At 67.1% G+C, this 57,671-nt stretch carries 38 protein-coding genes and 1 tRNA gene (2 of these 39 running past the window's edge); 28 read left to right on the plus strand and 11 right to left on the minus strand.

From position 1 onward, the window contains the following. Together IHV25_RS09200 and gor are read left to right on the plus strand one after the other, a co-directional pair. On the plus strand, window positions 1-560 hold the 3' end of the coding sequence (locus tag IHV25_RS09200; protein WP_192534833.1) for a leucyl aminopeptidase. 931 nt of this gene lie to the left of the window's left edge; 560 of the gene's 1,491 nt are visible here — the last part of the coding sequence; the start codon falls outside the window, past its left edge; it ends in the stop codon at window positions 558-560. Between the two features lie 74 nt (window positions 561-634). Next, on the plus strand, window positions 635-1,987 hold the full coding sequence (gene gor / locus IHV25_RS09205; protein WP_192534834.1) for a glutathione-disulfide reductase: 1,353 nt from the start codon (window positions 635-637) through the stop codon (window positions 1,985-1,987). Between the two features lie 242 nt (window positions 1,988-2,229). On the opposite strand, the gene mfd is transcribed toward gor, so the two are convergent. After that, window positions 2,230-5,772, minus strand: a complete 3,543-nt coding sequence (gene mfd / locus IHV25_RS09210) for a transcription-repair coupling factor (RefSeq protein ID WP_192534835.1) — start codon at window positions 5,770-5,772, stop codon at window positions 2,230-2,232. A 21-nt stretch (window positions 5,773-5,793) separates the two neighbouring features. Further along, a complete protein-coding gene (locus tag IHV25_RS09215) occupies window positions 5,794-6,063 on the minus strand; it encodes a succinate dehydrogenase assembly factor 2 (RefSeq protein WP_192534836.1) in 270 nt (89 codons plus the stop codon). A gap of 513 nt (window positions 6,064-6,576) precedes the next feature. Here IHV25_RS09215 and recG point away from each other — a divergent pair. Continuing rightward, the gene (gene recG / locus IHV25_RS09220) at window positions 6,577-8,667 is read left to right on the plus strand and encodes an ATP-dependent DNA helicase RecG (protein ID WP_192534837.1); all 2,091 of its coding nucleotides are present in this window, start codon (window positions 6,577-6,579) and stop codon (window positions 8,665-8,667) included. 319 nt (window positions 8,668-8,986) lie between these two features. Beyond that, on the plus strand, window positions 8,987-9,535 hold the full coding sequence (locus tag IHV25_RS09225) for a hypothetical protein (protein ID WP_192534838.1): 549 nt from the start codon (window positions 8,987-8,989) through the stop codon (window positions 9,533-9,535). A gap of 101 nt (window positions 9,536-9,636) precedes the next feature. Here the strand turns inward: IHV25_RS09225 and IHV25_RS09230 are convergent, their stop codons facing one another. Beyond that, window positions 9,637-10,500 carry an alpha/beta hydrolase gene (locus IHV25_RS09230; protein WP_192534839.1) on the minus strand — a complete coding sequence of 288 codons (864 nt, stop codon included), beginning with the start codon at window positions 10,498-10,500 and terminating at the stop codon, window positions 9,637-9,639. A gap of 509 nt (window positions 10,501-11,009) precedes the next feature. Between IHV25_RS09230 and uvrA the strand changes: the two genes are divergently transcribed. Both uvrA and IHV25_RS09240 read left to right on the plus strand, forming a co-directional pair. Next, window positions 11,010-13,898, plus strand: a complete 2,889-nt coding sequence (gene uvrA / locus IHV25_RS09235; protein ID WP_192534840.1) for an excinuclease ABC subunit UvrA — start codon at window positions 11,010-11,012, stop codon at window positions 13,896-13,898. Between the two features lie 441 nt (window positions 13,899-14,339). Continuing rightward, entirely contained in the window at window positions 14,340-14,873 is a 534-nt protein-coding gene (locus tag IHV25_RS09240; RefSeq protein ID WP_192534841.1) for a hypothetical protein, read from the plus strand. Window positions 14,874-15,027: 154 nt separating this feature from the next. Here the strand turns inward: IHV25_RS09240 and IHV25_RS09245 are convergent, their stop codons facing one another. After that, complete coding sequence (locus tag IHV25_RS09245) at window positions 15,028-15,765, minus strand: hypothetical protein (RefSeq protein ID WP_192534842.1); 738 nt, start codon at window positions 15,763-15,765, stop codon at window positions 15,028-15,030. A gap of 675 nt (window positions 15,766-16,440) precedes the next feature. Here IHV25_RS09245 and IHV25_RS09250 point away from each other — a divergent pair. The 5 genes from IHV25_RS09250 (at window position 16,441) to IHV25_RS09270 (ending at window position 25,229) form a co-directional block, all read left to right on the plus strand. Next, window positions 16,441-17,757 (plus strand): phenylacetate--CoA ligase family protein, encoded by a 1,317-nt coding sequence (locus IHV25_RS09250; RefSeq protein ID WP_192534843.1) that lies wholly within the window; start codon window positions 16,441-16,443, stop codon window positions 17,755-17,757. A gap of 62 nt (window positions 17,758-17,819) precedes the next feature. Continuing rightward, a complete protein-coding gene (locus IHV25_RS09255; RefSeq protein WP_192534844.1) occupies window positions 17,820-19,124 on the plus strand; it encodes a phenylacetate--CoA ligase family protein in 1,305 nt (434 codons plus the stop codon). Window positions 19,125-19,500: 376 nt separating this feature from the next. After that, on the plus strand, window positions 19,501-22,503 hold the full coding sequence (locus IHV25_RS09260; protein WP_192534845.1) for a GspE/PulE family protein: 3,003 nt from the start codon (window positions 19,501-19,503) through the stop codon (window positions 22,501-22,503). A 543-nt stretch (window positions 22,504-23,046) separates the two neighbouring features. Next, a complete protein-coding gene (locus IHV25_RS10680) occupies window positions 23,047-23,670 on the plus strand; it encodes a DUF4167 domain-containing protein (protein WP_338048622.1) in 624 nt (207 codons plus the stop codon). Between the two features lie 674 nt (window positions 23,671-24,344). Beyond that, the gene (locus tag IHV25_RS09270; RefSeq protein ID WP_192534846.1) at window positions 24,345-25,229 is read left to right on the plus strand and encodes a universal stress protein; all 885 of its coding nucleotides are present in this window, start codon (window positions 24,345-24,347) and stop codon (window positions 25,227-25,229) included. Between the two features lie 542 nt (window positions 25,230-25,771). Here IHV25_RS09270 and IHV25_RS09275 read toward each other — a convergent pair. After that, window positions 25,772-25,848, minus strand: a tRNA-Pro gene (locus IHV25_RS09275). A gap of 1,025 nt (window positions 25,849-26,873) precedes the next feature. Between IHV25_RS09275 and hflK the strand changes: the two genes are divergently transcribed. The 3 genes from hflK (at window position 26,874) to IHV25_RS09290 (ending at window position 30,667) form a co-directional block, all read left to right on the plus strand. Beyond that, on the plus strand, window positions 26,874-28,079 hold the full coding sequence (gene hflK, locus IHV25_RS09280; protein ID WP_192534847.1) for an FtsH protease activity modulator HflK: 1,206 nt from the start codon (window positions 26,874-26,876) through the stop codon (window positions 28,077-28,079). Then, on the plus strand, window positions 28,076-28,963 hold the full coding sequence (gene hflC / locus IHV25_RS09285; RefSeq protein WP_192534848.1) for a protease modulator HflC: 888 nt from the start codon (window positions 28,076-28,078) through the stop codon (window positions 28,961-28,963). Before hflK ends, hflC begins: the two co-directional genes overlap by 4 nt. Window positions 28,964-29,086: 123 nt before the next feature. Beyond that, window positions 29,087-30,667 (plus strand): Do family serine endopeptidase, encoded by a 1,581-nt coding sequence (locus IHV25_RS09290; RefSeq protein WP_242018896.1) that lies wholly within the window; start codon window positions 29,087-29,089, stop codon window positions 30,665-30,667. A gap of 1,172 nt (window positions 30,668-31,839) precedes the next feature. Here the strand turns inward: IHV25_RS09290 and IHV25_RS09295 are convergent. Genes IHV25_RS09295 through IHV25_RS09305 form a run of 3 tightly spaced genes read right to left on the minus strand, consistent with a single transcriptional unit; the run spans window position 31,840 to window position 34,763 of the window. Continuing rightward, window positions 31,840-32,718: a P-loop NTPase family protein gene (locus IHV25_RS09295; RefSeq protein WP_242018897.1), complete on the minus strand. Its 879-nt coding sequence runs from the start codon at window positions 32,716-32,718 to the stop codon at window positions 31,840-31,842. A gap of 3 nt (window positions 32,719-32,721) precedes the next feature. Next, on the minus strand, window positions 32,722-33,957 hold the full coding sequence (locus IHV25_RS09300) for an AI-2E family transporter (RefSeq protein WP_192534849.1): 1,236 nt from the start codon (window positions 33,955-33,957) through the stop codon (window positions 32,722-32,724). Beyond that, the gene (locus IHV25_RS09305; protein WP_192534850.1) at window positions 33,951-34,763 is read right to left on the minus strand and encodes an enoyl-CoA hydratase/isomerase family protein; all 813 of its coding nucleotides are present in this window, start codon (window positions 34,761-34,763) and stop codon (window positions 33,951-33,953) included. Before IHV25_RS09305 ends, IHV25_RS09300 begins: the two co-directional genes overlap by 7 nt. Window positions 34,764-35,097: 334 nt before the next feature. Here IHV25_RS09305 and IHV25_RS09310 point away from each other — a divergent pair, with 334 nt between their 5' ends. Next, window positions 35,098-35,808, plus strand: a complete 711-nt coding sequence (locus IHV25_RS09310; protein ID WP_192534851.1) for an orotate phosphoribosyltransferase — start codon at window positions 35,098-35,100, stop codon at window positions 35,806-35,808. Between the two features lie 433 nt (window positions 35,809-36,241). Here IHV25_RS09310 and IHV25_RS09315 read toward each other — a convergent pair whose 3' ends face one another. Both IHV25_RS09315 and IHV25_RS09320 read right to left on the minus strand, forming a co-directional pair. Then, window positions 36,242-36,586 carry a hypothetical protein gene (locus tag IHV25_RS09315; protein ID WP_192534852.1) on the minus strand — a complete coding sequence of 115 codons (345 nt, stop codon included), beginning with the start codon at window positions 36,584-36,586 and terminating at the stop codon, window positions 36,242-36,244. 69 nt (window positions 36,587-36,655) lie between these two features. Further along, entirely contained in the window at window positions 36,656-38,818 is a 2,163-nt protein-coding gene (locus IHV25_RS09320; protein ID WP_192534853.1) for a ComEC/Rec2 family competence protein, read from the minus strand. A 357-nt stretch (window positions 38,819-39,175) separates the two neighbouring features. On the opposite strand from IHV25_RS09320, the gene gltX reads away from it, so the two are divergent. The 9 genes from gltX (at window position 39,176) to IHV25_RS09365 (ending at window position 48,638) form a co-directional block, all read left to right on the plus strand. Further along, window positions 39,176-40,570, plus strand: a complete 1,395-nt coding sequence (gene gltX / locus IHV25_RS09325) for a glutamate--tRNA ligase (protein WP_192534854.1) — start codon at window positions 39,176-39,178, stop codon at window positions 40,568-40,570. 270 nt (window positions 40,571-40,840) lie between these two features. Beyond that, window positions 40,841-42,154, plus strand: coding sequence for a citrate synthase (gene gltA / locus IHV25_RS09330; protein ID WP_192534855.1), 1,314 nt, complete (start codon window positions 40,841-40,843; stop codon window positions 42,152-42,154). An 83-nt stretch (window positions 42,155-42,237) separates the two neighbouring features. Further along, entirely contained in the window at window positions 42,238-42,870 is a 633-nt protein-coding gene (locus IHV25_RS09335; RefSeq protein WP_192534856.1) for a precorrin-8X methylmutase, read from the plus strand. Continuing rightward, complete coding sequence (locus IHV25_RS09340) at window positions 42,867-43,601, plus strand: precorrin-2 C(20)-methyltransferase (RefSeq protein WP_192534857.1); 735 nt, start codon at window positions 42,867-42,869, stop codon at window positions 43,599-43,601. Before IHV25_RS09335 ends, IHV25_RS09340 begins: the two co-directional genes overlap by 4 nt. Beyond that, window positions 43,598-44,446, plus strand: coding sequence for a precorrin-3B C(17)-methyltransferase (cobJ, locus tag IHV25_RS09345; RefSeq protein ID WP_338048623.1), 849 nt, complete (start codon window positions 43,598-43,600; stop codon window positions 44,444-44,446). The genes IHV25_RS09340 and cobJ overlap by 4 nt, the downstream gene beginning before the upstream one ends. Before the next feature lie 62 nt (window positions 44,447-44,508). After that, a protein-coding gene (gene prfB / locus IHV25_RS09350; protein WP_192534858.1) for a peptide chain release factor 2 occupies window positions 44,509-45,628 on the plus strand; the annotation gives its coding sequence in 2 pieces (ribosomal slippage) (window positions 44,509-44,577 and window positions 44,579-45,628; 1,119 coding nt in all). Between the two features lie 363 nt (window positions 45,629-45,991). Next, the gene (locus IHV25_RS09355) at window positions 45,992-46,963 is read left to right on the plus strand and encodes a methionine ABC transporter ATP-binding protein (RefSeq protein WP_197975017.1); all 972 of its coding nucleotides are present in this window, start codon (window positions 45,992-45,994) and stop codon (window positions 46,961-46,963) included. Continuing rightward, window positions 46,956-47,663: a methionine ABC transporter permease gene (locus tag IHV25_RS09360; protein WP_242018898.1), complete on the plus strand. Its 708-nt coding sequence runs from the start codon at window positions 46,956-46,958 to the stop codon at window positions 47,661-47,663. Before IHV25_RS09355 ends, IHV25_RS09360 begins: the two co-directional genes overlap by 8 nt. Window positions 47,664-47,816: 153 nt before the next feature. After that, window positions 47,817-48,638 carry a MetQ/NlpA family ABC transporter substrate-binding protein gene (locus IHV25_RS09365; protein WP_192534859.1) on the plus strand — a complete coding sequence of 274 codons (822 nt, stop codon included), beginning with the start codon at window positions 47,817-47,819 and terminating at the stop codon, window positions 48,636-48,638. A 313-nt stretch (window positions 48,639-48,951) separates the two neighbouring features. Here IHV25_RS09365 and IHV25_RS09370 read toward each other — a convergent pair whose 3' ends face one another. Then, the gene (locus IHV25_RS09370) at window positions 48,952-50,061 is read right to left on the minus strand and encodes an AraC family transcriptional regulator ligand-binding domain-containing protein (protein WP_197975018.1); all 1,110 of its coding nucleotides are present in this window, start codon (window positions 50,059-50,061) and stop codon (window positions 48,952-48,954) included. Window positions 50,062-50,203: 142 nt separating this feature from the next. Between IHV25_RS09370 and icmF the strand changes: the two genes are divergently transcribed. The 4 genes from icmF to IHV25_RS09390 all read left to right on the plus strand — a co-directional run. After that, window positions 50,204-53,482: a fused isobutyryl-CoA mutase/GTPase IcmF gene (gene icmF, locus IHV25_RS09375; RefSeq protein WP_192534860.1), complete on the plus strand. Its 3,279-nt coding sequence runs from the start codon at window positions 50,204-50,206 to the stop codon at window positions 53,480-53,482. 409 nt (window positions 53,483-53,891) lie between these two features. Next, window positions 53,892-55,073, plus strand: a complete 1,182-nt coding sequence (locus tag IHV25_RS09380) for an acetyl-CoA C-acetyltransferase (protein ID WP_192534861.1) — start codon at window positions 53,892-53,894, stop codon at window positions 55,071-55,073. Window positions 55,074-55,141: 68 nt separating this feature from the next. Beyond that, entirely contained in the window at window positions 55,142-55,993 is an 852-nt protein-coding gene (locus IHV25_RS09385; RefSeq protein WP_192534862.1) for a 3-hydroxybutyryl-CoA dehydrogenase, read from the plus strand. Between the two features lie 371 nt (window positions 55,994-56,364). Further along, window positions 56,365-57,671: the 5' portion of a propionyl-CoA synthetase gene (locus tag IHV25_RS09390; protein ID WP_192534863.1), read on the plus strand. Its footprint extends 613 nt past the window's final position; 1,307 of the gene's 1,920 nt are visible here — the first part of the coding sequence; it begins with the start codon at window positions 56,365-56,367; its stop codon lies off the right edge, out of view.

Consider the following 57,671-nt stretch of genomic DNA (forward strand, 5'->3'; position numbering starts at 1 on the left):
GCCTGTGCGGCCTGGTGGAGAACATGCCCGGCGGCGCGGCCCAGCGCCCAGGTGACGTGGTCACCTCCATGAGCGGCCAGACCATCGAGGTCATCAACACCGACGCCGAGGGCCGCCTGGTTCTGGCGGACGTCCTCTACTACGCGAACACCCGCTACAAGCCGAAGCGCATTGTGGATCTGGCGACCCTGACCGGGGCCATCCTCATCTCGCTGGGTTCGGAGATGGCGGGCCTGTTCAGCAACAGCGACGAGCTGTGTGCGTCGCTCATGCGCGCGGGTGAGGCCTCGGACGAGCACCTGTGGCGCCTGCCCATGAACGAGGCCTATGACGCCATGATCAATTCGGATATTGCCGACATGAAAAACGCGGGCAACCGGGAGGCCGGATCCATTACCGCCGCCCAGTTCCTGAAGCGTTTTGTCGGCGACACTCCCTGGGCGCATATCGATATTGCCGGAACGGCATGGTCCAAGAAGGACCGGACCCTGGCTCCGAAGGGCGGCTCCGGCTACGGCGTCCGTCTTCTGGACACGTGGCTGAGGGAAGACCAGTCCTGACGGTGTGACCCCTCTCCGGGCTGTGGAGGTGGAGCCCCGGAACCGGGCTCCGGACAAAACGAAAGGAAGTCTGTATGTCTTCGCGCGACTATGATCTGCTTGTGATTGGAGCTGGATCGGGCGGTGTGCGTGCCGCCCGCATGTCTGCCGGATACGGGGCCCGGGTGGCCATTGTTGAGTCGTCCCGGGTGGGGGGCACCTGCGTCATACGCGGGTGCGTGCCCAAGAAGCTCCTGGTCTACGGATCGCGTTATGCGCTTCATCTCAGCGACATGGCCGGCTACGGCTGGACCGTTGAGGGAGCGTCGTTTGACTGGGCGAAGCTGATCGAGGCCAAGGACCGGGAAATCCAGCGTCTGGAAGGGGTCTACCGCTCGGTGCTGCGCTCCAACAACGTTGAGCTCATCGAGGGGGCGGGGCGCCTTGTGGATCCCCACACCGTGCAGGTCGGAGACCGGACCATCACGGCCGATCGCATCCTGATCGCCGTTGGCGGGCGTCCGTTCCTCCCGGACGTTCCGGGTGTGGAGCACGCCATTACCTCGACCGAGGCGCTGGACCTCCCCGAACTGCCGAAGCGGATCGTCATCGCGGGCGCGGGCTACATTGCGCTGGAGTTCGCCGGGATTTTCCGGGCTCTCGGGGTGGATGTGACCCTGGTTGTCCGCAAGGAGCGTCCGCTGCGGGGCTTCGACGAGGACATCCGTGACGCCATGAGCCGGTCTCTGGCCACCCGGGGCATCAAGGTTCTCTCCCGCACCGAGATCACCTCGATCACGCCCCAGGACGACGGCTCCTATGCCGTGTCGTTCAATACGGGCAGCCAGACTGTTGCCGATCAGGTCATGTTCGCCACCGGGCGGGTGCCCAACATCGCCGGGCTGGGGCTCGAGGAGCTGGGCATTGCCCTGACGCCCTCGGGGGCCATCCAGGTGGACGAGTGGAACCGCACCAACGTGGAGTCTGTGTTCGCCATCGGTGATGTGACCGGCCGGATCCAGCTGACGCCGGTGGCCATCAACGAGGGGGCGGCCTTCGCCGAGACCTTCTACAACAACAATCCGCGCACCGTGGACTACTCCCTTGTGGCCCACGCCGTGTTCTCCCAGCCGTGCATCGGGGCGATCGGCCTGACGGAGGCGGAGGCCCGCGCCCGCGGCCCGGTCCGGATTTTCCGCACCGCGTTCCGGCCCATGCTCAACACTCTGGCCGGACGGGACGAGCAGGTTGTGATGAAGCTGGTGGTCTGTGCCGAAACCGACAAGGTTCTGGGCTGTCACATGATGGGCTCGGACGCGCCCGAGATCCTTCAGCCGCTGGCCATTGCCCTGCGCTGTGGTGCGACCAAGGCCGACTTTGACTCCACCATCGCGGTGCACCCCACCTCGGCGGAGGAGCTGGTCCTGATGCGCAACCCGGTGGAGTGACCAGGACGGTCCCCGATCCGGCGTGGGTGCAAGGGCCCGCGCCGGGCCGGTGGCAGCCGGTGGCTGTGTCGTCCCAACGTTGGGACCACAGCGGGATCCGGCGGCCGGTCGGGTGATCGTGTTGTGAAATGAGGTGCGGGGGTCCGATCCGTTCGGGCCCCCGTTTTTTTTGGCCTCGCGCGGGGCCTCCGTTTGCTTCGGGGCCCGCGGCGGTGGTCCTGTCCCCCCGCCGCCGGTTTCCCCTACTTCTGGCGTGCGGGCGGCTCCGGCGCCGCTTCCCGGGCGATCTCCGAGAGTGTCAGCATGAGGGCGCGCAGGCCAGTCAGCCGGTCCTTCGGCGTCTCCCAGCGCCGCTGGATCACCAGGCGGTGGTCGGGGCGCAGTTTCGCTGTGGCCAGGTTCTGCCCGATAAAGCGGACCAGTCCGGCGGGGTTGGGGAAGAAGTTCTCCCGGAACCCGAGGACGGCGCCCTTGGGGCCCGCGTCCAGCTTCTCCACGTTGGCCCGGCGGCACAGGATCTTCAGCGTCACCACCTGGAGGAGGTTGTCCACCTCCGCCGGCAGGGGGCCGAAGCGGTCCAGCATCTCGCCGGCCAGGTCCTCGATCTCGGTCTCGTCCGCGACCCCGGCAATCCGGCGGTAGAAGGACAGGCGCAGGCCCAGGTCCGCGATGTAGGCTTCCGGGATCAGGATCGGGGTGCCCAGCTGGATCTGGGGGCTCCAGTCGCTCTCGGCTGCGGTGTCTGCCCCGTCGCGGGCGGCGGCGACGGCTTCCTCCAGCATCTGCTGGTAAAGCTCGATGCCGACCTCGCGTATGTGGCCGGACTGCTCGTCCCCCAGAAGGTTCCCCGCGCCCCGGATGTCCAGGTCGTGGCTGGCCAGGGTGAAGCCCGCCCCCAGGGTGTCCAGGGTGCCCATGATCTCGAGGCGCCGGTTCGCGGTTTTGGTCAGGGGGCGGTCCGGCGGAACCGTGAGATAGGCGTAGCCCCGGGTGCGGGAGCGGCCCACGCGGCCCCGAAGCTGGTAGAGCTGGGCCAGGCCGAACATGTCCGCCCGGTGGATGATGATGGTGTTCACCCGGGGAATGTCGAGGCCGCTCTCGATGATGTTGGTGGCCACCAGGATGTCATACTCACCCTCGGAGAAGGCGGTCATGACCTCCTCCAGCCGGGAGGCGGGCATCTGTCCGTGGGCGACCGCGACCCGCAGGTCGGGCACCAGGGTGGACAGCCGGTGCACCAGGGGATCGATGTCCCGCAGGCGGGGGCAGACGTAGAAGGACTGGCCGCCCCGGTAGCGCTCGCGCAGGAGGGCCTCGCGGATGACCACCGGATCCGTGGGCAGGATGAAGGTCCGCACGGCCAGACGGTCCACCGGAGGCGTGGCAATCAGGCTCATCTCCCGCACGCCGGTCAGCGCGAGCTGGAGCGTCCGGGGAATGGGGGTGGCGGTCAGGGTCAGGACGTGCACGTCCGCCCGCAGCTGCTTGAGCCGCTCCTTGTGGGAGACGCCGAAGTGCTGCTCCTCGTCGATGATCAGAAGGCCCAGGTTCCGGAACTCCACGCTCTTGGCCAAAAGCGCATGGGTGCCGATCACGATATCCACCGAGCCCTTGGCCATCTCCTCCTTGCAGGCCTTTGCCTCCCGCGGGGTTGTCAGCCGGGACAGCTGGGCGATGCGCACGGGCAGGCCCTCGAACCGGTGGCAGAAGTTCAGGTAGTGCTGGCGGGCAAGAAGGGTTGTGGGCACCACGACGGCCACCTGGACACCGCCCATGACCGCGGCAAAGGCGGCGCGCAGGGCGACCTCGGTCTTGCCGAAGCCCACGTCCCCGCACACCAGCCGGTCCATGGGGCGGCCCGAGGCCAGGTCATCCAGGGTGTCGTGGATGGCCCGGAGCTGGTCGTCGGTTTCCGCAAACGCAAAGCGGGCCGCGAACTCGTCGTAGAGGCCCTCGGGCGGAGCCACCACCACCCCTTTTCGCAAGGTGCGCAGGGCGGCGACCTGCATGAGCTTCTCGGCCATGTCGCGAATGCGCTGCTTGAGCTTGGCCTTTCGCGCCTGCCAGGCCCCGCCACCGAGCTTGTCCAGCTGGACACCGGTCTGCTCGGAGCCGTAGCGGGTCAGCACATCGATGTTCTCAACGGGAACATAGAGGCGGTTGTTGTCCGCATAGATCAGGCGCAGGCAGTCGTGGGGGGCTCCGGCCACGTCCAGGGTGTCGAGTCCGTCGTACTGGCCGATGCCGTGCTCGGCGTGGACCACAAGGTCACCCTCGGTCAGGGCCGAGATGTCCGGGATGAACTTGTCCCCCAGGCGCTTCTTGCGCACGGGCCGCGCCATGCGGTCCCCCAGGATGTCGGTCTCGCTGATCAGGGCAAGGCCGGGAAGCTCGAAGCCCCGCTCCACCGGCAGGGTGAAGATGGCGGCCTGGGCGGGACCGGCGTCCGTGGCCTCCTGCCAGGTGTCCACTCCGGTGAGGGTCTCGAGGCCGTGCTCGCGCAGCAGGCCCGCAAGGCGGTCCCGGGACACGAGGGAGGTCGCCGCCAGGCTGACCCGGGTTCCGGCCTTCAGGAGAGCCTGCACGTGGTCCCGAACGGCCTCATAGACGTTTTCCCCGGGGCGGGCCCGGACATCGGCGAAATCATGGCCGGTTTTTCCGCCCGCATCGGCGATGTTCCCGGCTCCGGCAAAGTCTGCGGCGGCGAAGGGCGAGAACTGTCCGCCCGCGCGGGCGTTCACGTGGCGGTCGAACTCCTCCCGGTCCAGGAACATCTGGAGCGGGGGCACCGGATTGTAGGGGGGCGTGGGGTCGTCGCTGCCTTTTGTCGTCCGGTCCGGGCTGGCCAGCAGGGTGCGCGCCTCGAAGTACTCGAAAATCAGGTCCATGCGGGCGCTGATGGCGGCGTCCGTGTCGTGGTCCAGAGTGACCGCGGCGTCCGGAAGATAGGCAAAGAGCGTGTCCATGCCCTCGTGGAACAGGGGCAGCCAGTGCTCCATGCCCAGTTCCGTGCGGCCCTCGGAGACGGACTCGTAGAGCCGGTCATCGGCCCGCGGTGCCCCGAACAGCTCCCGGTAGCGCGAGCGGAAGCGGCGGATGGCGCTGTCGTCCAGAAGCACCTCGCTCATGGGGCGCAAGACCAGATCCTTGCGGGTGCCGCTGGTGCGCTGGCTGAGGGGATCGAACGTGCGCAGGCTGTCGAGCTCGTCGCCGAACAGGTCCAGGCGGAAGGGCTCGTCATACCCGGGGGCGAACAGGTCGATCAGCCCGCCCCGGACGGCGAACTCTCCGGGCTCCATGACCTGCTCCGAGCGGACATAGCCGTTGCGGGTCAGGAACGCGATCAGTGCGTCCAGATCCAGGCGCGTGCCGGTGCGCATGGCAAAGGTCCGCCCGGCCAGGCTCTCCCGTGGGGGAAGGCGCTGGAGAATGGCGGAGACGGTGGTGATCACCAGCTGTGCGCCGCGGTGGGCCGGGTCTGTTTGCGTGTCGATCAGGCGGCACAGGGTGGCGAGCCGGGTGGCCACGATCTCGCTGTTGGGGGACACCCGGTCATAGGGGACCGTATCCCAGGCCGGGAACTCGAGAACCTCGAGGTCCGGACGGAAAAAGCGGGCCTGGGCGGCCAGGCGGGCAAGGCACACGTCGTCGCGGGCCACGTGCAAAACCGGCGTGTGCGGGTTTTCCGAGGCCAGGCGCGCGAGAAACAGGGCGTCGGGGCCGGCGGGAAGGCCGCACAGCCGCACGCGTCCGGGAGCAAGAGCCGCCGCAAGGGCGGTCGTCATGGGGTCGGTCCGGGGCAAGGTCTAGGTTTTCAGTCTGAAGGTCTGGAGAAGGGCCATGACATCGTTCTGGAACTGCGCGGGCGTGGGGGCGCGCGACAGGATCCAGTTCATGATGTCCATATCGTCCTCGTCGAGAAGGGTCTCGAAGCGGTCAAGCTGCTCGGGGGTCATGTCGGCGATTCGTCTCTCGGCAAAGGTGCCGATGAAAATATCCGCCTCCTTGGTGCCCCGGTGCTGGGCACGGTAGAGCATCTGCTTTTGTCGGTCAGTCAGGCTGGCGAGATCGGGCATGGGGGACTCCGCGCGAAAAAAACGTTCTGGCCCCGACTTTAATAGGCTTTTCCCTGTATTTAAACGAATATTCTGCCGTGGCGGTGCTTGTTGGCCGCCGGAAAAACCGCCATCATGGGGCCGCGGGGGATTTGGCGCTCCGGGTGTCGGCCGGTCGGGTGTCAGGCGGCCCGGTCGGGGCGCGGGGCCGGGTGTCCGGTCAATCGGGAGAGTGATTATGGGGATGTCCGAAGCTGTTGACAATGGGGGCCGCGATCGAGGCCGGCGCCCGGCTGCCGCGTGTGGCCTTTGGAAACAGGGGCGTCGTCCGGCTCCGGTGGCAGTGCGGTGCGGTCTTCGGGTCCGGAGCCTCTCGCCTCTGGCGGGGGGAGCTGCCGGCTCCGCCACCGCGGGGCCTGACGGGCGGACGGCGGTTGCCCCGGCGTGTGCGCGCCCGAGGCTTGTCGACCCGCTGCGTGCCTCTTTCGTCCCCGCGGGCCCGGTACCATGTGTCGGGGTCTGCGGAGACCGCTCATGAGGCCGTCATCCCTTGACCCGCTGTTTCGTCCGTTTGACTCCTTTCGGGGGGTGGGCAAGGCCCTGTCCGCCGCGCTGGAGCGGCTTCTGGGGGGCACGGTGGCGCTGGATGCGCTGTGGCACCTGCCCACGGGGCTGGTGGATCGGCGCTTCCGCCCGAGCGTTGCGGACGCCCCGCCCGGAGCGATCGTGACCCTGGATGTGCAGGTGGAGGCCCATTTCCCGCCCGCCAGCCGCTCCCGTCCCTATCGGGTTCTGGTTTCGGACAGCACGGGCGAGGTGCAGCTTGTCTGGTTCCGTGCCCGCGAGACCTGGATCCGGGACATGCTGCCCGTGGGCGCGCGCCGGATCGTGTCGGGAAAGATCGAGGTGTTCGACGGGCGCCGCCAGATGGTGCACCCGTCCCATGTCCTGCCTTTGGAGCAGGCGGCGACCCTGGACCGGGTGGAGCCCGTCTATCCGCTGGCCGCCGGGGTGAGCGGCCGGGCCCTGGAAAAGCTGGTGGACCAGATCCTGGAAAGCCTTCCCGACCTGCCCGAGTGGCTGGACCCGACCCTTGTGGCCCGGGAGGGCTGGCCAACCTGGACCGAGGCCCTGAGGCGGGTCCATCGGCCCGAAACCCCGGATGCTCTGCAGCCCGAGGATCCCGCCCGCCGTCGCCTGGCGTTCGACGAACTGCTTGCGGGACAGCTGGCTCTGCTTCTCGTGCGCCGGCGCTTCCGCCGTCGCCGGGGACGCTCCCTGGTTGCGGACAACACGCTTCGGGCGCCCGCGCTGGCTCATGTGGGCTTCACGCTGACCGGGGCCCAGGCCCGCACGCTTCAGGAGATCGATGCGGACATGGCCTCGGAGAGCGCCATGCTGCGCCTTCTCCAGGGGGATGTGGGCAGCGGCAAGACGGTCGTTGCGCTTCTCGCCCTGTTGACCGCGGTGGAGAACGGGGCCCAGGCCGCCCTGATGGCTCCGACGGACCTTCTGGCCCGCCAGCACCTGGAGACCCTTCGACCGGCCTGCGCCGCCGCCGGGGTCGAGATCGCCCTGCTGAGCGGCCGGGACAAGGGGCGCGAGCGGGAGCGCGTGCTGGCGGCTCTTGCCTCCGGGGCGCTGCCCCTTGTGGTGGGAACCCACGCCCTGTTCCAGGACGGCGTCCAGTTCCATGATCTGGGGCTGGTGGTCATCGACGAGCAGCACCGCTTCGGGGTGCACCAGCGTCTGGCCCTGTCCTCGAAGGCGGATCATGCCGTTGACGTGCTGGTCATGACGGCAACCCCCATCCCCCGGACCCTGACCCTGACCCATTACGGCGACATGGATGTCTCCCGGATCGACGAGAAGCCCCCGGGGCGCGAGGTTCCGGACACCCGGGTGCTTCCGGTGGATCGGCTGGAGGACATCTTCTCCGCCATCGGCCGGGCCATCCAGGGGGGCAACCGGGTCTACTGGGTCTGTCCGCTGATCGAGGAGTCCGAAACCCTGGACCTGGCGGCGGCGGACCAGCGCTTCGAGCAGCTTCGCAGCCGGTTCGGGGAGCGGGTGGGGCTTGTCCACGGGCGCATGAAAGGCCCGGAGCGCGACGCGGTCATGGCCGGGTTCTCGAGCGGCTCCCTCGACATTCTTGTGGCCACCACCGTGATCGAGGTGGGGGTCAATGTGCCGGAGGCCACCGTGATGGTGGTCGAGCATGCGGAGCGGTTCGGTCTGGCCCAGCTTCACCAGCTGCGCGGCCGGATCGGGCGCGGGACCGGGCGCTCGACCTGTCTTCTGGTGTACGCGCCGCCTCTGGGCTCGGTGGCGCGGGCCCGTCTCGAGGTCATGCGCACCACCGACGACGGGTTCCTGATCGCCGAGGAGGATTTGCGCCTGCGCGGCGGTGGCGAGGTTCTGGGGGTCCGCCAGACCGGTCTTCCCGTGTTCCGGCTGGCCGGCGGGATGCCGGACCTGGCGGAGCTGCTGTCGGTGGCCCGGGCGGATGCGAAACGGATTCTGGAAACGGATCCTGATCTGGAGGGGCCAAGGGCCGAGGCCCTGCGCACGTTGCTGTATCTGTTCGGTCAGGACACGGCAATCCGGACCCTCTGGTCCGGCTAGGGCGTTCGGGGCTGCGGTGCGCGGGCGTGCGTCCGGTTGGGGCAGGAGCGTCCCGGGATCGGGCCAGGCTGGGGAGCCTTCCCCGGGCCCGGGTCCGGCGGTTCGGGCATTCGGGGGGCGCCTGCCGGGGGTGCCGCTTTCAGGACCGGAGCCCGACGGACCGGGCCGGCCGGTGACGGAGGGGAGGGGCGGCCGGTGAGCGGCCTGGCGTGCAGGCGAGACGCTTTACAAACACGCGGCAAATTTTTATCGTCGGGGCATTGCGCATGCGCGCCTGTGTTTTTTTCGGCCTGGTCTGCCCTCGAATAGGAGTGCCATCGTGCTGTTCAAGTTCTGGCAGATCGCCAAGCCCGTTTATCTCGCATGCCTGATTCCGGTCACCATCTACTTCTTTCTGACTCTCTTTCAGGTTTTTTTTGGTACCGGCCACAGTTCTCTGGCCTTCTCCATTTTGCCGCTGGCGCTGTGCGTGGCGTTTTTTGTTCTGGGCCTCGTCATTTTTCTCTATATGCCGGTGCACTTTCGCCGTCGCATCATGCATCTCGCCTACCGCTACGAGGATGCGGAGGATCTTTTCATCCTCGAGGAGTGGGAGGCTCTTTCCTCAAACTACAGAAGTTACCTGGGGTTTGACTGCAAGAAGAAGACCGTCCTGTTCGTGGAGAGCATGCCGGTTGCGGGAATCGCCTTCGGCTTCGAGGATATCTCCGGGTTCGAGATCACGGCCCCGCCCAAGGGGGATGCGCTGTTCACCATTGTGACCAACAACATGCGCTGCCCGCTGATCCGCTTTCCGATTCCCGGCCGCAGGGCAGGGGAGTGGGAGAAGAAAATGGCCGAAATCTTCCGCATCCGCATTTCGGGCTGAGGTCGTTTCGCGCCGGCCTCCGGCCGTTTCGCGCCGGCCTTGTGGCCCCGTCGCAGGGGGCGGGCAGGCGGGCGTTCGGCAGGGCGCGGTGAGCGGCGCCGTTACGGCAGGCTCTCGAGATACGTCTGCACGGCGCTGCGGTAGGCTGCGATGTCCTGCAGGAACCCGGTGTTGTGGTCTCCCCTGAGGGGGCGGAGGGTTTTGTTCGCTCCCCCGTAGCCCTCAAAGAGCCGCTGTCCCAGGGCATAGGGGACGGTTTCATCCTCGGTGCTGTGAAACACCAGAAGGGGGACGCTCACGCTCTCCAGCGCCTTCGGGGTGTCGAAATCCTGAGGCAGGAAAAACCGTCCCGGCACCCCGGGATAGAGGGTTTCCAGCACGTCCTGGATCGTCGTGAAGGTGGAGTCCAGGATCAGGCCCCCGGGCTGGACCCGGGCCGCCAGGGACGCGGCCACGCCCCCGCCCAGGGAGCGTCCGTAGATGACGATGTCCCCGGGGCTCACGCCCTTCTCGCGCACCAGCCAGTCCCAGGCGGCGCGGGCGTCCATCTCGGTTCCCCGGACCGACGGGGTTCCCGAGCTTTCCCCGAAGCCGCGGTAGTCGAAAATCAGGACATCAAGCCCAAGCCCGTTGAAGAGGGCGATGCTCTGGATCCGGTGGGAGATGTTGCCCGCGTTGCCGTGGCAGAACAGAAGTGTCCGCCGCCCGACCGGGGTGTCGGCCCCGCTTCGGGCCGGGACGAACCAGGCGCCCAGGCGCTCGCCGTCGGCGGTGTGGAGGCGGACCTCCTCGAAGGGCATGCCCATCCGCATGGGGGTGGAGACAATGTCCCGGGTCGGGTGAAAGGGCAGGGAGGGCGCAAGGGTTGCCCGCACCGCAAAGGCGCCCCCGCACAGAACGGCGGAGGCGATCAGAACGGACGCGAGCCCCTTTCGGGACCACAGGCGGGACCGGGACCGTGCCATGATGTGAGTTCCTGGGCTCCGGAGTGTTGGGGACCAAGCAAAAGCGCGACAAAAGTATGGGTGCAGCGTAACACGTTTTTTTGTCGCCCCCAAATGGTGTGGCGCGCGACCGGAACAACCCTTTGGTTTTTTCGCAGGGCGTGGCGTTTCCCGTGCCGCTGCGGGTGCGCTTTTTCCCGATACCGCCGGAGTCAGGCCCCCCTGGCCGGGTTTGCCCGCCCGCGCGCACCGCGCAGCGCATGCGGGCCACGTTGGCCGGGGCGAGCCCGCCAACAGGCCGCCCGACTGTCCACACCCTCCCGGGCCTGCGCCCGGGCTCCCGCTCCCGCCCGCGTCCGGGGCGGGTCACGCGGTTGCGCTTGTTTTGCCTCGTGGGGCACCCCACATGCGCGTAGGTGTTTGTCGTTGGCGCCCGGGCGCGGTATGGTCCGTCTCCGCTCCCGTGCCGCGCGTCCTGCCTGCTGTTCTTTCGCGCTTCCCGTCCCTTTCTCAGAGTGTTTGCGTCCCCGATGAGCCAGAATGAAATTGTCGTGCGCGGTGCGCGCGAGCACAACCTCAGGAATGTCACTGTTTCGCTCCCGCGTGACCGGCTGGTGGTGATCACGGGCCTGTCCGGCTCGGGCAAGTCGTCCCTGGCCTTTGACACGCTCTATGCGGAGGGGCAGAGGCGCTACGTGGAGTCTCTCTCCGCCTACGCCCGCCAGTTCCTCGAGCTGATGCAAAAGCCCGACGTGGACGCCATCGAGGGCCTGTCCCCGGCCATCTCCATCGAGCAGAAGACCACCAGCCGCAATCCGCGCTCCACGGTGGGCACGGTGACCGAGATCCACGACTACATGCGCCTTCTGTGGGCGCGGGTCGGGGTGCCCCACTCGCCGGTGACCGGCCTGCCCATCGAGAGCCAGACGGTCTCCCAGATGGTGGACCGGATCATGGCCATGGAGGAGGGCACGCGGCTTTACGTGCTCGCGCCCATCGCCCGGGGGCGCAAGGGCGAGTTCCGAAAGGAGCTGGCCGAGCTGGCCCGCCGGGGCTTCTCGCGGGTGAAGATCGATGGCGAGATCCAGGAGATCAGCGAGGTTCCCGCCCTTCGCAAGACCTACAAGCACGACATCGATGTGGTGGTGGACCGGCTTGTTGTGCGCGACGGCCTCCAGACCCGTCTTGCGGACTCCCTCGAGACCGCCCTTGGCGTGACCGAGTCCGAGGGGCTTGTCTACGTCGAGGACGCGACCACGGGCGAGCGCACCACGTTTTCCACCCGGTTTGCCTGCCCGGTGAGCGGGTTCACCATTGCCGAGATCGAGCCCCGCCTGTTTTCCTTCAACAACCCGTTCGGCGCCTGTCCCTCGTGCGACGGGCTCGGGGTGCGGCTCTACTTTGATGCGGACCTTGTGGTCCCCGATCCCGAGAAGACCCTGGCCCAGGGCGCCGTCGCCCCCTGGGTGGGCAGCGGTCCCATGCCCGCCACCATGGGGGCGCAGGCGCTGGCGTCTGTTGCCGCGTTCTTCGGTGCGGACGTGGACACGCCCTGGAAGGAACTGCCCGAGGAGGTCCGCGAGACCATCCTGTACGGCTCCGGCACCCGGGCGATCCCCCTGTCCTGGGACGACGGCCGGCGCCAGTACCGCACGGAAAAGCCCTTCGAGGGGGTCATTCCCAACATCCAGAGGCGCTGGCGCGACACGGATTCCAGCTGGGTGCGTGAGGAGCTCTCCCGCTATCAGGCCAGCGCCCCGTGCGAGGCCTGCGGCGGCTACCGCCTGAAGCCCGAGGCCCTGGCCGTGCGGATCCTGGGCCAGCACATCGGTGAAATTTCCGAGCTTCCGGTGGCCCGCTCCCGGGCCTGGTTCCAGTCGCTCGAGGAAAAGCTCGGTGAGAAGGACCGGGAGATCGCCCGGCGCATCCTGCGCGAGATCAACGAGCGCCTGACGTTCCTGGGCGACGTGGGGCTTGACTATCTGACCCTGGCCCGGGGCTCGGGCACGCTCTCCGGCGGCGAGAGCCAGCGGATCCGGCTGGCCTCCCAGATCGGGTCGGGGCTTACGGGTGTCCTCTACGTTCTGGACGAGCCCTCCATCGGGCTTCACCAGCGGGACAACGACCGACTTCTGGGCACGCTGCGCCACCTGCGGGACCTGGGCAACACCGTCATTGTTGTGGAGCACGACGAGGACGCCATCCGCAGCGCGGACTATCTGGTGGACATGGGCCCGGGTGCCGGCATCCATGGCGGCGAGGTGGTGGCCGAGGGCACGCCCGCGGATGTCATGGCCAACCCCCGCTCCATCACCGGCCAGTACCTGACCGGGGCGCGGAGCATTCCCGTGCCCGCCGAGCGGCGCACGGGCAACGGAAAGATCCTCTCCGTCCGGGGCGCGCGGGAGAACAACCTCCAGAACGTGGACCTGGACATTCCGCTGGGCACCTTCACCTGCGTGACCGGCGTGTCCGGCGGGGGCAAGTCCTCTTTGGTGATCGAGACCCTGTACAAGGCTCTCGCCCGGTCCCTTCACGGCGCCCGCGAGATCCCCGGCGCCCACGACCGCATCGAGGGCGTCGAGCATATCGACAAGATTGTGGACATCGACCAGTCCCCCATCGGGCGGACGCCGCGCTCCAACCCGGCCACCTACACCGGGGCCTTCACCGCCATTCGCGACTGGTTTGCCGGCCTTCCCGAGGCCAAGGCGAGGGGCTACAAGCCCGGGCGCTTTTCCTTCAACGTGAAGGGGGGGCGCTGCGAGGCCTGCCAGGGGGACGGGGTGATCAAGATCGAGATGCACTTCCTCCCCGACGTCTACGTGGAGTGTGACGCCTGCAAGGGGCGCCGCTACAACCGCGAGACCCTGGAGGTCACCTTCCGCGGCAAGTCCATTGCGGACGTCCTGGACATGAGCGTGGAGGAGGCCCGCACGTTCTTCTCGGCGGTGCCCTCGATCCGCGACAAGATGGAGCTTCTGTGCCGGGTGGGCCTGTCCTACATCCGCCTTGGCCAGCGGGCGACCACCCTGTCCGGCGGCGAGGCCCAGCGCATCAAGCTGTCCAAGGAGCTGTCCCGCCGGGCCACCGGGCGGACCCTCTACATCCTGGACGAGCCCACGACCGGCCTGCATTTCGAGGACGTCCGGAAGCTGCTTGAGGTTCTGCATGCCCTTGTGGACCAGGGAAACACGGTGCTGGTGATCGAGCACAATCTCGAGGTCATCAAGACGGCGGATCACATCGTCGACCTGGGCCCCGAGGGGGGATCCGGGGGCGGACGGATCGTGGCGAGCGGCACGCCGGAGGAGGTCGCAGCCTGCCCGGACAGCTACACCGGCGCCTATCTGAAGGCGGTCCTCGAGGCCCGGCACCCGGGCCCCTCGGCTCCGGCCGCTTCCGCCCTGGACGCCTGATCGCGGACGGGCGGGCCCGGCCGGGCCGGAGGCGGCACAGGGCCCCGCTCCGCGCTCCCGGGCGCGCCGGGGGCTCGGGGGGGACTCACGGCGCCTGCCCTGGCGGATTTTGGCGCGGGGGCCGGTCTCGTTCCCAGCAGGGGCGGCACCGTTCCCTGCGGCTGCGGACCCGGATCCGGATCCAGCCCGATGTGTTCCGCGCGTTTCCGGTGAGGCTGCCCGCCGGGGCAGGCGGTCCCGGCCCGGCTCGGCCCGGGCGCGAGGGAGGGACAGAAAATGCGTCCGGAAACCACCGTTGCGAACATGTGTGTCACATCGGGTGAAAATCTGGTGTAAATCGTAGGGCGGCGCCGGACTGCCACCAGAGTCCGTCAAACTGACGATTGGGACTGGTGAAACCGCGGACGAAGCCATATGTTTCAGCCGGGAAAGGGGGCATGGGTGCCTCCTCCAGTCATGCGGGTGCTGGATGTGCGACGACATATTGTTGTAAATGAGGTGGTCAAGCCCGTAGCGCTTCCGAAGATCCGGCGCCTGACGCGGCGCGTACATCTCCTGTTCCTCGCGGTGGAGTGTGTGGGCCTGTTTTTCATGGTCGACACCATCATCATGATCATCCGGGTGGTCCGCGGGCTGGACGCGCTGGCTCCCATCCTAGTCATTCCCACTGACCAGGTGGTCTCCCTTGTTCTGGCGCCGATGGTTCTGTCCATCCATGCCTACCTGACGCTTCGGGGCATCTGGCTTCGCGCCACCCGGACCCGGCTTGCCCACGGGATCGTATTCACGGTCCTGTGCCTTTACATCAGTGCCATTCCTGCCTCGACCCTGATCACCTCGAGTCTCTCCCGCACGGCGGAGGAGTACCGGTATGTGCGCTGCCAGAAGTGGGATTCCTTCAAGTACGCGAACCTGTATTACGGTCTGACGGATTCCGCCTGTCGCGACTGGCGCGACAAGATGACCGAGCCCTGAGGCCCTTACACCCGGCGGATGGCCGCGCCCTGAGGTCGGGCAACCCGGGCCCAGCCCAGGCCAGACAGCGGGTCCGGCGCTACGGGATCCGGATCCGGCACAAAAAAGGGCGGGGTGCTCCCCCGCCCGGCGTTCCTCAATACCCCCGGTCCCGTCAGGGACCGGTCTGCTGTCCGGGAGTCTGGCTGCCCGTCTCCGGAGGCATGGCCACGGGGCCCGAGGGAACGGTGATCACGTGGTGGCGGTTGTCCTGTCCCACCTCCTCCGCAAGCGGGCGGGCCATCAGAAGGAGCTTTTCCTGGTCGCCCAGGTGGTTCTCCCCGATGGCGGCCGTTCCTGTCCAGACCTGGCGGTTCGAGGCCCGGTCGGTCAGGGTTGCGTGAATTTTGTGTCCGGGTGAGCCCCGGACCGGCTGCTCGGCCGTGGCCCGGCCGCCCAGGACGCTCGCCTCGTTGCTGGAGTAAAGACGCAGGCCCACGGAGACATCGTCCTCGCCGCGCATTCCCCCCATCTGCCCGTGAAGGAGCACGGGCAGGGTGCGGTTCGGCTCCGGCAGGGGCGAGGGCACGCTTCCCGAGGTGTCCAGGGTCAGCAGCAGGGGGGCCTCCGGTCCTCCGGTCTTCAGTCCACGGAGGGAGAGGGCCTGCTCGACCCATGCTTTCAGGCGCAGATTGGCGGCGCTGTCGTCCATGACGCGGACCTGGATGGCCTGCCCGGGGTCCGGCGCCGGGCCAAGGCGGATGCCCGACACGGTGATATCGACGGGCACGCTCAAGGAGAAGCTGTCCTGTCCTGCGGCTGGTTCCTGGGCTGCGGAGGCGGAAACCGCTCCGACCCCGGCCAGAACACCGCAGAAGGCGAGCGCAGCACACCCCGTCAGAAAACGGTTCATCCGGACCTCCTGTAGAATCGCCATTCGGTGGGTCTCATACCCATCCTTTGAACCAGTCTACCAACGTCTAGGCGCAACGTCCAGGTGTACTATGAACCCCCTCTGGCAGACCCCTGTTTTTCCGTAATTTTTTACCCGGAATGAGTGCCGTGCGGAGGGGGCGCGGGGTCGCCAATGGTCTGTTTGCGCCCCGGTTCAACCCCGGGGTGTTCGGCCCGGATACCCGGCCCCCTGTCCACGGGGGACTTTCGGGAGCCGAAACCGGCCGGCTTGCCGGATGTGCGCTGGACCAGGTGGTGGCGATGTGAATAAAAAATATTGTAAAACAACGGTTTGTCGCGAGGTTTTAACCCTGGTCGGTCAAGGCCCGCTGCGGTGAACAGGGCGGGCGTGGTGCCGCCGACTCGCTGCTCCGGGCTGTCCTGTGCGGTCCGGCCCGGCGCTGTCAGCGCAGTCCTGCGGGAGGCGGCCCCGAATCTCCGGCGCGGTCCTTGCGGGCGGTCGCTCCCGCCGGACAGCCGACTGCCCAGGTCGTGCCTTTTTTGGCCAAAATGTGCACGATAAATTGCTTTCTCGGTCGAGGTTCGCTATTCACAGACGCTCCGGTTCTCAAACCCGCATTAGCCCCGGCTATTTTCTTCAGGTTTTCCACGATTCTGCAAGGACTGCCCGACCATGCGTCACCAGAAATTCGAGCCCGCCTACTTTGACGAGGCGGTCGAGACCATGCCGCGCGGCGCGCTGCGCGATCTTCAGCTGCTGCGCCTGAAAGAGACGCTGAACCGGGCCTACCGGAACGTTCCCCACTATCGTGAGGCGTTTGACGCTCTCGGTGTGACGCCGGATGACCTGAACACCCTCGAGGATCTCACCCGCTTTCCGTTCACGACGAAAAACGACCTGAGAGTGGGCTACCCGTTCAACATGTTCGCCGTCCCGCAGGAGGACGTGGTGCGCCTGCACGCGTCCTCGGGGACCACCGGCCGTCCGACCGTCGTGGGCTACACCCGCGATGACGTGGACGTGTGGGCCCAGCTTGTGGCGCGCTGTTTCGTGGCCACCGGGGCGACGAAGCGCGATATCGCGCACATTGCCTACGGGTACGGCCTGTTCACCGGCGGCCTTGGCGCTCACTACGGTGCCGAGCGCCTGGGCTGCGCCGTGGTTCCCATGAGCGGCGGAAACACGGAGAAGCAGGTTCTCCTGATTTCGGATTTCGGCGCGACGATCATCTGCGGCACGCCGTCCTACGTTCTCAATATCGCCGAGGAGGCCGAGAAAAAGGGCGTGGACCTGCGAGGCGGCCCGCTGCGGATCGGCATTTTCGGGGCCGAGCCCTGGTCCCAGGCCCTGCGCCAGGAGCTGGAGTCCCGTCTCGGGATCCGCGCCTACGACATTTACGGCCTCTCGGAGATCATGGGCCCGGGCGTGGCCATGGAGTGCACCGAGCAGTGCGGCCTGCACGGCTGGGAGGACCACTTCCTGTTCGAGGTCATCGATTCCGAGACCATGGAGCCCCTGCCTCCGGGTGAGGAGGGTGAGCTGGTCATCACCACCCTGACCAAGCAGGCCCTGCCCATGATCCGCTACCGCACGCGCGACATCACCCGCCTGTCGGTGGAGCCCTGCGCCTGCGGCCGGACCCACGCCCGTATTCTCCGGGTGGCGGGTCGCAACGACGACATGATGATTATCCGGGGCGTGAACGTCTATCCGTCCCAGCTGGAATCGGTGATGATCGGCGTCGAGGGCTTCTCGCCCCACTACCAGCTGGTCTTGCAGCGCGAGGGCAACCTGGACAGCCTGACCATCGAGGTCGAGGCCAACCCGGGGATCGATCCGGCCCACTACGGCGCCATGGCCAAGCAGATGCGCCACTCGATCAAGTCCATCGTTGGGGTCTCCACGCGGGTGATCGTTCTGGGTCCGGGCGAGATTCCCCGCTCCCAGGGCAAGGCCGTGCGGGTCCGGGATCTGCGGCGCAAGGACTGAGTGGCTGCGCGCCGCTTCGGGGCGCTCCGTTTTTTCTTTTCTTCACTTCAAGGCGCGAAAACATGACCACCACACCGATGTTCGAGCGGGAAATGGAAACCCTGTCCCGGGACGCCCTGCGCGAGCTCCAGTTCACCCGGCTGCAGGACGTGCTCCGGCGTGTTTACGAGAACGTCCCCCATTACCGCGCGTCGTTCGATGCGGCGGGTGTGACGCCGGCCGACCTGCGCTCGCTGGACGACATCAGCGTGTTTCCGTTCACCACCAAGAACGACATGCGCCTTGCCTACCCCTTCGGGCTGTTTGCGGTGCCCCGCTCCCAGGTGGTGCGCCTGCACACCTCGTCGGGCACCACCGGCCACCCCACCGTGGTGGGCCACACCAAAACCGACCTGGACCTGTGGGCCCGCATGATGGCCCGCTGCTATGTGGCGTGCGGTGTCGAGCCGGGTCAGATTTTCCACATCACCTTCGGTTACGGCATGTTCACAGGCGGTCTGGGCTACCACTACGGCGCCGAGCACCTGGGCTGCACCGTGGTGCCCATGGGCGGCGGCAACACCGAAAAGCAGATCCTTCTTCTGCGGGATTTCGAGGCCGATGTGATTGCCGGCACGCCGTCCTACCTTCTCAACCTGGCCGAGGAGGCCGAGCGCCGGGGTGTGGACCTGCGCTCCGGCTCCCTTCGGACGGCCTTCTGTGGCGCGGAGTTCTGGTCCCAGGCGATCCGCGACGAGATCGAGACCCGCCTTGGCGTCACCGCCTATGACCTGTACGGCCTTTCGGAAATCATCGGGCCGGGTGTTGCGGGCGAGTGCCGCGAGCGCACGGGCATGCACGCCTGGGAGGATCACTTCCTGCTGGAGGTGATCGACCCGGAGACCATGGAGGTTCTGCCTCCCGGGGAGGAGGGCGAGCTGGTCATCACCAACCTGACCCGCGAGGCCATCCCCCTGATCCGCTACCGCACCCGTGACATCACCCGCCTCGAGGTCGAGCCCTGTGCCTGCGGTCGCACCCACGCCCGGATCCACCGGGTGACCGGCCGCAACGACGACATGATGATCATCCGCGGCGTGAACGTGTTCCCGTCCCAGATCGAGACGGTCATGCTCGGACGCCCGGGCCTGTCGCCGAACTACCAGCTGGTGCTTCAGCGCGAGGGGAACCTGGACGCTCTCACCGTCGAGGTCGAGGCCAGCCCGGGAGTCGAGACCACCGAGTACGGGGACATGGCCAAGCAGCTGCAGCACTCCATCAAGTCCATGATTGGTGTGACGACGCGGGTTGTTGTCCTGGCGCCGGGCCAGCTGCCCCGTTCGGTCGGGAAGGCCCAGCGGGTCCGCGACCTGCGCCGTCTGGACTGACCGCACTCGGCGCCTGCTTCGGGTGGACTGCCGGATACAGGCCGGACCCTTCGGGGTCCGGCTTTTTTTGCCTGAAATGGCCGTGGTCGTGGGCCTCCCGGTGTGTTCGGGCGGGTATCCCGGGGCGCGGGCGGGTGGCGGGTCCGGCGGCTGCGGTTCTCCGGCCGTCTGCCATTCTACGGATCGGCCCTGCAAAACCGGGTGCCAGCACGATATAAGCTCCTGACATTGTCCGCAGTTTTCCACAGTTTTCTGCTTTCCTGTGGAATTCGGGGAAAACCGGCTTTGCTACTGGATTGTTTTTGGAATATCGTAACTCCAGCGAGTCGTCGGGGAATGCTGCACATATTTCCCGTTTCCGGAGGGCTGCCGGGCCATGCCAAAAAAGATTGAGGTCGATCAACTGGCTTCCGACGAGGAAGCCCTGCTGCGGGAAGTGAGCCGCGCGGCCTCCGAGATTGTCAGAGCGTCGGAAGGGCGCGCGGAATGGTCCTCCGCCCCGGAGGGCGCGCCCGTGCGCCCGAAGCGTCCCACGCTGGGTGAGCGGCTGGTGGCCCCCGGAGCTCCGGACGGTGACACGGCAGTTCTGCCCGTTCGCGAGGGCCGCTCCCCTGTTTTGCTTCCCGAACGGACCCCGGAGCCCGGCGGTGCGGCCCCGCAAGGGGCCCGGTCCCCGGCATCGGACGGGCCTCCGCCCCTGCCGTCCGGCCGGGGTGTGCTGAAAATGACGCCCCGCAACGCGGCTTCCGCGTCCCGCAACTCGGCTTCCGCGCTCCGCAACGCGGCTCCCGGACGCCAGGGCGGACCGGTTCCGGGCGTGGCCGCCAATACGGTGTCGCAGGACGGATGGCGGCAGGACGCCCCGTCCGCCGTGCCCCCGCAGGCAGTGTCCTCCGATGCGGGCGCATCCCATGCGCCCGGCCCCGAGGGGCGTTCCGCCGGCGCCGTCGGTGACCAAAGCGTGCCCCCCGGCCCGAACGGCGCTGCCCGTCTGCCGGACACCGCAGCCCCGGAGGCTCCTGGTCGCCCCCGCAACGGCGCCGACGCCCTCCAGCGGATGGCAGAGGCCTCCAGCGGATCGCCCGCTCCTGGCAGGTCTCCCAGCCTTGATGCCCTGCGGTCCGTGCTGTCGGCGGCTCAGGCCCTTGAGAAAGAAAGAAATACCGGGGATGCCCGCGGCAATGGCCGTGCTCCCGGACCCCTGTCCACCGGTCCCTCCGCCGGGGCCCGTCCGACCCCGGAGGGGCAGGGGGATGTGGACCGGTCGGCCCAGTCCCGGGGGGTATCCGCCGCCTTTGCGCCGCCGGCGGGTCCGGCTCCGTCGGGAGCGCCCGGCTCACCCTCTCCGTTTCCGTCCCCCTCGTCCCGGCCGAGAACGACCCACACTCCGATGCCGTTCCCCGGTGTCCGGGTGTCGTCACCGGACGAGAGTCTCCGGGAGCCTGACGTGCCGAAAATCCGCCTGGCAACCAAGGGCGCGCCCGTCGCTCCTCCGCCGGAAGGATCGCGCCCGGTCTCCGCGCCGGCTCCCGCGTCCGGGCCCGCATCCGCCCCCCTGTCGGCGCCCGTATCGGCACCCCGGGCCGCCCCCGCGTCACCCGGGCGTGCGGTTGCCCGGACGACGCCCCCGGGCCCGCCTGCGGAGATCCGCAGCACCGAGGTTGTGGTGGAGGCCGAGCTTCTGGACAGCAACGCCCGGCTGGGGGAGATCCTCATTGCCGGGGGCCTGATCTCGCGCAACCAGTTGCGCATCGGCATGATCGAGCTGCGGCGGACCGGCAAGGAGCTGGGCGCTGTGCTCGTGGACCTGGGCTTCCTGACGGCCCAGGCTCTGGACGAGGTTCTGGCCCACAACAGCGGCGGCGAGGCCTTTGATCCCGAGCGGACCCTGCCCGATCCCCTGGCCATTGCCACCCTTCCCGAGGAGATGGCCCGCCGGCTTGGCGTCTTCCCGGTGGGCTACGAGGGCGGCGTCCTCAGCCTTGCCATGGTCAATCCCAGGGACGGCAAGGCCATGGACGAGGCCCGCCTTGCCTTCGGTCGCGAAACCCGGATCGAGCCCATCGCGGCCAACTCCGAGCGGGATATCCTGCTGGCGATCAAGAATTTCTACGGCCACACCCTGACGGTGGACGGTGTCCTGCGTGACCTTGAGGCCGCCGGGGAGGGCGGACGCGAGTTGCTCCACGATCCGGACGGCCATCACGGAGACCCCATTGTCCGCCTTGTGGATGCGCTCCTGTTCGATGCGGTCCGCCGCCGGGCCTCGGACATTCACTTCGAGCCCGACGGGGCCTTCCTGCGCGTGCGCCAGAGAATTGACGGCGTTCTGGTCCAGACCCTGACCTTCCACAAGCGCTACTGGCCCTCGATTGTCCGCCGGATCAAGAGCCTGGCGGGCGTTCTTCCCGGGATGTCCCCGGGGCTTCCGGCGTCCGGGCGCTTTTCCATGACTGCGGCCTACCGGCGGGTGGACTTCCGGGCCTCGGTGGTGCCGACGGTCCACGGCGAGAACGTGGTTCTGCGGATCCAGCACCGCTCGGCCACGCCCCTGTCCCTGGACCACCTGGGGTTTGCTCCGGACACTCTGGCCAGCCTGCGCCGCATCTCCCATCGCCCGGACGGGCTTTTCCTGGTGGTGGGGCCTGTGAGTTCGGGCAAGACCGCCACCCTTTATGCGCTTATGGATGATCTGAGCAGCCCGGAGCTGTCCATCGCCACGGTCGAGGATCCGGTCGAGTACGATCTGCCCCTGCTGCGCCAGGCCCAGGTCAGCGAGGCCGACGGCTTCGGGTTCCCCGAGGCGATCCGGACCATGCTGCACCAGGATCCGGACGTTCTCCTGGTGGGCGACATCCGGGACTCCCTGACGGCGGACATGGCCTTCCGGGCAGCACGCTCCGGGCACCGGGTCTATGCGGCCATGCACGCGAATGACGCGTTCGGAGGTCTCGCGCACCTGATCGATTTTGGCCTCACCCCCGGACTTCTGTCGGGGACATTGTCGGGCATCCTCTCCCAGAGGCTGGCCCGGCGCCTGTGCCCGTCCTGCCGCCAGGCGGACTATGCGGGCGAGGAGGAGTGCGCGCTTCTGGGGCTCGATCCGGAGCGCCCCCCCACCCTGTGGCGGGCGGTGGGCTGCGAGGCCTGCGCGCAACTGGGTTATCGGGGCCGGGCTCCCATCACCGAGCTTCTGTGCATCACCCCCGAAATCGATGCTCTTCTGACGGAGAACGCCCCGTTCTCCCGCATCCGGGCCATTGCCCGCAAGCAGACCATGCGGTCCATGCTGGCGGACGGGCTCCGGCTTCTGTACTCCGGGACCATTGATCTGCCCTCGCTGATGCGCGCGGTGGACGTGACCGGGAAGAAAGCCTAGGCGCGGCGTTTTCCCGGGGCTCCGCCCGGGGACCGTCGCGAGCGGACCGCCGTCGCCCGCGGAAGGGGGGCGGGATCGGCCGTATCGCCGGGAGCGCTCTGATTGCACGGCGCGCCCCGCGCTCTGATTGCACGGCGCGCCCCGCGCTCCCCCGGAGGCGAAAAAAGACAGTTACCCGATAAGAAAATGCTGGAAACCCGAGCCCGGGAGCTTTACTCTGGGTTCAGACGGGCACGAGGTCTGGCCTTGTGTTCCCGGCGTTATGTGTACGGACGCGGAACAGGGTTCCGCGCTATTTGCTCCCGGTTCTTGCGGGGCGCACGTACGTCCCGTCTGACCTCCTGAAGAAACAGGCAAACAGTGACTTCCGTGCCCCGGCCGGTTTCAGCCTGACGCAGGTTTCAGACACTGTTCCGGAACGGATCCGCCCTCGGGGTCGGAAGGTCCGGAATGCAGTCCTTTACAAGTTTGGACGATGTCCGGCGGTCCTGCGGGCCACGGGGTCTTCCGCAGATGTGACAATCCTGGAGAATTTACGGGATCATGAAAAATGCCAATTCGCGCGGGCGTCCGCGCAGCCGGAACGTGCCTGGAAAACGGGTTCCCAATCGCAATCAGGTTTTCGAGAGCAACGGGCCCGGCGTAAGGGTCCGGGGCAATGCCCAGCAGCTCGTCGAGAAGTACCTCGCGATGGCCCGGGATGCTGCCGCCCAGGGCGACCGGATCCTTGCGGAAAACTGCCACCAGCACGCAGACCACTATCAGAGGGTGCTGAACGCGCTGGCCGGACGCTACGTGAAGCCCGGCGAGCTTCCCGCGTCCCAGTCCCTGAGTGATGATGACGACGGCATGGGCGCCCCGGCTGACGACGGTCGCCTTGGTCCGGAACCCGGCAATGAGCTGGCTTCGGCCGTTGACGCCGCGGACGACCTGTTCGAGGGCACTCCGGGCGGGTACGTGATGCCTCTGGATGCGGGCGGATCCGCACCCGAGGCCATCGTGGAGCTCTCGGCCCTTTCGGACGAGGAGGCCGCTGCCGCCGCCAGTCCCGAGCCCGTGTCTCCGCCGCCGCGTCCGCGCACGCCCCGGCGCCGTCGCCCCCTGGGCCTGAGCAAGGGCGACCCCTCCACGCCGACCCCGGGCCAGAGCGAGGAAGCCTCGGCCTGATCGGTCCGTCCCCTGCCGTTGGCAACCGGCCCTCGGGCGAGGTTGCCTCGGCACGGCCGCCCGTCCGGGGTGGCGCCCGGGCCGGTTCTGTACGACCGGTCTCCCCGGGTTTTGCGCCGGTTCTGCCGACCGGGCTCGAGTGGCGTTTCTGCCCGTTCTGCCGACCGGGCCCGTGTTGGGCTCTGGTCTGGCTGCCCCCGAGGCGCACAGGCTTTTCCGGACCGGACAGGGGTAACAGGGGGGCTTCCCCCGTTCCAGTCCCCGTTCATGTGTCCTGACCGCCAGGTGCCCCGACCACCCGGAGTCCGGGCAGCCCGGTGTCCCGCAGTGCCCCATCTGACGCGGGCATTCTTTCCCTTTCCCCATTTCTGATGACGTCTCCGGCCCGCCGTGCGGGCGTGGCCAGTTGTGCCCCGGCGGCGTGGCTGTGCGTGCGGTCCACGCCCTCGCCCTGTCACGGGCATTTTTTTTGGGATCGCGGGATTTCTGTTTCGGCTCATCTTGCCTCTTTTCCGGTGTCCGCCAAAAGAGCATACTGGAACCGGAACGATTTTTAGTTCAGTGTTGTTGTGTCGCTACGACAGACACATACATCTTCGCTCCAACGCTTGCCCGGGCGTCCGCTCTCCTGGCGGCAGTCCCGCGCGAAACCCTCAAGAGGGGAGGCAGACAGCATGTCGAGTATCCGTACGGTTCTATCCGTTGTTGGGGACGCCGAGACCGGTCGCTCGCCGATCGTGACGGGGCTTCTTGTGGGCAAACTTCTGAACTGCCACATCGAGGGTTTCCACGTCCAGATCGATGCGGTCTCCACGGTCCCCTACGTGGGCGAGGCTATGGCCGGCGCCCTGATCGAGGAAATGGTCGAGACCGCGGAGCGGGATGTGAGCAACCGGGCAATTGCGGCCCGGCAGCTCTTCATGGACATCTGCTCCGAGCGCAAGATGCTGATGAACTGCACGCCTGCCGAGAACGCGGGCTTTTGCGCGACCTGGAACGAGGCCCGCGGTCCCGAGCCCGAGCAGGTGGCCCTGCGCGGGCGGGTTGCGGATCTCATTGTCCTGAGTGCCCGCGGCGCCGGGGGAGCGGCCGCGTCCCTTCTGACCCTGAACGCCGCCCTTCTGGAAAGCGGACGCGCGGTGCTTCTCGCGCCCACGGAGGCCCCGACCTCGATCGGTCGGCACGTGGCCATTGCCTGGAACGCGAGCGCCGAGGCCGCCCGGGCGGTCGGGGACGCCATGCCGTTCCTTACCCGGGCCGAGAAGGTCACGGTGATCATTGCCTCGGACGGGGACACGGGGGAGACGGGAATCGCCCGCGTGGACGAGCTCCAGCAGAACCTGGCCTGGCACGGCGTGTCCTTCGATACCGTTATCCTCGAACAGCCCGGAAGCCGGAGCAAGATGGCCCAGGTCCTGATCGATTCGTGTGTCGAGTGCGGGGCAGATCTGCTGGTCATGGGGGCCTACACCCATTCGCGCCTTCGCCAGCTTATCCTGGGCGGGGTCACGCGCACGGTGCTGGAAACCGCTCCCCTGCCGGTTCTGCTGTCGCACTGAGTGAACGTCCGGCCCGTCCCGGGTGTCCGGGCGGGCCGCTGCTATCCTGTGGCCTCTTTGGTTGGTGCCGGCTTTGGCGTATGCGCTCGTTGCCGGTCCCGGACGCGCCCGGGTTTTCCGCCACAGAGCCGCCGGTGCTCCGGCACTCCGGCACGCTCGCGTGTCCGGGCCGTTTTCTGTTGCGGCTCCGGCCGCTGGAGAGGCTTTTCCCGAGACACCGGGAGCAGGCCGGAAACAGACCCGAAGCTGGCCTGAAACAGACCCGAAAGCGCCCCGGTGGCGCTTTTTTTGCGCCCGGCGCCGGGCGTGTGTGTTGAGTCGGGCAGGGGTGTCGCCCGGGGTGCCCTGCGCTGTCCCGTCCGGGCTTGGTTGGAAGCCGGGTGATTCCCGCACCTCGGAGAACGCCGCGGATCCGGCTGAATCCCGGTTTGCCATGACGTCTCCCTGCGGAGCAGGATGGCGGGCGGGGGTGTGAAGTCCGGTGAAAAAGAAAAACCGGCCGACTGTCCGAGGACAATCGACCGGCTTCAGGTCTTCAGTTTTGGTCGGAGCGACTGGATTCGAACCAGCGACCCCTTGACCCCCAGTCAAGTGCGCTACCAGGCTGCGCCACGCTCCGTTTTGCCCCGCCGTTTTCCGGTGTTTCTCCGGTGCCCGTCAGGGAAGCGCAAAATAGCTTCCGGGCGCCCGCCGGGCAAGCGAAAAAAACGACCTCACGGAAAAAATCCTTTTTTTTCGGGGAATTCACCAAAAAATCAGTCCGGGAGCACTCCCTGCGCCACGAAAAGACCCGTTTTGATGGTACATGCAGGCTATGGTCCCTCTGGGGTGGTTTTGCGGGGCGCTTGCACACGATCTGGTGTCCCCGCGCGTTCCCGGTCCGCCCCGGGACAGCGCAGGGGCATGGGGGCGCTGTCGGGATCGGATTCTGCCGGGGCAGGGGCCGGGCCGGCCGCGGGGGAGGCGGCCACACCCGGGCTGTCCCGTCCCCCGTGCCTTCCGTTTTCACGGCCCGGGAGCCCCCCGGTTTTCACGCCGCTGGCGTCGACCCCGGTCCCTCGGTGTCGCTCCCGAGCCCGCCGGTGGCATCCGTCACGCTTGCGCCTTTGTCTCCTCCGCGCATCCCGGCGGTGGCGCTGTCCCGGTTCCGCCGGGCGCGTTCGTCAGGCCTCCGCTGCTGGCACCGTCCCGGTTCCGCCGGGCGCGTCCTCCCGCTTCCGCTGCTGGCATCGTCCCGGTTTCGCTGCTGGCACCGTCCCGGTTCCGCTTGACAAGCTTCTGCAGGCCTATAGCATTCGAGTCAGACCCCGGGACCGTCGGAAACGCGGCGGCTGCAGATGCCCTCTCAGGGCTCGCGACGCCCCCGGGCGCCTCGCCGGGCCGGACCCCGCGACTGTGTGTCCCGTTGCGCGGGGCGTCCCGGCCTGCAACACCGTTCGGACGGGCGCGCCCGGTTCCCGCAATGGCCTGCAACACGTCTGCCGCGCGCATCCGGTGTCGAGGCGGACCCCCGCGGGCCCGGCGTTCTCCGGCTCCCCGCGGTCCTGTGCCCGGTGGGCATAATGCCTTGGCCGGGAACAGAAGGTGTCCTATAAACGCACAAGTACTGGTCTTTGAAAGCACAACCAGGAGGTACCCAATTCGATGGCATGGAACCAGCAGGGGGGCGGTGGCCCCTGGGGAGGGGGCTCGGGCCCCGGCGGCGGGGACAACGGGGGCGGTGGCCCTTGGGGCAGCGGACGCGGCCCGCGCCGGCCGGGCGGGGGCGGCTCCCAGACACCACCCCCCGATTTCGACCAGATTCTGAAAGACGCGAGTGACCGCTTCCGGCGCATGCTTCCGGGCGGCGGCTTCTCCGGCGCGGTGATTGCGCTTCTTGTTCTGATCGGGCTGGGTGTCTGGATGCTCACGGGCTTCTACCGTGTGGCTCCCGACGAGCAGGGCGTGGTTCTGCGCTTCGGCAAGTTCGTCCACACGACCGAGCCGGGGCTGCACTACCATCTCCCCTATCCCATCGAGACGGTCCTCATGCCCAAGGTCACCCGGGAAAACCGCGTGGAGATCGGCTTCGAGACCGGACCGAACAACTCGGTGCGCCCCGTCCCCCGGGAAAGCCTGATGCTGACCGGTGACGAGAACATCATCGACATCTATTTCTCGGTGGTCTGGACCATCAAGGACGCGGGTGAGTATCTGTTCAACCTGCGCGACCCCGGCATTGCGGTTCGCTGGGCGGCGGAGAGCGCCATTCGCGAGGTGGTGGGCCGGACCCCCATCCAGGCAGCCCTGACCGAGGACCGCTCCCGGATCGAGGCGGATACCAAGCAGATCCTTCAGGAGCTTCTTGACCAGTATCAGGCCGGTATCCGGATCCAGCGTGTCCAGCTTCTGAAGGCCGACCCGCCGGAGCAGGTGATCGACGCCTTCAACGAGGTCCAGCGGGCCCGTCAGGAAGGCGACCGCCTTCGCAACGATGCCCAGGCGTACGCGAACAAGGTTCTTCCCGAGGCTCGGGGCCAGGCGGCCAAGATGCTCGAGGATGCCAAGGCCTACCAGGAGTCGGTTGTGATCCGCGCCCAGGGTGACGCTGCGCGTTTCTCCAGCGTTTACAAGGGCTATCAGGGCAATCCTGCGGTCACGCGCCAGCGCATCTATATCGAGACCATGGGGGATCTGTTCCGCAACACGGACAAGCTCATCCTGGATCGCAACAACTCGGGGATCCTTCCCTATCTCCCGCTCAATGAAATGATGAAATCCCGGGGCACCCGGTCGGGCACGCCGACCCTGTCGTCGCCGTCGCGCGATGTGCTGTCCATCGTTCCGGATGTCCAGGGGGCCAGGCCATGAAGAAGAACACACTCCTTGCTGCTCTGGCGACCCTGGGCGGCGCCGGTCTGATCTTGCTTTATTCCTCGGTCTTTGTGGTCCAGCAGACCCAGCAGGCCCTGGTGCTCCAGTTCGGTGAGTGGGTCCGCACGGTCCAGGAGCCGGGTCTGAACTTCAAGATCCCGTTCATCCAGGACGTGGTCTATTACGACAAGCGCGTCCTGGAGCTCAGCCCGGACCCGGAGGAGGTGATCCTCTCGGACCAGAAGCGCATCGTGGTGGACACCTACCTGCGCTACCGCATCGCCGATCCGCTGGTCTACTACCGCGCGGTGAACTCCGAGGCGCTGGCCCGCTCCCGAATCTCGGACATGGTGGTCTCCGCCATGCGACGGGTTATGGGTACGGTGGACCTGTCGCGGGTTCTGTCCCGTGACCGGGTCGGGCTGATGGAGAAGATGCGCGCCATGGTGGCCCAGGAGGCCAGCGCCATCGGCATCTCGGTGACCGACCTTCGGATCCGCCGCGCCGATCTTCCCCTGTCCACGTCCCAGGCTGTCTACGACCGTATCCGGTCCGAGCGTGCCCGGGAGGTCGCGGATTTCACCGCGAAGGGCAAGCAGGACGCGGTTCGCATCCGCGCCGAGGCGGAGCGCGAGGCCACGGTGACCGTTGCCCGTGCCCAGAAGACCTCGCAGGAGCTGCGCGGTGAGGGCGATGCCCTGGCCATCGCGATCTACAACGAGGCCTTCGGAGTCGATCCCGGTTTCTTCGACTTTTACTACACCATGCAGAGCTATTATCAGTCCATCGAGGCTGGCACGACCTCTCTGGTGCTGTCTCCGGACCACCCGTACCTGAAGTACTTCGGGCCTGCGGGAGCCACAGGGGCGGGGCGTCCGTAGGGCGTCTCCCACGGTTTCGGGCGACCGGGTCAGCCGGTCGCCTTTTTTGTGTCCGGTTTTTAAGTGTTTTTTCCCCGTTTTTGGTCCCACAGTGACCAGTACTTTGTTTTGGAAAGAAAGGGTATGGCGGATATGTTTATGAAGAAGGAGAACAGTGAGATCCGGGCCCCCGGTACTCCGGCACGCGCGAGTGGCAGCGAGCCCCGCAGCCGGCGTCTTGCGCGGGCGGCGGCGGCCCTTCTTTTGGGCGCGTCCCTGCTTGCACCGTCGGTCGCGGTTCCCGTCCACCAGGCGTGGGCGGTGCCCGACGATTTTGCCGATCTCGCGGAAAAGCTCCTGCCGTCGGTCGTCAACATCTCCACAACCCAGACCCTGGAAAGCGGGCGCATGCCCGACCTGCCCCAGTTCCCGGACGGCTCGCCCTTCGAGGACTTCTTCAAGGACTTTTTCGAGAACCGCACCGGCCCCCGGGGTCCGCAGCGGGCCATCTCCCTGGGTTCGGGATTCGTGGTGGACGCGAAGGAAGGCTACATCGTCACCAACAACCACGTGATCCGCGATGCGGACGAGATCACGGTGGTGCTCCAGGACGATACGGTTTTGAAGGCCACGATCCGCGGCGTGGACGAGAAGACGGACCTTGCCCTGCTGAAGGTCGAGACGGACAAGCCCCTCCACCAGATCGAGTGGGGTGATTCCGACGCCGCCCGGGTGGGTGAGTGGGTTGTGGCCATCGGCAATCCGTTCGGTCTGGGGGGCTCGGTGACCACCGGCATCATCAGCGCCAAGACCCGGGACATCAACGCAGGCCCCTACGACAGCTTTATCCAGACCGACGCCTCGATCAACAAGGGCAACTCCGGCGGGCCGCTCTTTGACGAGAGGGGCCGGGTCATCGGCATCAACACGGTCATCTTCAGCCCCTCGGGCGGATCGGTCGGGGTGGGCTTTGCGGTGCCCTCGAATATCGCCCGGCAGGTGGTCGGGGATCTTGTCCAGTACGGACAGACCCGGCGCGGCTGGATCGGCGTGCGCATCCAGACGGTCACCGACGACATCGCCGAGGGCATGGGCATGACCGAGAAGAAGGGCGCCCTGGTGTCCGCCGTGACCGAGAACGGCCCGGCTGCGAAGGCGGGCCTGAAGGAGGGCGACGTCATCCTCCGGTTCGACGGCCGTGATGTGGCGGAGATGCGGTCCCTGCCGCGCATTGTCTCCGAGACCCCCATCGGCAAGACCGTGGACGTGGACGTCCTGCGGGCGGGCAAGACGCTCACCGTGAAGCTGGACGTGGCCCAGCTTGAGGAGGCGGAGAAGGAAGGCCTCGTGGACGACACCGCCGGAGCTCCCGCGAAGAAAAACGAGGTGGCGACCCAGCTGAAGGCCCTCGGCTTCTCGGTTGCGACCCTGGACGCTGGGGCGCGCAAGCGTTTCGGTATCGATAACAATGACTTGAAGGGCGTTGTTGTCGATTCGGTTGATGCGTCCAGCGATGCGGCCATGAAGGGGATCCAGCCCGGGTCCGTTCTGGTCCAGGCGGACCAGAAGCCGATCACCGGCGTTGCGGATCTCCAGAAGACCGTTGCGGCCGCTCTCAAGGGGGGCAAGAAGCTGATCCTGTTCCTGGTCGACAACGGGGGCACCCGGTCCTTCGTCGCCGTGAAGGTGGTCGAGGAGACCAAGAAGGGCGACGCCGGGAAGTAGTCCCGGAGGTCCAGCGTGTCGGGGCGCCGGAGGGTCCGGTTGCCCCGACATTTTTTTTGTGGCCGTGGCTTCCGTCGGGCCTGTGCCCGGTGGAGCAGGTCGGGAGATCCGGGACCGGGGCGGCGTCGGTCCCGTGTGGGGACAGGTCGGGGGATCAGGGACCGGGGCGGTCCGGTCGGCACCGCCTTTCCGGCCCCCGTGCCCCGCCGTGAGCGCTCACAGGTTACGCCCCGGCCACCACATGGGCGTCCCTTTGCAGGCGTGGGAAAGCCGACCGGGTTTTGGGCAGACCATCCCCGTGGGGGGTAATTTAGCCACTGTCAGCGAATGGACGCCCCCTGTGTCCGGGCAAAGGATCCTTCCAGACGGGTGATCCGTCTGCCGGTCCGTCCGACGCCGCCGCCCTGGCACGGGCTGTGGCTGTCCGGGGTCGCAGGGACAAAGCCTTTGGGTCGGGCCGGTCCGGATGCGTTTGACACACCCTGTGTTCTCCATCCGTCGCAGTGCCGTTTCTGACCCCGAGTTTCCGACGCCCCCGTTGCACGGGGCCTCGGTTCGCTGTTCCTCCCCGTGGCCTCCCTGGCGCAGGACCGCACGGACCCGTTCCCGCAGAGCCTGAACCGTCCGGAGGTTCGTTTTTCCGGCGGTGCGGACCTGTGGGGACGCCCCGGACCCTGTTTTGCGTCAGGGGTGGCTGCCATGTCCGTCTGTTTTGGGCCAGGGCCGGGCCCCCCGCGTGGTCTGTTTGCGGTCCGGGTCCGGTGCGCTGTACGTGCTCGCCTGCCGGGCCCGGTGGCGGTGCCTGTTCACCTGTTTCGTCCGGGTGACCCGGCGGGCGAAAAAAAAGGCGATCCGCGAACGGACCGCCCAAGTTGAACAATCATACAAAGGATCCGCCCGGACCAAAGGAGACAAAGCCCGTACGGACCTCCCGTGCAAAGCTGCTCGCACGGGGAAGGCCGGCCTGCCGGAATGAACGGCAGCCGCCTGATTTCCGTTTCAGTGATGGGCGACATGAAAGAAAGGGAGGAGGAACTTGTCCAGTCACGAAGCGGAAATCATTTTAAGACTAGCATCTTTTTGTTGAAAAATCAAGGTGAGCCCATTAGGGCGTGCAAGAGCCCTTCCGGGTCGCTCCCGGGCCGGTATGCGGTGCGCGTCCCGCGCAGCTTTCACAGGGCGCTGTCCTCGGGCGGAGCGCTGTCCTCCAGCACTTTTTTCAGGATGCTGATGTTCACAGACGTGTTGGCCCCGAGCGCAGCCGCATCGGCCCGGCGGACCACCTCCCGGGCCACGCTCAGGCGTCGCTCCAGCCGCAGCAGGAGGTAGTTCAGCGCCTGGCGTGAGATCCGGATGCCCCGGTCATCGAAGTGTTTCAGAACCACCGCTGCGAAGAGGGCGTCGTCCGGTTCCTCGAGGGCACACGACAGGGCTCCCTTCAGCCGGGTGCGCAGGTCCGGCAGATGCAAGGTCCAGGCCGCCGGGGGCGTCCGCGCGGTCATGAGCACCGTGCCCGATTCTTGCGTGGCGGCGTTCACCAGGTGGAACAGAAGGTTTTCGGACACGGCGCCGCTGCCAAGCAGCCGGTCCACATCCTCAAGAACCGCAGCCCTGGAGGCCCCCTGGAACAGGGACACCGGATCCTCCACGGCCAGAATGTCCGCAGTCAGGATCCGGGCCTCCGAACAGGTGGCGAAGACACGCGCAAGGTGGGTCTTGCCCGCCCCCGCAGGTCCGTGCAGGAGAAGCACCCGGCTCGGCCAGTCGGGCCAGAGATCCACAAGCGCGACCGCCGCCCGGTTGCAGTCTCCGACCATATAGTGCTCCCGCCCCAGGGCCGGGGGAAGCGGCAGGTCCAGACACAGCTGCTCGGCCCCGGTCCCGATGTTCAGGCGCAGCGGCGTCGGGGGACCGGGGGGCCGCATTTGCTCCGGCCGCGAGGCATCGGGCCCGGAAATCAGGCTCCAGGTATCCTCCCCAAGGTCCAGACGCATCTGACCGGGCGTGGTCGGGTCCGCCGTCACAGGGGCGGGGGAAAGCGTATCCGCCATGGGCTAGCCGTTATCCTTCCGGGTGCTGTCCTGAGCGTCCGGGGTGGATCCCGGTCGCAGGGCGGGCGGGTTCATCATCTCGTCCAGGCTGGCCGGAACGCAGTCCGCGGCCAGAGGCTCGATGACCTGCCCCCGGGAATCGATGCCGGTGTAAAACGAGCTGCGCACGTACTGGGACAGGAAAAACCGCACAAGCACGCCGATGGCGGCCGCCACGGGAACCGCAAGCAGGATGCCCACAAATCCGAACAGGCCGCCTCCCGCAAGCAGGGCAAAGATGATCCACACCGGGTGGAGCCCGACCCGGTCGCCCACCAGCTTGGGGGTCAGGAAGTTTCCTTCCAGAAGCTGGCCGCACATGAAGATTCCGAACACCACGGAGATAGGGAGCCAGTCGCTGAACTGGGCGAACGCAAGCCCCATGGACAGCACAAAGCCCGTGATGGTTCCCACATAGGGGATAAACGACAGGAAGCCCGAGGTCAGGCCGACCACCATGGCCAGGTCCAGCCCCACAAGGGACAGGCTGATGCCATAGAACGAGCCCAGGGCAAGGCACACAAGCACCTGACCGCGGATGAACCCGGCGATGGTCTGGTCCATCAGGCGCAGCTGCTCGCGGATCACGGGGGCGTAGGGACGGGGCAGGAACGTGTCGATCACGCCCGTCATCCGGTCCCAGTCGCGCAGCATGTAGAAGGCAATGACGGGGACCACCACCAGGACCGCGACCACACCCACCAGGACCACGCCACCGGACACCAGGGCGGTCAGGGCCTCGGTCAGCCATTTCATGCCGTTGCGCACGATGTCCTGGACCACGGTGCTGATGCGTTCCATCTCGCCCGGTGTCAGCACCTCGTTGGCGAGCGTCATCAGGTGGTCGCCCTTTTCCATCAGGATGTTGACGTAGTTGGGCACATTGGCGGCAAACCGGCTGACCTGGTCATACAGGACGGGCAGGGCAAACAGGAGCCCCGCGATCAGAAGAAGCAGGAAGCCCAGCGTGATGACAACGGTCGCCCACAGCCGGGAGACCCCCCAGCTCTGGAGCCGGTCTGCAATCGGGTCCAGCAGATAGGCCATGATCATGCCCGCCACGAACGGGGCGAGCACGGAGCGCAGCACATAAAGGAGGGTGAAGATCCCCAAGACCACCGTTCCCCAGAACACCAGATGCCATGTTCGGGTGGTCCGGGGGACCGGCTGCAGGGCGCGGGGCTGTCCGTTTTCTAGCATCCCTTGAACTCCGGCTTGCGTTTGTCACGGAAGGCGCGGACACCCTCGAAATAGTCGCGGGTCTCCAGATAGCGGTAACAGGCATCATGCTCGGTGGCCGACAGCGGGGTCGGGTCCATCAGGCGGCGGATGAAGGCCTTGTGCCAGGCGTTCACCAGCGGCGCGCCTTTGACGATCCCGGCCAGCATGGCCTCCAGTTCGTCTTCAAAGGCGTCGTTGGGGACCACCCGGTTCACCAGGCCGATGGCCAGGGCCTCGCGGGCCTCGATGATCCGGCCCTCCAGCAGGAAGGTGGCGGCGTGGGCCGGGCCCACCAGGCGGATGATGCCCTCGATCTCCGGGTAGGCCATGGTCATGCCCAGGCGGTTGATGGGGACGCCAAACCGCGAGGCCATGTTGGCAATGCGAAGGTCACACTGGCTGGCCAGCTCCAGTCCGCCCCCGATGCACACCCCCTCGATCGCGGCGACCACCGGTGCCTGGCAGCGGGCGATTTCCTGAAACACCCGGCGCATGATGCGGTCGTACTCGCGGGTGCCTTCTCCGGTGCCCCGGACGGTCTCGAACTCGTGGATGTCCCCGCCGGCGGCGAAGGCGTTACCTCCCGCTCCGCGCAGGACCACAACCCGGGCGCCCCCCTCCACCGGAGAGCGGTCCGCCAGGGCCTCGAAGGCGTCCCCCAGGGCCTGCCACATGGGCAGGTCGATGGCGTTCAGGCGTTCCGGCCGGTTCAGGGTCACGGTGGCGACGGTGCCGCACTCCGAGGTGGTGGAGACGACCGCGTCGGTCCGGGGCATCGTGTTCATGGCAGTGCAGTCCTTCCTGTTCGTGTTCCGGTTTTTTGTCCCCGCTCCGGCGCGGGAGCGAAAAAAGGCTCTGGCAGCGGGCGGGTCCGGTATCCATGTGGTGTTTGGTGCGGGCGTGAGCCCGGCCCGGGAGCCCCGCGGTTTTCGCATTGGAAAACGTGACGGCCCCGGCGCGGATCATTGCCCGCAGACGGTTTTAGCGCTAAACAGGAGGCGCGGGAAGAAAACTCTGCCCGGCTCCCTTCGTGGTGCCGGCACGCGCAGTGTTCGGTCCCGTGTTTGCGGGGGCGGTCGTCCCGTGTTCCCGCGTTTCTCCCTTGAATGGAAGTCCTGCATGTCCTCCCAGAGCTTTTCCTCTCCCCGCGCCTCCCGGACCCCGGCCGACGCCGAGGCCGCCCGTGTCGTCGCCCGGCTTCTTCTGGAAATCGAGGCCGTCAATTTCCGGCCTGAAGAGCCCTATATTCTCACGGCGGGATGGGCAAGCCCGGTCTACATCGACTGCCGCAAGATCATCGGGTTCCCCCGCGCCCGGCGCAAGATCATGTCCCTTGCGCGCGACCACATCGAGCGGACTGTGGGCTCGGAAAGCCTTGACCTGGTGGCGGGCGGGGAGACCGCGGGCATTCCCTTCGCGGCCTGGATTGCGGAGGGCCTGGCCCTTCCCATGTCCTATGTGCGCAAGAAGCCAAAGGGCTTTGGCCGGATGGCCCGGATCGAGGGGATCCTCCGGGAGGGGGACCGCACGCTTCTGGTCGAGGATCTGACCAGCGACGGCGGCTCCAAGATCATCTTCGCCGATGCGCTGCGCTCCGCCGGGGCGATCGTCGACCATGCGTTCGTGGTCTTCTACTATGCGGCCTTCCCGGGTGCCCTGGAGACTCTGGCCGAGCACGGTATCCAGTTGCACTGGCTGGCCACCTGGAACGATGTCCTCGAGGTGGCGCAGGAGCGCCAGGCCTTCTCTCCCGAGGCGATCGAGGAGGTTCGCGCGTTTCTTGCCGATCCGACCGGCTGGTCGGCGGCCCATGGCGGCAAGGGCGCCTGAGGCCCACGGCGGCAGGGGCGCCTGAGCCCCGAACGTTCCGGTCCGGTGCGGGCGGGGGTGTTCCTGCCTGCCCGATGCACACGCCTCTCGGATGGCCGGGCAGCTTGCCCGACGCACGCCCCCTGCGTGACCGGACAGAAATACGAAACACGATGACCGGGCAGGACGGGGTGCACCCCCGTTCGTCCGTATGCCGGGGTGGCGGCGTGTTGCCGGGCGACCATCCGCAGTAACCGGCATCCTCTGTGACCGGGTGAGCGGTGTCCGCTGAGAGCAGGTGTTCGGTGCCCCGCGCACGGGCCGGATCCGGCCCGGACGCACACCCTCATGCCCCGTATATCCCCCGTTGACGGGGACGGCGCGGGCACGCGCAGTCCGGGCTGTGACAGCGCCGGGCGGGGACGGGCGTGGAGGGCACGAGGCCCGCAGCCCTCTAGTTCATGAAATCGTTGCAGGTCATGTTGAGCTGCTGGTCCGAGAGCTCCAGCTTCTCGAGGAAGGCCTCGTAGTCCTCGGGGTCGCCGTGGTGCTCGGGACTGTCGAGGGTGTAGAGATCCGTGCGGGCCTGGCGGATCACAAAGCCAAGCTCCTGGGGGGTGAAGACCTGGGGCATGACCCGGGCCATGCAGGCGCATCCCTGTGACACATCCCGGAAGATGGCGCGAAGGGAGTCCTCCTCGTTGCAGACCTGTTCAAAGGAGGGAGCCGCTCCGGCCGTTCCCCCGAGGCCCAGCCATACGGCCCCGCTGAGCCCAGCAATGGCGATGGTACGCTTCATAGAACAATTCTCCTGAACGGTGATGTGGATCATGGTACCTTCCGGACCGAATCCGTCAACACCAAAATGTCACTCCGGGTAGCGGGTCCAGAGCCGGTTCCCGCGCCGCCCCGCGCTGGTTTCCATGGAAAATCCGCCGTTGTCCAGGACCCGCACGGCAAGGGCGCCGCTCTCGTTGCGGTCGGTGCGGTCCAGAAGGTGCGGGCCCCGGAGCGACGCGGGGGCGTCCAGGAGGGGCGCCAGCGTCAGGTCGGCCCGGCTGCTGTCCTCCATCAGGGCCTCGACGTGGAAGGCAAGGGCAATGCGACGGCCCCGGATCTCCAGGATGCAGCCCAGCGGATCGCAGGTCAGGGCGTCGCAGGCTGTCTGTCCGGCCTCGGGAAAGCGCCCGCCCGTGCCGCCCCAGGTCTCGAGCCAGACCGAGCGCACGAACCGCTCCCGACGGAGGTCGCTGAACAGCCATCGCGGTCCGGAGCCCGGGGCGCTGCCCGTATCCGCTCCCACGCCGGAGCGCATGCCCGTGCCTGTCGCGGCGGGGGTGGTGGGGGCGGCGCCCTTCGGAGGGCTCTCGCAGCGCACGCCGATGAGCCGGCCCGAGGGGCTGACCAGGACATCGGGCGGGGTTCCGGTCCAGGGCAGGAGAAGGCCGACAGCGATCATGGGCACCCCCGCATGGCGCCAGCGGGTGTTCCACAGGCAGAGCCACAGACCGCCGAAGGTGGCCAGCCCCAGGGCCCACCCGGACCCCTGGGGCACCGGAAATGTGGCTCCGGGCCAGGAGACCAGTTCCAGGGATGTGGCGTTGATGATGTCGAGGCCCCAGGCCATGGCCGTGACCGGGAGCTTTTCCAGGCCCAGCGGCATGAGGGCCAGGGCTCCCACGCCCCAGGGCATGATCCAGAACCCCATGAGCGGTACGGCGACCGCGTTGCCCAGCAGTCCGTAGCTGTAGAATTTTCCGAAATGGTAGGAGGCGAAGGGCGTGGTGGCCGCGCTGGCGAAGATCGTGGTCAGGCTCAGCCCCAGGATATAGACAAGCACGGTGCGCACCGCCGAGCGCGAGCGCCCGCTGCCGGTGTGCCCCAGCCCCGAGATCTGGCGCCCCCAGGCCTCGTAGGCGGCGATCATGGCTATGACCGCGGCAAAGGACATCTGGAAACTGGCCTCAAGCAGGGTTTCCGGAGCCAGAAACAGGACCGCGAAGGCCGCCACCGCAATGGTGCGCCGGGACAGGGCGTTGCGGTTGATCAGGACCGCGAACAGGACAAGGGCGAACATGACAAACGCGCGCTGGGCGGGCACCGCGGCGCCGGACAGGGCCAGATAGAAGGCGGAGGCGAGAAACGCGCTGACCGCGGCGATCTTTTTCAGAGGCAGGCGTTCCGCAAGGGGCGCGGACAGGGCGAGCAGGGCCCGGACCACAAAGAAGACGAAGCCTCCGATCATGCTCATGTGCAGGCCCGAGATGGCCAGAAGATGGGCGATGCCGGCGGCCCGGTACGCCTCCTGGAGCTCCTCGGAGACGGCGGTGCGCTCCCCCGTCAGCAGGGCGGCAGCAAGGGCCCCCGCGTCCGGGTTGCCGATGGCGTCTCCGGCGGCCAGAAGCCGGTCCGTCACCACCGCGCGCAGCACCCGGACCCCGAGCAAAATGCGCTCGCCTGCGTGATCGACGGCCCCGCCGGAGTCTGCGGCGGCGTCGCCCGTCCGCTCGATCTTTCCCAGCACAAAGCCGGTCGCCCCGGTTCGGGTGAACCAGAACCGCCGCTGCATGTCATAGCCTCCGGGCAGCACGGGGCCGGAGGGCGGGCGAAGCTTGCCGTGGAAGCGGACCCGCTCGCCGGGCAGGAGGGGCCCGTCATCGGGAAGGCTGCTGTCGTAGGCCCGTACCCGGATGCGCTCCGGCGTGTCCGGTCCCGGGGTCCGGGCAAGGCGCAGGCTGTCCAGCTCCAGGTGCAGGCCCTTTTCCAGAGGGTGGATGCCCGCGATCCGGCCCTCGATGGCGATCAGGGGCGTCTCGTGCCTCAGCACCGGAGCCTGGACCGCATGGGCCCAGGACTGGGCCACGACAAACCCCACAGCGGCCAGGACCGCCGCCCGTGTCAGGAAAAGGCCGGTTGCGGAGGCCTCCCGAAGGCGCTCCGCCCCCACAATCAGCGCGGCCAGCACCAGGGGCGCGATCCAGACGGGCGGCTCGGAGCGAAGCGCGAAATAGGCTATGATGCCCAGACCCATGCCCACCGGTCCCCAGCTGAACCAGGAGGACCACTCTGCCTCGAGGGTGCGTTCCAGGGCCCGGGCCAGGGCTCGGGCGTGGGCTCGGGCGTGGGCGCGTCCGGGAGCGCTTTCCGCCCGTGGCCTGTCGCCGTCCTGCGCCTGCGGGAAAGGCTCACGGGCCCGCAGCCGGCGGAACCCTCCGGAAACAGGTTTTTCCCCGTCCGGAGTGCGGCCTGATGTGTGCGCTGCTGGCTCTTTTGAGGACATGTGTGTTAAACCACCCGCACAGGAGTGCCCGACCGTTGTTTCCTTTCAAGTATGAGCGGTGAGGGTGTTCCATCTCCAGACCTATCTTCAGGCAGCCGGATAATCACCATGACAGTTGTGACGCGCTTTGCGCCTTCGCCCACGGGATACCTTCATATCGGAGGGGCCCGCACCGCCCTGTTCAACTATCTCTTCGCCCGTCACCACGGCGGGAAGTTTCTCCTGCGGATCGAGGACACGGACCGGGCACGCTCGACGCAGCAGGCTGTGGATGCGATCCTGGACAGCCTGACCTGGCTGCAACTGGACTGGGACGGAGAGCCGGTCTACCAGTTCGCCCGGGCGCCGCGCCATGCCGAGGCCGCTCACAGCCTTCTCGAGAAGGGGCTGGCTTACCGCTGCTACTGCTCTCCGGAGGAACTGGCCGCCATGCGCGAGGAGGCAAGGGCGGCGGGGCGTCCGGCCGGGTACAACGGCTACTGGCGCGACCGGGATCCGTCCGAGGCGCCCGCCGGGGTGGATCCGGTCATCCGTCTGAAAATGCCCCGGGAGGGCGAGACCACCATCGATGATCTGGTGCAGGGCCCGGTGACCGTGGCCAACGCCCAGTTGGACGATATGGTCCTTCTGCGGGCGGACGGGACTCCCACCTACATGCTCTCGGTGGTGGTGGACGACCATGACATGGGCATCACCCATGTGATCCGTGGTGACGACCACCTTACCAACGCGTTCCGGCAGGCGGCCCTGTACCGGGCTTTGGGCTGGGACATTCCCCAGTTCGCCCACATTCCCCTGATCAATGGCCCGGACGGCAAGAAGCTGTCCAAGCGGCACGGGGCTGTGGGGGCCGAGACCTACCGGGAGGACGGGTTCCTGCCCGAGGCCATGTGCAACTACCTGACCCGTCTGGGCTGGGGCCACGGGGACGACGAGATCTTCTCGCGCCAGCAGGCCATCGAGTGGTTCGACCTGGCCGGTGTGGGCCGCTCGGCCGCCCGGTTTGATACGGCCAAGCTGACGGCCCTCAACGCCCACTACATCCGCGAGGCGGACCCGGCCCGGCTGGTGGACGAGGTCGTCTCCCGGCTGGAGGCGTCGGGCCTGCCGGTGGACGAGACGGGCCGCGCCCGTCTGGCGGCGGGCATGGAGGGGCTGCGGGAGCGGGCCCGCACGCTTGTGGACCTTGCGGATGCGGCGGCGTTCTATGTCCGCTCCCTGCCGCTGGAGCTGGACGAGAAGGCGCGCAAGATCCTGGACGGGGAGGGTGCGGAGGTTCTCCGGCAGCTGTGTCCCGACCTGGAGGCCGCCCCCGACTTTTCCCGGGACGCTCTCGAGGCGCTGGTGCGCACGTTTGCAGAGAAAAACAGCATGAAACTCGGTCAGGTTGCCCAGCCGATTCGGGCCGCTTTGAGTGGTTCCAGCGTCTCGCCTCCCGTTTTCGATGTCATGGAAGTTCTGGGTCGAAACGAAACCCTGGACCGTATCCGTGGGGTGCTGTGATTCCTGACAAAATCGATGCGGTATTAAAACTTTTCCGGTTTTAAGGGGGGGCAAACCGGAGTAGGCTAACGCCACATTTCATTCTGTACCGGGAATTGCCCCCCGGCAGGGGCCCGGGAGCCGGAGAGCCTCTCTCCCGGACACCGCTCCGGCGAAAGTCGGAACCGGTCGCGGAACAGGAAATGCAGATCAAAATAAGGCTTCGCGCGCAGGCCGGCCGCCTTTGGGGCGCACGGTTTCGGGCAGGGGCTCAAAACAAGGGATAACACGATGACAGAGGCAACCAACGACCGCAATTCGGTCACGATGATCGACAATCGGAGCGGGAAGTACTTCACGTTCCCCATCCTTCATGGAACGGTCGGCCCTGACGTGGTCGATTTCCGCCGCTTCTACGCGGAAACGGGCATGTTTTCCTATGATCCGGGGTATATGTCCACCGGTTCGTGCTCCTCGAAGATCACGTACATTGATGGCGACAAGGGAATCTTGCGCTATCGCGGCTATGACATCGTCGATCTGGCCGAGAACTGCACCTTCCTTGAGGTCTGCTACCTGCTGCTGACGGGTGAGCTGCCCAACGTCAAGGAAAAGCATGATTTCGAGGATACCATGCGGTATCACTCCATGCTCCACGAGCAGTTCCACCGCTTCCTGGACGGGTTCCGCCGCGACGCTCACCCCATGGCCATTCTCTGCGGTATGGCCGGCGCCCTCGCTGCCTTCTACCAGGACAGCATCGACATCCACGATCCCACCCAGCGCATGATCGCCCAGCACCGCCTGCTGGCCAAGATCCCCACCATGGTGGCCTGGGCCTACAAGTACTCCATCGGACAGCCCTTCCAGTACCCCCGCAACCGCCTGAACTACGCAGAGCGGTTCCTGGACATGATGTTCCGCACGCCCTGTGACTCCTACGAGCCCAACCCGATCTTCGCCAAGGCTCTGGACCGCATCCTCGTCCTGCACGCGGACCACGAGCAGAACGCGTCCACCTCCACGGTGCGCCTGACGGGCTCCTCGGGCGCGAACCCGTTTGCCTGTATCGCCGCCGGCATCGCCTCGCTCTGGGGACCGGCCCACGGCGGTGCGAACGAGGCGGTGCTGAACATGCTCCAGGAGATCGGCGATCCGTCCCGGGTCGGCGAGTACGTGAAGAAGGCCAAGGACAAGAACGATCCGTTCCGTCTGATGGGCTTCGGCCACCGGGTCTACAAGAACTACGACCCCCGCGCCCGGCTGATGGCCGAGACCTGCCGCGAGGTTCTCGACGCCACCGGAAACCGCGACGAGCCGCTTCTGAAGATCGCCATGGAGCTGGAGCGCATCGCCCTCGAGGACGATTACTTCATCGAGAAGAAGCTCTACCCGAACGTGGACTTCTACTCGGGCATCGTGTTCCGTGCGATCGGGCTCCCGGTTGCCATGTTCACCCCGATGTTCGTTCTCGCCCGGGCCGTGGGCTGGATTGCCCAGTGGAAGGAGATGATCGAGGACCCCGATCAGAAGATCGGCCGTCCCCGCCAGCTGTACCTTGGCAGCCCGGGCCGTCCGTTCGTGCCGCTGGACAAGCGGGGCTGATCGGGACTATATCCCGGAAACGCGCGGGCCTGACCTCCGTCGGGCCCGCTTTTTTGTCATTCTGAAGTCCGGGGCTTTTTTCCATGATGGAGTACAACAGGGACGCGGGGGACATCTATCGTCAGTCTTTCGCCATTATCCGGTCCGAGGCGAACCTCACGCGCATCCCGGCCGATCTCGAGCCCCTTGCGGTTCGGGTGGCCCACGCCTGCGGGATGCCCGACGTGATTGATGATCTGGTGTTCACTCCCGGTGCCGGAACCGCGGGCCGGGTGGCTCTCGAGGCCGGTGCCCCCATTCTGGCGGACTGTATGATGGTGGCCTGGGGGGTGACCAAGGCCCGCCTGCCCGCCAACAACGAGGTGATCTGCACCCTGAACGATCCGTCGGTTCCGGGGCTTGCGGCCCGGATGCAGACCACCCGCAGCGCCGCTGCCCTGGAGCTCTGGCGTCCCCACCTGGAGGGGGCAATTGTTGGAATTGGCAATGCTCCCACGGCTTTGTTCCGTCTTCTTGAGATTCTGGATGAGCCCGATGCTCCCCGCCCGGCCCTGATTTTGGGCTTCCCGGTGGGCTTTGTGGGCGCGGTCGAGTCCAAGGATGCGCTGGCGGACAACTCGCGCGGTGTGCCCTTTGTGGCCGTGCGCGGTCGCCGGGGCGGCTCGGCCATGACGGCGGCGGCCATCAACGCTCTTGGCGTGGAACAGTACACATGAGCGGACAGCTTTTCGGTCTGGGGGTGGGCCCGGGCGATCCGGAACTGATGACCCTCAAGTCCCTGCGGCTTCTGAAGGACTCCCCGGTGGTGGCCTATCTGGCAGCCCGGGGGCGCAAGGGCCGGGCCCTGTCCATCGTGGAGGGCTTCCTGTCCGACAGCCAGGAGCGACTGCCTCTGGTGTATCCGGTGACGACCGAATCCCTTCCCTCCACCGCCGCCTATGATGCTCTTATTCGCCAGTTCTACGACGAGAGCGCCGAGGTTCTGGCCACCCGCCTTCAGGCCGGGCAGAACGTGGCCCTGGTGTGCGAGGGGGATCCGTTCTTCTATGGCTCGTTCATGTACTTCCATGACCGGCTGGCCGACCGCTTTCCCACCACGGTGGTTCCCGGTGTGTGCTCGGTCCTGGCCTGTGCGGCTGGTCTCGGAACGCCGCTCGTCTACCGCAACCAGACCCTGAGCGTCCTTTCGGGTGTCCTGCCCGAGGAGGAGCTGAAAGCCCGCCTCCGGGGAGCCGAGGCGGCGGCCATCATGAAGCTGGGCACCAACTACCGGAAGGTCCGCGCGGTCATCCGGGACCTGGGCCTTCTGGATCACGCGCTCTACGCCGAGCGCGCCACCATGGCGGACCAGCGCCTGTGCGCCCTGAAAGACCTGCCCGAGGATGAGAACGTGCCCTATTTCGCCATGATTCTTTTGCCCGGAGACCGTTGGGAGGCCACGTCGTGACGGACTCCTCGGGGAACGCTCCGGCGGATACGGCTCTCGAGGCCGCCAGCGCCGTGTCGGCCGCGCCCAAAGACGGCGGGTGCGTCTACATTGTGGGGCTTGGGCCCGGCTCCCGGGATCTCATGGCCCCTGCGGCGCGCGACGCGCTGAGCCGTGCGGACCATATCGTCGGCTACGACACCTACGTGCAGATGGCCGGCCCCTTCCGGGAGGACCAGAAGGTTCATCCGTCGGACAACCGGGTCGAGCTCGACCGCTCGCGCCATGCTCTGGAGCTGGCGGCGGCCGGGGACACGGTGGCGGTGGTGTCATCGGGCGATCCCGGAATTTTTGCCATGGCAGCCGCGGTCCTTGAGGTTCTGGACACGGAGACGGATCCGCGCCTGCGGGCCGTGCGGGTCGTCGTCATTCCCGGCATTACCGCAGCCCAGGCCACGGCCTCGCGCATCGGGGCGCCCCTTGGCCATGATTTCTGCGTGATGTCCCTTTCGGACAACCTGAAGCCGTGGGATATTATCGAGAGGCGCCTGCGTCTGGCGGCCGAGGCCGATTTTGTGATTGCGCTTTACAATCCCATATCGAAAGCCCGCCCCCATCAGCTGGCGACGGCCTTTGACATTCTGCGCTCGGTTCGCACCCCCGACACGCCGGTGGTGCTCGGGCGCGACGTGGACCGCGAGGGGGAGAGCCTGACGGTGACAACCCTGGGGGCGGTCCGCCCCGAGCAGGTGGACATGCGCACCTGCGTTATTGTCGGCTCGTCCCGGACACGGCTTCTGCCCCGGGATGACGGGTCCATCATGGTGTACACCCCGCGGTTCTATCCCTGCGGGGAGGGCGCCTGAGGGGCGGGAGACCGTTCCGGGACTGTGTTCACAACCACCCAAAACACGAGGACTTTTCAACAATGCGTGCCGAACATCAGGCTTTGGTTGACAAGATCAAGCAGTCGACAGCACTGCTGAGGAGGCATCTTTGACTGGGATAACGCCCTTCGACGCCTCGACGAACTGAACGCCCTGTCCGAGGATCCCGAACTCTGGAACAACGCCTCCCGGGCCCAGACCCTCATGCGCGAGCGCAACTGGCTGGGTGATTCCATCAAGGGGGTGCGGGACCTGGAGCAGGGGCTGGAGGACGCCCTGACCCTGATCGAGCTCGGCGACGCCGAGGACGACGCGGAGACCGTCGCCGAGGGTGAGGCCCAGCTGGAGCAGCTGGCCCGCACGGCCGGACAGAAGGAGCTGGAAAGCCTTCTTTCGGGCGAGGCGGACTCGAACGACTGCTACCTCGAGGTCAACGCCGGTGCCGGCGGAACCGAGGCCCAGGACTGGGCCCAGATGCTTTTGCGCATGTACACCCGCTGGGCCGAGGCCCACGGCTACAAGGTCGAGTATCTGGAGGAAAGCGACGGCGAGGAGGCGGGCATCAAGTCCGCAACCGTCCGGATCGACGGCCGCAACGCCTATGGCTGGCTGAAGACCGAAAGCGGTGTCCACCGTCTTGTGCGCATCTCGCCCTATGACTCCTCGGCGCGCCGTCACACGAGCTTCTCCTCCGTCTGGGTCTACCCGGTGGTGGATGACAGCATCGATATCGTGATCGAGGAGAAGGACTGCCGCATCGACGTCTACCGGGCGTCGGGCGCGGGTGGCCAGCACGTGAACCGGACGGAATCCGCGGTGCGCATCACCCACAATCCCACGGGAATTGTGGTGCAGTGCCAGACCCAGCGCTCCCAGCATCAGAACAAGGACGCGTGCTGGAAGATGCTGCGCGCCCGCCTCTACGAGCTGGAGCTCCAGAAGCGCGAGGCCGAGGCTCGGGCCCTGGAGGACACCAAGACCGACATCGGCTGGGGCCACCAGATCCGGTCCTACGTTCTCCAGCCGTACCAGATGGTCAAGGATCTCCGCACCCACGTCGAGACCTCCGACACCTCGGGGGTTCTGGACGGGGATCTGGACCAGTTCATGGCGGCCTCCCTTGCCTCGCGGCTTGGAGGTGCCGAGGACGCGGCCGGCTAGGCCGGACACGGCGCGCCTTCAGGGGAGGAAGGGGCCCCGGGGCGTTTTCCCCGGGCCTTTTCCATCCCCGCCGTGCCCCGCTGTCCGGCGCCTTGCAGAGCGTTCTGCCCGGCGCTGCCCTTCAGGGGGTGCCCGTCCGGCGCCCCCAGGGCTTTTCGTCCGCGCCCCTCCGGGGTGTCCGTCTGGCGCCCCTCCGGGGGTGTCCGTCTGGCGCCCCTCCGGGGGTGTCCGTCTGGCGCCCCTCCGGGGCGACGCAGCCCCCACACCGGTCGGGACCGGAGACTCTCCGGTCCGCGTTTTCTTTCCGGGTTCCGGGCGGCCAGCCGTGGCTGCGCGCGGATCCGGGCCTGGCGGTTGTTGAACATGTCGATTGTTTCGGTCACGTCGCTTCAGAAGTGCTATCAGGAGTCCGTCGTTCTTCGGGACATCAGCTTCTCCGTGGAGGAGGGCGAGGTCTTCGGGATCGTCGGCCACTCGGGTGCGGGCAAGTCCACCCTTCTGCGCTGTCTCAACGGCCTCGAGGGCTATGACAGCGGCTCCGTGCATGTCATGGGCCGCGAGGTGGGGGATCTGGATCCGGCCGGGATCCGCCTTCTGCGCCGCGACATGGGCATGATCTTCCAGACCTTCAATCTGCTCTCGTCCCTGAGCGTTCTGGAGAACGTGCTGCTGCCCCTGAGGCTCTGGCACGTGCCGGCGGCCGAGCGGGAGGCGAGGGCGGGCGAGCTCCTGCGGCTTGTGGGCCTGTATGAGCGCCGGTTCGAGCGGGTCTCGGCCCTGTCCGGCGGGCAGAAGCAGCGGGTGGGCATTGCCCGCGCCCTGGCCCTGTCCCCCAAGGTTCTGCTGTGCGACGAGGCCACCTCGGCTCTGGATCCGGGCACCACCATTTCCATCCTGGACCTTCTGCTGGATATCCGCACCAGCCTGGGGCTCACCATCGTGTTCGTCACCCACCAGATGGAGGCGGTCAAGCGCGCCTGTGACCGGATCATGCTTCTGGACGGCGGGCAGATCCAGGGCACCGGTCCCACCGACCGCTTCTTCCTTGCGCCGTCGGAGGATCTGCGGCGCCTGGTGCAGGACGAGTACGCCCAGTTTCCCGGGGGCACCAACATCCGGCTGTGGTTCCCGAGGGAGATTGCGCGCGACGCGGTGATCACCTCCATGGCCCGGGCCCTGGACGTGGATTTCGCCATCGTCGGCGGCAAGCTGGAGCGCTATGCGGATGATGTCCGGGGCTTTCTGGTGATCAACGTCCCGGATCCGGACCGGGAGAGGGTTCTGGCCTACCTCGAGGCCAAAAAGCTGTATTGGGAGGTTCTGGGCAATGAGTAACCTGGTTTCGGCGCTTCTCTCGTTTCCGGCCGGTGTTGTGGACTCCCTGATGCGCAATCAGGACGCCCTGTTCCCGGCGTTCGGCGAAACCCTCTACATGGTCGGCGCCTCCACCGTCCTGTCGTTTGCCCTGGGCTTTTTCCTGGCCGTGGTGATGATCCTGTCCGGCCCCAAGGGACTGAACCCGGCGCCGCGTCTGTATTCGGTTCTCGATATCGTGGTGGATCTGGGCCGCTCGCTGCCGTTCATCATCCTGATCATCGCCATCATGCCCTTCACCCGCCTGGTTATGGGCACCGCCATTGGCACCACCGCCACCATCCTGCCCCTGACCGTGGCGGCCGCGCCCTTTGCGGCCCGGCTGATCGAGGCCAATTTCCTGGAGGTGGACCGGGGCGTGATCGAGGCTGCCCGCTCGTTCGGGGCGACGAATGCCCAGATCGTGTTCCGGGTTCTTGTGCCCGAGGCCCTGCCGGCCATCGCCCTGAACGTCTCGGTTCTGGGAATAGCGCTTGTGGGCTACTCCGCCATGGCCGGGACCGTGGGCGGAGGCGGCCTGGGGGATCTGGCCTACCGTCTTGGCTACGTGGGCTATGAGACCGACGTGACCCTGTGGTGCGTCATTCTTCTGGTGGCTCTGGTGACCGTGATCCAGAAGGCCGGGAACCTGATCTACAGCCGCCTGCGCCCGGACGCCTGACCCTCGTGACGGCAGGGGGCGTCGGGGCCCCCGGACAACGGGACAGCCCGCCGGACTGCGGGGCTGCCTCCTGCCAAAGCCGGCTCCCCCTTGCGAAGGAACGGTTTGCACTCCATCTTGTCTCTCTTACACTGACCGGCTGGAGGTACAGACATGAAAAGACGGCTTTTTGCACTCCCGGGCCTTGCCCTGGCCCTGCTCCTGGGATTTGGAGCATCCGCACAGGCGAAGGACACGATTGTAGTCGGGGTCACGCCCTTTCCCCACCGGGCCATTATGGAAAAAGCCGCTCCGCTTCTGAAGGCCAAGGGCTATGACCTTGTGATCCGGGACTTTTCCGACTATGTGCAGCCGAATATTGCCCTGGCCGAGGGCAGCCTGGACGCCAACTTTCACCAGCACATCCCCTACCTGGACACCACGAAGGTCCAGCGCGGTCTGGATCTGACCTGGGTTGCCAAGGTGCATATCGAGCCCCTGGGCCTGTACTCGAAGAAGATCCAGAACATTTCCGAGCTGAAAAAGGGCGACATCATCTCCCTGCCCAATGATCCCTCGAACGGCTCGCGCGCCCTGCGCCTTCTGGCCGCCCACGGGCTGATCACCCTGAAGGACAAGGATCTGGTCACGGTCCGTGATGTGGTCGACAACCCGCTGGGCCTGAAGCTGGTGGAACTGGACGCCGCCCAGCTTCCCCGCACCCTGGTGGACGTGACGGCCTCGGTGATCAACACCAATTTTGCGGTGCAGGGGGGCCTTATCCCCATCCGCGACGCCCTTTTGATCGAGGACGCGGATTCCCCCTACGTGAACGTCGTTGTGGTTCGCACGTCGGATCGGGACCAGCCCTGGGTTCGGGCGCTCGTGGAGGCGGTGAACTCGCCCGAGGTACGGGCCTTTATCGTGGACGATCTGGCATCCCGGGGCATCGTCCCGGCGTTTGATGTCCCCGCTGCTGAACCGGCGGCGAAGTAGGGGACAGCGGCGGGAGCGCCCGGCTTCGCAACGGCGCCTCCCGCACATCCCCGGTCACGGCCCGGGGGCCCCGGTGAATGCCTGTCAGGTCCGGAACGTCGGTTCCGGGCCTTTTTTGTGGCCGTAATGCGGGTGATGCGGGCGTGTCCCCAGGGGCGCCCCGGTGAGCCCGGAACTTACACCCTCCTGCCGACCTGGCATGGCTTCCGCCTGCGTGCGGGCCGCTGCGTCCGTCGTGCCTTTCCCGGACAGTCCCGGGGGCGGACGATGGCCGTGCGGTGGCCGGAGTGGGGCTGGGGTGGTGGTGGCGGGATTACCCTGTGTGACCCGCCCTGGCGGACTCCGGATCCCGTGGGCTCGGGCGGTCCAGGGGGGCTTTCCGGTAGCGTTCCGGGGACAGGCCCGTCCAGCCGACAAACGCCCGGTAGAAGGCCGAGGTGTCCGCGTAGCCCAGTTCCTGGGCAATGTGCTCGATTCCCAGATCCGTCTTCACAAGCCGTGAGCAGGCCAGATCCCGCCGGACCCCGCTCTTGAGAGCCCGAAACGAGGTTCCCTCGGCGGCCAGGCGTCTTTCCAGGGTGCGCGGTGACTGGTGCAGGTGCCGGGCAATGTCGCCCAGGGCGGGGTTTTCCCCGATCCGGGTTCGCAGGGCCTCCTGAACCCGCACGCCGGTCTCCCGGTCCCGGCGGTAGAGCATCGATATGCGCCCCGGCGCCCCCTTCAGGAAGGCGTTCAGGTCCGCCTCGTGACGGCGCACGGGCAGGTCCAGAAGGGGCACGGAAAAGCGGGCGACCAGGGCCGGGGCCCCGAAGCTGTAGCGCGCGCTGTAGACCAGCTCGTAGTCGGCGGCGTGGCCGGGAGCCGGGTAGGGGAAGGCCACCTGGTCCAGGGGCACCGGGCGCGCCACAAGCCAACACGCAATGCAGTGGAGCAGGCGCAACAGCCACTCGAAGGCAAAGACCCGCGCGGGGTCATCCGCCTGCTCGGACAGGGGGCGCACCTCCCGGATTGTCAGCTCCGCGTGGGTCTCCCGGCGGGTGAGTGTGACCTCCAGGTCGTCCAGCACCAGGGACAGGAACCGCCGGGCCCGGTCAAGGCCCTCCTCCAGGGTGGCGGCGCCCAGAACGCTCCGGCACAGGAACTCGAAGGTTCCGGGGCGCAGGGGCCGGGAAAAGAGGCAGACGGCCTCGTCCTGGCTGCGGGCAATGGCCCGATTGAACAGCTCCGCATAGCGGCTGACAGGAAGGCGGCCGCCCCGCTGCGCGGTCTCGCCGGCCTCCCGTTCCAGAAGGTCGTCCACCGGGATATTGCTGCGCACAAGCCCCGACAGCATGCCCGAGACAAACCCCATGGACACATCGCCCCGTCCGGCCGAGCCCTCTCCCCCGTCCCGGGGCCGGGTTTCCGATATTGTTATGGGCACAGCGTCCTCCCCCTGTGACCGGTCTCGCCACAGCTCCGACTACATTGGCGGATTTTACATGAAAGCTGTCATGAGCTGCAATGGCCCGGCGCACCGGCCCCGGCTACAGTCCGGGAAAACTCACGCCGCCGGGGAGGCTCTCATGACCCACGTAAGCTCTCAGGACCGCCAGCCGGCGGCCACAACACCCTACCGTCCGACGAACCGGGTCCGTTTCCTGACCGCGGCGTCCCTGTTCGACGGTCACGATGTCTCCGTCAACATCATGCGGCGCATTCTGCAGACCACCGGGGTGGAGGTTATTCATCTCGGGCATAACCGGTCGGTCGAGGAGATCGTGACGGCCGCGGTCCAGGAGGACGTCCAGGGGGTGGCCATCAGTTCCTATCAGGGCGGCCACATGGAGTTCTTCAAGTACACGCTGGACCTTCTTCGGGAGCGGGACGCGGGCAACGTGATGATCTTCGGCGGGGGCGGGGGTGTGATCACGCCCCCCGAGCTGGACGAGCTTCACGCCTACGGGATTTCCCGGCTGTACTCTCCCGAGGACGGGGCGCGGCTGGGACTCCAGGGCATGATGAACGATGTGGTGTCGAAGGCGGACTACGACCTGACCCACGTGGCGCCGAAAGAGACCCAGGCCCTTCTGGCGGGCCTTGCCACGGGCGGGCACCGCTTTCTTGCGCGGGTGATCACGGCTCTCGAGAACGGGGGTCTGGACGAGGAGGCCTGTACCGCGCTTCGCACAGCGGCGGCGGGCGTGTCGGTCCCGGTTCTGGGCATCACGGGGACCGGGGGAGCGGGCAAGAGCTCGCTTACGGATGAGCTGGTGCGCCGCTTCCGGCTGGACCGCAATGAGCAGCTGAAAATCGCCATCATCTCCATTGATCCGTCCCGCAAGAGGACGGGCGGAGCGCTTCTGGGCGACCGCATCCGCATGAACGCCATCAACCATCCCAACATTTTCATGCGCTCGCTGGCCACCCGGGAGACCGGTGCCGAGATCTCGCCGGCCCTGGCCGAGGTGATCGCGGCCACCCGCCTTGCGGGCTTCGATCTGGTGATCGTGGAGACGTCGGGTATCGGGCAGGGCAACGCGGCCATCGTGCCCTACGTGGACCTGTCCCTTTATGTGATGACCCCCGAGTTCGGTGCGGCCAGCCAGCTCGAGAAGATCGACATGCTGGATTTCGCCGATCTGGTGGCCATCAACAAGTTCGACCGCAAGGGCGCCGAGGATGCCCTTCGGGATGTCTCGCGGCAGGTCCAGCGCAACCGGGAGGCCTGGGGCGAGTCCCACGAGTCCATGCCCGTGTTCGGTACCATGGCGTCGCGTTTCAATGATGACGGGGTCACGGCGCTTTACCAGGCGCTGGTCCCGGCGCTGGAGGCCCGGGGTCTTCCCGGCGGGCCGGGGCGCCTGCCCCGTGTCGACGTGCGCTGTCCGTCCGCCAGCCGGGCCATCATTCCCCCGTCCCGGACGCCGTATCTCTCGGAAATTGCAGAGTGCGTGCGCACCTACCGCGCGGATGTTGAGACCCGGGTTCGCACCGCGCGGGACCGGGAGGCCCTGCAGATTGCCCGCTCGTGCCTGGAGACCGGGGATGCGGACCTGACCGCCCTTGATGCGGCTCTGGAGCGGCGGACCGCGGACCTGGGGTTCGAGGCCCGCTCCCTTCTGGAGACCTGGCCCACCGTCCGCAAGCAGTACGAGGGGGAGCAGCACGTGGTCCGGATCCGGGATCGGGACATCTGCACCGAGCTGACCCGCGAGTCCCTGTCCGGCACCCGGATTCCCAAGGTGTCTCTGCCGCGCTACGGCAGCGAGGCCGACCTTCTGCGGTTCCTGATGCTGGAGAACCTGCCGGGGTACTTCCCCTTTACGGCCGGGGTGTTCCCGTTCAAGCGCGAGGGGGAGGATCCCACCCGCATGTTTGCGGGCGAGGGCGATGCCTTCCGCACCAACCGGCGGTTCCGGAAGCTGTCCGAGGGGATGCCCGCCCACCGGCTGTCCACGGCCTTTGACTCGGTCACCCTGTACGGCTGCGACCCGGCGGAGCGGCCCGACATCTATGGCAAGGTGGGGAATGCGGGGGTGTCCATCGCCACCCTGGACGACATGAAAGTCCTCTACGAGGGCTTTGACCTGTGCGCGCCCTCCACCTCCGTGTCCATGACCATCAACGGACCGGCGCCGGTGGCCATGGCCTTCTTCTTCAACACCGCGATCGACCAGCAGATGGCGCGGTTCCAGGAGGAGACCGGGCGCGAGCCGACCCCCGAGGAACGGGACGCGATCCGGGCCCGCACCCTCTCGACGGTGCGCGGGACCATCCAGGCCGATATCCTCAAGGAGGACCAGGGGCAGAACACCTGCATTTTCGCCACCGAGTTTGCCCTCAAGCTCATGGGGGATATCCAGGAGTATTTCGTGCGCAATGACGTGCGCAATTTCTACTCCGTGTCCATCTCCGGCTATCACATCGCCGAGGCCGGGGCCAACCCCATCACCCAGTTGGCCTTCACCCTGGCAAACGGGTTCACCTACGTGGAATCCTATCTGGCCCGGGGCATGGACATCGACGCCTTTGCGCCGAACCTGAGCTTCTTCTTCTCGAACGGGATGGATCCGGAGTACTCGGTTATCGGCCGGGTGGCCCGCCGGATCTGGGCTATCGCCATGCGCAACAGGTACGGAGCCAACGAACGCTCCTGCAAGCTGAAGTACCATGTGCAGACGTCGGGGCGCAGCCTCCACGCCCAGGAGATGGATTTCAACGACATCCGCACCACCCTCCAGGCCCTGATTGCGATCTACGACAACTGCAACAGCCTGCACACCAACGCCTATGACGAGGCCATCACCACGCCTACCGAGGAGTCGGTCCGCCGGGCCATGGCGATCCAGCTGATCATCAACCGGGAGTGGGGTGTGGCCATGAACGAGAACCCCAACCAGGGAAGCTTCCTGATTGATGAACTGACGGACCTGGTGGAGGAGGCCGTTCTGAAGGAGTTCGACGCCCTGTCCTCCCGTGGCGGTGTTCTGGGGGCCATGGAGACCGGATACCAGCGGGGCCGGATCCAGGATGAGTCCCTCTATTACGAGCACCGCAAGCACGACGGCTCCTATCCCATCATTGGTGTGAACACGTTCCTGAACCCGCACGGGCGCGAGATTGTGGAGATCGAGCTGGCCCGCTCCACCGAGGATGAGAAGCAGAGCCAGCTCCGTCGCCTGAAGGACTTCCAGACCCGGCACAGTGCCGAGGCTCCGTTCTGGCAGGCGCGCCTGCGCGAGGCCGTGATCAACGACGAGAACGTTTTCGACACCATCATGGAGGCCGTGAGGCACTGTTCCATGGGGCAGGTCACCGAGGCCCTGTTCCAGGTCGGCGGTCAGTATCGCCGGAACATGTAGGGTCAAGCGCCCCGCCTGGAAACCGGCGGGGCAAAACAGGGGGCTCCGGCGTCGCTGGCTCCGGAAGCCTCCCTGCGGCGCCTGTGATTTTGGGAACCCCGGACCGCTGCCTCAGCGGGTCAGGGAGTGGCCTGGACAGGATCACAGGGGCCGGGCCAGGCCGGGGTGTGCGGGGTGCCGCCCCGGCCGCCGAACCGCAGGGCGGGACGGGCCGGGCGGGGTGAGGCCTCGAAGGCCGGCCCGCGAGAGGCGCGGTGTCGCCCGTCTCCCCGGTGTGATCAGGGGCACCCGCGAAAAAGAGGCCCCCGGAAAAGAGTGCCCCGGAAAAGAGGCCCACAAAATAAAAGCCCGGAGAACGGGTCCGCACAACGGATCTTGCCCCGCGGCCGGAACGGGAGGGAAGGGCAGCATGACCGATACAGTCATAGTCAGCGCGGCGCGCACGCCGTTCGGAAAGTTTGGCGGAGGGCTTGCGTCCCTGTCCGCCACCGACCTTGGCGGCGTGGCGATCCGTGAGACCGTAAGGCGCTCCGGGCTTGCGCCGGATGCGGTGGACCGGGTGATCATGGGGCACGTGGTTCAGGCCGGTTGCGGCCAGATTACGGCCCGGCAGGCCGCCCGCAGTGCCGGGCTCCCGTGGGAGACCCTGGCCCTGACCGTCAACCGGGTCTGCTGTTCCGGGCTTTCGGCGGTGGCGCTGGCCCACGACCGGCTCCAGGCCGGGCACGACGAGATCATTGTTGCCGGGGGCATGGAGAGCATGTCCCGCATTCCCTACGCCCTTCCGACCATGCGCTTCGGCGCGCGGATGACCGACACCGGGTGCGAGGATCTGATGTTGCGCGATGGCCTGTGGTGTCCGTTCGACGACCGGCATATGGCGGTCCACGGCTCGGAGGCCGCCCGGGAGTTCGGAATCTCCCGCGAGGCCCAGGACGCCTGGGCCCTTCGCTCCCACCAGCGCGCGGTGGCAGCCGCCGGAAAGGGTGTCTTTGACGGCGAGATTGTTCCCGTCACCGTGGCCTCGCGCAAGGGGGAAACCTTGGTGGCCCGGGACGAGGGCCCCCGTGCGGACACAAGCCCGGAGGCTCTGGCGAAACTGCCGCCCCTGTTTGTGGAGGACGGGACCGTGACCGCCGGGAACGCTCCGGGAGTGAACGACGGTGCCGCGTCCCTGATGGTCATGCGCCGCAGCCGGGCGGAGCGCCTGGGGCTTCGGCCGCTGGCCACCGTCGAGGCCCACGCGGAGGCGGCGGAGGAGGCGCGCTGGATCGCAACGGTTCCCGGGCGCGCCGCGCTTCGGGCTCTGGAGCGGGCCGGGCTCTCCATGAACCGCATGGACCTGATCGAGGTCAACGAGGCCTTTGCCGCCGTGGTCCTGGTGTCCGGCGTCATCGCGGGCTGGGACCATGATCGGGTCAACGTCAACGGGGGCGCCATCGCCTTCGGCCACCCGGTGGGGGCCAGCGGGGCGCGGATCCTGCTGCACCTGATCCGGGCGCTGGAGGCCCGGGGCGGGGGCTATGGGCTGGCCTGCCTGTGCAGTGGCGCAGCCCAGGGGGATGCCATGATCGTGCGCGTGGATCCCTGAGAAAACAATCAACAGCCGGGGGCCCGGGACCGGGTACCCCAAAGGCAGGGACAAGGGGAGGTGGGAGCGTGGACATACGCAGTGTGATGGTGGTCGGTGCGGGGCAGATGGGCAGCGGCATCGCCCAGGTGATGGCCCGAAGCGGCCTCGAGACCCTTCTTTTCGACAGCAATGCCGCGGCCCTGGAACACGGGATGGCGAAAATCCGCAAGAACCTGGAGCGGGACGTGGAGAAGGGACGTCTGTCCGCGGCCGACCGTGACGCGGCGCTGGGGTGTCTGAGGGCGGCTCCGGGTCTCGATGCGGCCGGCTCGACCGATCTTGTGGTGGAGGCCGTGGTCGAGACCATGGACGTCAAGGGGCCGCTGTTCCAGGTGCTGGACGAGATCTGTCCGCCCGCGACGATCCTGGCCTCCAACACGTCGTCCCTGCCCATCACCCGTCTGGCCTCCGCCACCTCCCGTCCGCAGAAGGTCGTGGGGATGCACTTCATGAACCCGGTGCCAGTCATGAGCCTGGTGGAGTTGATCCGGGGCCTGCTGACGGACGATGCCGTCTGTCAGGCCATCACCGCGCTGGGCAAGCGCCTGGGCAAGACCGTGGTCGAGGTCCGTGATGTCCCGGGGTTCGTGTCCAACCGGGTTCTCCAGGTCATGATCAACGAGGCGATCTTCTGCGTCTACGAGGGGGTCGCAACGCCGGAGGGCGTCGATACGGTCATGAGGCTGGGCATGAACCACCCCATGGGGCCTCTGGCGCTGGCGGACCTGATCGGCCTCGATACGGTGCTGTCCATTCTCGAGATCCTGTACGAGGGCTACGGCGACCCGAAATTCCGCCCCTGTCCGCTGCTGCGGCAGTACGTCGCGGCGGGGCTTCTGGGGCGCAAGAGCGGCCGCGGATTCTACGATTACCCCTGATGCGCGAGGGTCCGCCCGGGCGGGCCGGGGGCCCAGGGCCCGCGAGACCCGCCGGAGCGGGCCGGGGAGCCAGCCGGCTTCCGCAGCCTTGGGCCGGAGACGTCTGAAAAACAGAGTTTTTTCCGGCTCCGGTCGGGTTTCCCGACGCACCACCGTGCCGTTGCAAGCAAGGCGCGAGGGCTCGGGTGTGCGCGTTTTTTGGCAGACCTCAAGTCATCTGAATGCGTAATATTCCGGCCTTTTTTGGCGTGACATTCATGATTCTGCGTAATACCATTTCTCCCGGTATGGTCACTCTACAAGCAAAAAAACGCGCCAGACTGGACCTCCAAAAAAAGGGCGCCAAAGACCAAAACAGGGAGAACAGGCCTATGAACACCTATGCAGACGATGTTGTCAGCCGCATGCACCAGAGCGCGATCGAGGATCCCGAGGCCTGGTGGGCCGAGAACGCCCGCCAGATTGACTGGTATACCGAGCCCTCGCAGATTCTCGACCGCTCCAACCCGCCGTTCTACCGCTGGTTCCGGGGCGGTGTGCTCAACACCTGCTACAACGCGCTCGACCGCCATGTGAGCGGGGGACGGGCGGACCAGGTGGCCCTGATCTACGACAGCGCCATGACCGGGGAGCAGCGCTCCTACACCTACCGCCAGCTTCTGGACGAGGTCGCCCTGTTTGCCGGAGTCCTGGCCCGCAACGGTGTGCAGAAGGGCGACCGGGTTATTGTCTACATGCCCAACATTCCCGAGGCCGTGGTGGCCATGCTGGCCTGTGCGCGCCTGGGAGCCATCCACTCCATGGTCTTCGGCGGGTTTGCCGCAAACGAGCTCTCGACCCGGATCGACCACTGCACCCCCCGTGTCATCGTGGCCGCCTCCTGCGGTCTGGAGCCGGGGCGGACCATTCCCTACAAGCCCATGCTGAACGAGGCCATCGACCTGTCCACCCACAAGCCGGACCGGGTCATCATCTTCCAGCGCGACCAACTCCATGCGGATCTGGACAAGCCCCACGACCGGGACTGGGTCGCCGAGATGAAGGCCGCCTCCCCCCATGACTGCGTTCCGGTGGAATCGGAGCATCCGCTGTATATCGCCTACACCTCCGGCTCGACGGGCGCCCCCAAGGGTGTCATCCGGGACAACGGGGGCCATGCGGTGGCCCTGAAGTGGTCCATGAAGGCAGTCTTCGACACGGACCCCGGAGAGGTCTTCTTTGCGGCCTCGGACGTGGGCTGGGTTCTGGGGCACTGCTACATCGTCTACGCCCCCCTGATGCACGGCGCCACCAGTGTGCTGTTCGAGGGCAAGCCGGTGGGCACGCCGGACTCCTCGACGTACTGGCGCATGGTCGAGCAGCACGGCATCGTTACCCTGTTTACCGCCCCCACGGCCCTTCGCGCCATCAAGCGCGAGGATCCGGACGGGAGCATCCTGCGCTCCCGGGATCTCTCCAGCCTGCGGACCCTGTTCCTTGCGGGTGAGCGGGCCGATCCCAACACCATCGAGTGGATTACCGACCTTCTGGATATCCCGGTGATCGACAACTGGTGGCAGACCGAGGCCGGCTGGCCCATGGTCGCCAACTGCAAGGGGCTGGGGCTCATGCCGATCAAGCCCGGCTCGCCCACCCGCCCGGTGCCGGGCTGGGACGTGCGGGTGGTGGACGAGAACGG

It is taken from the genome of Phaeovibrio sulfidiphilus (genome assembly GCF_014861485.1).
GTDB classification, from domain to species: Bacteria; Pseudomonadota; Alphaproteobacteria; order Rhodospirillales; family Rhodospirillaceae; genus Phaeovibrio; species Phaeovibrio sulfidiphilus.

Coding starts and splice junctions, on each gene's coding strand:
- IHV25_RS09290 (WP_242018896.1), top strand. CDS start 29,087: ATGGCGGATATGTTTATGAAGAAGGAGAACAGTGAGATCCGGGCCCCC.
- IHV25_RS09305 (WP_192534850.1), bottom strand. CDS start 34,763: ATGAACACGATGCCCCGGACCGACGCGGTCGTCTCCACCACCTCGGAG.
- IHV25_RS09255 (WP_192534844.1), top strand. CDS start 17,820: ATGACCACCACACCGATGTTCGAGCGGGAAATGGAAACCCTGTCCCGG.
- uvrA (WP_192534840.1), top strand. CDS start 11,010: ATGAGCCAGAATGAAATTGTCGTGCGCGGTGCGCGCGAGCACAACCTC.
- IHV25_RS09340 (WP_192534857.1), top strand. CDS start 42,867: ATGAGCGGACAGCTTTTCGGTCTGGGGGTGGGCCCGGGCGATCCGGAA.
- gor (WP_192534834.1), top strand. CDS start 635: ATGTCTTCGCGCGACTATGATCTGCTTGTGATTGGAGCTGGATCGGGC.
- recG (WP_192534837.1), top strand. CDS start 6,577: ATGAGGCCGTCATCCCTTGACCCGCTGTTTCGTCCGTTTGACTCCTTT.
- gltA (WP_192534855.1), top strand. CDS start 40,841: ATGACAGAGGCAACCAACGACCGCAATTCGGTCACGATGATCGACAAT.
- icmF (WP_192534860.1), top strand. CDS start 50,204: ATGACCCACGTAAGCTCTCAGGACCGCCAGCCGGCGGCCACAACACCC.
- IHV25_RS09245 (WP_192534842.1), bottom strand. CDS start 15,765: ATGAACCGTTTTCTGACGGGGTGTGCTGCGCTCGCCTTCTGCGGTGTT.
- mfd (WP_192534835.1), bottom strand. CDS start 5,772: ATGACGACCGCCCTTGCGGCGGCTCTTGCTCCCGGACGCGTGCGGCTG.
- IHV25_RS09260 (WP_192534845.1), top strand. CDS start 19,501: ATGCCAAAAAAGATTGAGGTCGATCAACTGGCTTCCGACGAGGAAGCC.
- IHV25_RS09300 (WP_192534849.1), bottom strand. CDS start 33,957: ATGCTAGAAAACGGACAGCCCCGCGCCCTGCAGCCGGTCCCCCGGACC.
- hflC (WP_192534848.1), top strand. CDS start 28,076: ATGAAGAAGAACACACTCCTTGCTGCTCTGGCGACCCTGGGCGGCGCC.
- IHV25_RS09320 (WP_192534853.1), bottom strand. CDS start 38,818: ATGGGTCTGGGCATCATAGCCTATTTCGCGCTTCGCTCCGAGCCGCCC.
- IHV25_RS09295 (WP_242018897.1), bottom strand. CDS start 32,718: ATGGCGGATACGCTTTCCCCCGCCCCTGTGACGGCGGACCCGACCACG.
- IHV25_RS09230 (WP_192534839.1), bottom strand. CDS start 10,500: ATGGCACGGTCCCGGTCCCGCCTGTGGTCCCGAAAGGGGCTCGCGTCC.
- hflK (WP_192534847.1), top strand. CDS start 26,874: ATGGCATGGAACCAGCAGGGGGGCGGTGGCCCCTGGGGAGGGGGCTCG.
- IHV25_RS09310 (WP_192534851.1), top strand. CDS start 35,098: ATGTCCTCCCAGAGCTTTTCCTCTCCCCGCGCCTCCCGGACCCCGGCC.
- IHV25_RS09215 (WP_192534836.1), bottom strand. CDS start 6,063: ATGCCCGATCTCGCCAGCCTGACTGACCGACAAAAGCAGATGCTCTAC.
- IHV25_RS10680 (WP_338048622.1), top strand. CDS start 23,047: ATGAAAAATGCCAATTCGCGCGGGCGTCCGCGCAGCCGGAACGTGCCT.
- IHV25_RS09380 (WP_192534861.1), top strand. CDS start 53,892: ATGACCGATACAGTCATAGTCAGCGCGGCGCGCACGCCGTTCGGAAAG.
- IHV25_RS09270 (WP_192534846.1), top strand. CDS start 24,345: ATGTCGAGTATCCGTACGGTTCTATCCGTTGTTGGGGACGCCGAGACC.
- IHV25_RS09250 (WP_192534843.1), top strand. CDS start 16,441: ATGCGTCACCAGAAATTCGAGCCCGCCTACTTTGACGAGGCGGTCGAG.
- IHV25_RS09335 (WP_192534856.1), top strand. CDS start 42,238: ATGATGGAGTACAACAGGGACGCGGGGGACATCTATCGTCAGTCTTTC.
- IHV25_RS09365 (WP_192534859.1), top strand. CDS start 47,817: ATGAAAAGACGGCTTTTTGCACTCCCGGGCCTTGCCCTGGCCCTGCTC.
- IHV25_RS09355 (WP_197975017.1), top strand. CDS start 45,992: ATGTCGATTGTTTCGGTCACGTCGCTTCAGAAGTGCTATCAGGAGTCC.
- gltX (WP_192534854.1), top strand. CDS start 39,176: ATGACAGTTGTGACGCGCTTTGCGCCTTCGCCCACGGGATACCTTCAT.
- IHV25_RS09360 (WP_242018898.1), top strand. CDS start 46,956: ATGAGTAACCTGGTTTCGGCGCTTCTCTCGTTTCCGGCCGGTGTTGTG.
- IHV25_RS09315 (WP_192534852.1), bottom strand. CDS start 36,586: ATGAAGCGTACCATCGCCATTGCTGGGCTCAGCGGGGCCGTATGGCTG.